This window comes from Blastocatellia bacterium (assembly GCA_035275065.1).
Lineage (GTDB): Bacteria > Acidobacteriota > Blastocatellia > UBA7656 > UBA7656 > DATENM01.
Map to the genome: position 1 here is coordinate 1 of DATENM010000063.1, position 57,671 is coordinate 57,671.

The 57,671-nt window shown below is 60.5% G+C and carries 53 protein-coding genes (1 of these 53 running past the window's edge); 15 read left to right on the forward strand and 38 right to left on the reverse strand.

Going from position 1 to position 57,671, the window contains the following annotated elements; genetic code table 11:
• A partial coding sequence (locus VJ464_14345) for a PDZ domain-containing protein (GenBank protein HKQ06311.1) occupies positions 1–1,616 on the forward strand: 1,616 nt, incomplete at its 5' end.
• Positions 1,617–1,752: 136 nt separating this feature from the next.
• On the opposite strand, the gene VJ464_14350 is transcribed toward VJ464_14345, so the two are convergent.
• From VJ464_14350 to VJ464_14405, 12 genes are all read right to left on the reverse strand, one after another.
• Complete coding sequence (locus VJ464_14350) at positions 1,753–3,150, reverse strand: cytochrome c peroxidase (protein HKQ06312.1); 1,398 nt, start codon at positions 3,148–3,150, stop codon at positions 1,753–1,755.
• Between the two features lie 33 nt (positions 3,151–3,183).
• On the reverse strand, positions 3,184–4,161 hold the full coding sequence (locus tag VJ464_14355) for an NADPH:quinone oxidoreductase family protein (protein HKQ06313.1): 978 nt from the start codon (positions 4,159–4,161) through the stop codon (positions 3,184–3,186).
• A gap of 23 nt (positions 4,162–4,184) precedes the next feature.
• Entirely contained in the window at positions 4,185–5,261 is a 1,077-nt protein-coding gene (locus tag VJ464_14360; protein HKQ06314.1) for an inorganic phosphate transporter, read from the reverse strand.
• A gap of 111 nt (positions 5,262–5,372) precedes the next feature.
• A complete protein-coding gene (locus VJ464_14365; GenBank protein ID HKQ06315.1) occupies positions 5,373–5,984 on the reverse strand; it encodes a DUF47 family protein in 612 nt (203 codons plus the stop codon).
• A gap of 279 nt (positions 5,985–6,263) precedes the next feature.
• Positions 6,264–7,364, reverse strand: a complete 1,101-nt coding sequence (locus VJ464_14370) for a PDZ domain-containing protein (protein HKQ06316.1) — start codon at positions 7,362–7,364, stop codon at positions 6,264–6,266.
• Positions 7,365–7,560: 196 nt separating this feature from the next.
• Entirely contained in the window at positions 7,561–8,310 is a 750-nt protein-coding gene (locus VJ464_14375; GenBank protein ID HKQ06317.1) for a dienelactone hydrolase family protein, read from the reverse strand.
• A gap of 111 nt (positions 8,311–8,421) precedes the next feature.
• Positions 8,422–8,649 (reverse strand): DUF433 domain-containing protein, encoded by a 228-nt coding sequence (locus tag VJ464_14380; protein HKQ06318.1) that lies wholly within the window; start codon positions 8,647–8,649, stop codon positions 8,422–8,424.
• Between the two features lie 22 nt (positions 8,650–8,671).
• Positions 8,672–9,214 (reverse strand): carbon monoxide dehydrogenase subunit G, encoded by a 543-nt coding sequence (locus tag VJ464_14385; GenBank protein ID HKQ06319.1) that lies wholly within the window; start codon positions 9,212–9,214, stop codon positions 8,672–8,674.
• A 75-nt stretch (positions 9,215–9,289) separates the two neighbouring features.
• The gene (locus tag VJ464_14390; GenBank protein ID HKQ06320.1) at positions 9,290–10,156 is read right to left on the reverse strand and encodes a xanthine dehydrogenase family protein subunit M; all 867 of its coding nucleotides are present in this window, start codon (positions 10,154–10,156) and stop codon (positions 9,290–9,292) included.
• 15 nt (positions 10,157–10,171) lie between these two features.
• Positions 10,172–12,586 (reverse strand): xanthine dehydrogenase family protein molybdopterin-binding subunit, encoded by a 2,415-nt coding sequence (locus VJ464_14395; protein ID HKQ06321.1) that lies wholly within the window; start codon positions 12,584–12,586, stop codon positions 10,172–10,174.
• A gap of 125 nt (positions 12,587–12,711) precedes the next feature.
• Positions 12,712–13,194, reverse strand: a complete 483-nt coding sequence (locus VJ464_14400) for a (2Fe-2S)-binding protein (GenBank protein ID HKQ06322.1) — start codon at positions 13,192–13,194, stop codon at positions 12,712–12,714.
• Between the two features lie 150 nt (positions 13,195–13,344).
• The gene (locus VJ464_14405) at positions 13,345–14,235 is read right to left on the reverse strand and encodes an AraC family transcriptional regulator (GenBank protein HKQ06323.1); all 891 of its coding nucleotides are present in this window, start codon (positions 14,233–14,235) and stop codon (positions 13,345–13,347) included.
• Positions 14,236–14,489: 254 nt separating this feature from the next.
• Here VJ464_14405 and VJ464_14410 point away from each other — a divergent pair, with 254 nt between their 5' ends.
• Entirely contained in the window at positions 14,490–15,485 is a 996-nt protein-coding gene (locus VJ464_14410; GenBank protein HKQ06324.1) for an aldo/keto reductase, read from the forward strand.
• 53 nt (positions 15,486–15,538) lie between these two features.
• Positions 15,539–16,078, forward strand: a complete 540-nt coding sequence (locus tag VJ464_14415) for a hypothetical protein (protein ID HKQ06325.1) — start codon at positions 15,539–15,541, stop codon at positions 16,076–16,078.
• An 87-nt stretch (positions 16,079–16,165) separates the two neighbouring features.
• On the opposite strand, the gene VJ464_14420 is transcribed toward VJ464_14415, so the two are convergent.
• From VJ464_14420 to VJ464_14460, 9 genes are all read right to left on the reverse strand, one after another.
• Positions 16,166–16,564: a hypothetical protein gene (locus tag VJ464_14420; GenBank protein HKQ06326.1), complete on the reverse strand. Its 399-nt coding sequence runs from the start codon at positions 16,562–16,564 to the stop codon at positions 16,166–16,168.
• A gap of 226 nt (positions 16,565–16,790) precedes the next feature.
• Positions 16,791–17,258, reverse strand: a complete 468-nt coding sequence (locus VJ464_14425; GenBank protein ID HKQ06327.1) for a nuclear transport factor 2 family protein — start codon at positions 17,256–17,258, stop codon at positions 16,791–16,793.
• A gap of 16 nt (positions 17,259–17,274) precedes the next feature.
• Entirely contained in the window at positions 17,275–18,411 is a 1,137-nt protein-coding gene (locus VJ464_14430) for a serine hydrolase domain-containing protein (protein ID HKQ06328.1), read from the reverse strand.
• 305 nt (positions 18,412–18,716) lie between these two features.
• Positions 18,717–20,444: a 6-bladed beta-propeller gene (locus VJ464_14435; protein HKQ06329.1), complete on the reverse strand. Its 1,728-nt coding sequence runs from the start codon at positions 20,442–20,444 to the stop codon at positions 18,717–18,719.
• 559 nt (positions 20,445–21,003) lie between these two features.
• Positions 21,004–21,213: a hypothetical protein gene (locus tag VJ464_14440; protein HKQ06330.1), complete on the reverse strand. Its 210-nt coding sequence runs from the start codon at positions 21,211–21,213 to the stop codon at positions 21,004–21,006.
• A complete protein-coding gene (locus VJ464_14445) occupies positions 21,197–21,658 on the reverse strand; it encodes a PIN domain-containing protein (protein HKQ06331.1) in 462 nt (153 codons plus the stop codon). The genes VJ464_14440 and VJ464_14445 overlap by 17 nt, the downstream gene beginning before the upstream one ends.
• 121 nt (positions 21,659–21,779) lie before the next feature.
• On the reverse strand, positions 21,780–22,736 hold the full coding sequence (locus tag VJ464_14450; protein ID HKQ06332.1) for a bifunctional riboflavin kinase/FAD synthetase: 957 nt from the start codon (positions 22,734–22,736) through the stop codon (positions 21,780–21,782).
• A gap of 3 nt (positions 22,737–22,739) precedes the next feature.
• A complete protein-coding gene (locus VJ464_14455) occupies positions 22,740–23,492 on the reverse strand; it encodes an MBL fold metallo-hydrolase (GenBank protein HKQ06333.1) in 753 nt (250 codons plus the stop codon).
• The gene (locus VJ464_14460; protein HKQ06334.1) at positions 23,489–24,118 is read right to left on the reverse strand and encodes a DUF1844 domain-containing protein; all 630 of its coding nucleotides are present in this window, start codon (positions 24,116–24,118) and stop codon (positions 23,489–23,491) included. The genes VJ464_14455 and VJ464_14460 overlap by 4 nt, the downstream gene beginning before the upstream one ends.
• Positions 24,119–24,256: 138 nt before the next feature.
• On the opposite strand from VJ464_14460, the gene mazG reads away from it, so the two are divergent.
• The 6 genes from mazG to VJ464_14490 all read left to right on the forward strand — a co-directional run bounded on the left by mazG (position 24,257) and on the right by VJ464_14490 (position 30,767).
• Positions 24,257–25,111, forward strand: a complete 855-nt coding sequence (mazG, locus tag VJ464_14465; protein ID HKQ06335.1) for a nucleoside triphosphate pyrophosphohydrolase — start codon at positions 24,257–24,259, stop codon at positions 25,109–25,111.
• Between the two features lie 156 nt (positions 25,112–25,267).
• Positions 25,268–26,329, forward strand: a complete 1,062-nt coding sequence (locus VJ464_14470) for a mechanosensitive ion channel domain-containing protein (protein HKQ06336.1) — start codon at positions 25,268–25,270, stop codon at positions 26,327–26,329.
• A gap of 129 nt (positions 26,330–26,458) precedes the next feature.
• Positions 26,459–27,235 (forward strand): glucose 1-dehydrogenase, encoded by a 777-nt coding sequence (locus VJ464_14475; GenBank protein ID HKQ06337.1) that lies wholly within the window; start codon positions 26,459–26,461, stop codon positions 27,233–27,235.
• A gap of 54 nt (positions 27,236–27,289) precedes the next feature.
• Positions 27,290–27,553 (forward strand): hypothetical protein, encoded by a 264-nt coding sequence (locus VJ464_14480; GenBank protein HKQ06338.1) that lies wholly within the window; start codon positions 27,290–27,292, stop codon positions 27,551–27,553.
• Between the two features lie 110 nt (positions 27,554–27,663).
• On the forward strand, positions 27,664–28,929 hold the full coding sequence (locus VJ464_14485; protein ID HKQ06339.1) for a neutral/alkaline non-lysosomal ceramidase N-terminal domain-containing protein: 1,266 nt from the start codon (positions 27,664–27,666) through the stop codon (positions 28,927–28,929).
• A gap of 314 nt (positions 28,930–29,243) precedes the next feature.
• Positions 29,244–30,767: an amidohydrolase family protein gene (locus VJ464_14490; GenBank protein ID HKQ06340.1), complete on the forward strand. Its 1,524-nt coding sequence runs from the start codon at positions 29,244–29,246 to the stop codon at positions 30,765–30,767.
• A 15-nt stretch (positions 30,768–30,782) separates the two neighbouring features.
• Here the strand turns inward: VJ464_14490 and VJ464_14495 are convergent, their stop codons facing one another.
• The 3 genes from VJ464_14495 to VJ464_14505 form a co-directional block, all read right to left on the reverse strand.
• On the reverse strand, positions 30,783–32,669 hold the full coding sequence (locus VJ464_14495; protein ID HKQ06341.1) for a tetratricopeptide repeat protein: 1,887 nt from the start codon (positions 32,667–32,669) through the stop codon (positions 30,783–30,785).
• Positions 32,670–32,724: 55 nt separating this feature from the next.
• Positions 32,725–33,492, reverse strand: a complete 768-nt coding sequence (locus VJ464_14500) for a hypothetical protein (GenBank protein HKQ06342.1) — start codon at positions 33,490–33,492, stop codon at positions 32,725–32,727.
• A gap of 165 nt (positions 33,493–33,657) precedes the next feature.
• Positions 33,658–35,115 (reverse strand): di-heme oxidoredictase family protein, encoded by a 1,458-nt coding sequence (locus tag VJ464_14505; GenBank protein HKQ06343.1) that lies wholly within the window; start codon positions 35,113–35,115, stop codon positions 33,658–33,660.
• Positions 35,116–35,723: 608 nt separating this feature from the next.
• Between VJ464_14505 and VJ464_14510 the strand changes: the two genes are divergently transcribed.
• A complete protein-coding gene (locus VJ464_14510) occupies positions 35,724–35,942 on the forward strand; it encodes a hypothetical protein (GenBank protein HKQ06344.1) in 219 nt (72 codons plus the stop codon).
• A 71-nt stretch (positions 35,943–36,013) separates the two neighbouring features.
• Here the strand turns inward: VJ464_14510 and VJ464_14515 are convergent, their stop codons facing one another.
• Positions 36,014–37,390 (reverse strand): S8 family serine peptidase, encoded by a 1,377-nt coding sequence (locus VJ464_14515; protein HKQ06345.1) that lies wholly within the window; start codon positions 37,388–37,390, stop codon positions 36,014–36,016.
• Positions 37,391–37,656: 266 nt separating this feature from the next.
• Between VJ464_14515 and VJ464_14520 the strand changes: the two genes are divergently transcribed.
• On the forward strand, positions 37,657–37,839 hold the full coding sequence (locus tag VJ464_14520; protein ID HKQ06346.1) for a PLDc N-terminal domain-containing protein: 183 nt from the start codon (positions 37,657–37,659) through the stop codon (positions 37,837–37,839).
• Between the two features lie 35 nt (positions 37,840–37,874).
• Here the strand turns inward: VJ464_14520 and VJ464_14525 are convergent, their stop codons facing one another.
• The 6 genes from VJ464_14525 to VJ464_14550 form a co-directional block, all read right to left on the reverse strand.
• Complete coding sequence (locus tag VJ464_14525; GenBank protein ID HKQ06347.1) at positions 37,875–38,279, reverse strand: response regulator; 405 nt, start codon at positions 38,277–38,279, stop codon at positions 37,875–37,877.
• Positions 38,280–38,463: 184 nt separating this feature from the next.
• Positions 38,464–39,180 (reverse strand): Crp/Fnr family transcriptional regulator, encoded by a 717-nt coding sequence (locus VJ464_14530; protein HKQ06348.1) that lies wholly within the window; start codon positions 39,178–39,180, stop codon positions 38,464–38,466.
• Between the two features lie 22 nt (positions 39,181–39,202).
• On the reverse strand, positions 39,203–40,231 hold the full coding sequence (locus VJ464_14535) for a VWA domain-containing protein (protein HKQ06349.1): 1,029 nt from the start codon (positions 40,229–40,231) through the stop codon (positions 39,203–39,205).
• Positions 40,224–40,367 (reverse strand): hypothetical protein, encoded by a 144-nt coding sequence (locus tag VJ464_14540; GenBank protein HKQ06350.1) that lies wholly within the window; start codon positions 40,365–40,367, stop codon positions 40,224–40,226. Before VJ464_14540 ends, VJ464_14535 begins: the two co-directional genes overlap by 8 nt.
• 16 nt (positions 40,368–40,383) lie before the next feature.
• Complete coding sequence (locus tag VJ464_14545; protein ID HKQ06351.1) at positions 40,384–41,952, reverse strand: HYR domain-containing protein; 1,569 nt, start codon at positions 41,950–41,952, stop codon at positions 40,384–40,386.
• Positions 41,953–42,345: 393 nt separating this feature from the next.
• Positions 42,346–43,359 (reverse strand): OmpA family protein, encoded by a 1,014-nt coding sequence (locus tag VJ464_14550; GenBank protein HKQ06352.1) that lies wholly within the window; start codon positions 43,357–43,359, stop codon positions 42,346–42,348.
• A 206-nt stretch (positions 43,360–43,565) separates the two neighbouring features.
• On the opposite strand from VJ464_14550, the gene VJ464_14555 reads away from it, so the two are divergent.
• From VJ464_14555 to VJ464_14565, 3 genes are all read left to right on the forward strand, one after another.
• Positions 43,566–43,808: a hypothetical protein gene (locus VJ464_14555; GenBank protein HKQ06353.1), complete on the forward strand. Its 243-nt coding sequence runs from the start codon at positions 43,566–43,568 to the stop codon at positions 43,806–43,808.
• A 201-nt stretch (positions 43,809–44,009) separates the two neighbouring features.
• The gene (locus VJ464_14560; GenBank protein ID HKQ06354.1) at positions 44,010–44,537 is read left to right on the forward strand and encodes a hypothetical protein; all 528 of its coding nucleotides are present in this window, start codon (positions 44,010–44,012) and stop codon (positions 44,535–44,537) included.
• Between the two features lie 311 nt (positions 44,538–44,848).
• Positions 44,849–46,036, forward strand: coding sequence for a rod shape-determining protein (locus VJ464_14565; protein HKQ06355.1), 1,188 nt, complete (start codon positions 44,849–44,851; stop codon positions 46,034–46,036).
• 100 nt (positions 46,037–46,136) lie between these two features.
• On the opposite strand, the gene VJ464_14570 is transcribed toward VJ464_14565, so the two are convergent.
• Both VJ464_14570 and VJ464_14575 read right to left on the reverse strand, forming a co-directional pair.
• Positions 46,137–46,826 carry a DUF2470 domain-containing protein gene (locus VJ464_14570; GenBank protein ID HKQ06356.1) on the reverse strand — a complete coding sequence of 230 codons (690 nt, stop codon included), beginning with the start codon at positions 46,824–46,826 and terminating at the stop codon, positions 46,137–46,139.
• A 136-nt stretch (positions 46,827–46,962) separates the two neighbouring features.
• Positions 46,963–47,556 carry a hypothetical protein gene (locus VJ464_14575; GenBank protein HKQ06357.1) on the reverse strand — a complete coding sequence of 198 codons (594 nt, stop codon included), beginning with the start codon at positions 47,554–47,556 and terminating at the stop codon, positions 46,963–46,965.
• 448 nt (positions 47,557–48,004) lie between these two features.
• Between VJ464_14575 and VJ464_14580 the strand changes: the two genes are divergently transcribed.
• Positions 48,005–49,102 (forward strand): PP2C family protein-serine/threonine phosphatase, encoded by a 1,098-nt coding sequence (locus VJ464_14580; GenBank protein ID HKQ06358.1) that lies wholly within the window; start codon positions 48,005–48,007, stop codon positions 49,100–49,102.
• 186 nt (positions 49,103–49,288) lie between these two features.
• On the opposite strand, the gene VJ464_14585 is transcribed toward VJ464_14580, so the two are convergent.
• From VJ464_14585 to VJ464_14605, 5 genes are all read right to left on the reverse strand, one after another.
• Positions 49,289–49,681: a hypothetical protein gene (locus VJ464_14585; protein ID HKQ06359.1), complete on the reverse strand. Its 393-nt coding sequence runs from the start codon at positions 49,679–49,681 to the stop codon at positions 49,289–49,291.
• A gap of 74 nt (positions 49,682–49,755) precedes the next feature.
• Entirely contained in the window at positions 49,756–52,881 is a 3,126-nt protein-coding gene (lanM, locus tag VJ464_14590) for a type 2 lanthipeptide synthetase LanM (GenBank protein HKQ06360.1), read from the reverse strand.
• Positions 52,865–54,295: a radical SAM family RiPP maturation amino acid epimerase gene (locus VJ464_14595; GenBank protein HKQ06361.1), complete on the reverse strand. Its 1,431-nt coding sequence runs from the start codon at positions 54,293–54,295 to the stop codon at positions 52,865–52,867. The genes lanM and VJ464_14595 overlap by 17 nt, the downstream gene beginning before the upstream one ends.
• Positions 54,292–55,797: a SagB family peptide dehydrogenase gene (locus tag VJ464_14600; protein ID HKQ06362.1), complete on the reverse strand. Its 1,506-nt coding sequence runs from the start codon at positions 55,795–55,797 to the stop codon at positions 54,292–54,294. The genes VJ464_14595 and VJ464_14600 overlap by 4 nt, the downstream gene beginning before the upstream one ends.
• A 27-nt stretch (positions 55,798–55,824) precedes the next feature.
• Positions 55,825–57,671 carry the 3' portion of a TOMM precursor leader peptide-binding protein gene (locus VJ464_14605; protein HKQ06363.1) on the reverse strand. The gene runs 400 nt beyond the window's last position, so the window shows 1,847 of its 2,247 coding nt (coding positions 401–2,247); the start codon falls outside the window, past its right edge; the stop codon is at positions 55,825–55,827.

Here is a 57,671-nt window from a genome sequence, read left to right on the forward strand (position 1 = left end):
GCTTGCAGCAACGCATCGTCACCATACCGGGCGTCCCCGAACGGCAGTACTCGCAGTTGCGCACGGGCGTCGCCGGCACCGTCTATTACCTTGAGACGGGCGCGGGGCGCGGGCGCGGCGGGCCTGACGGCGCGCCGGCCGGCAGCGAGTTGCACCGCTATCGTTTAAGCGACCGCCGCGCGGCCACGTTCGTCAATGGCGTCGCCGAGTACGCCGTCAGCGCCGACGGCCACAAGCTCCTTTATCGCACGCCGGGCAGCGGCGGCGGACGCAACACCGCGAATGCGACGGGCGCGAATGCCACGCCCGCACTCTTCCTGGTTGACGCCGACCGCAACCCGCCGCAAGCGGGACAGGGGAGATTGAACGTCGCGCTGCGCATGTACCTGGACCCGAAGGAGGAGTTCAAACAGATATTCAACGAAGGCTGGCGCAACCAGCGCGATTACCTCTACGTCCCCAATCTGCATGGCGCTGACTGGCCAAAGATGAAAGAGATGTATGGCCAGTTGCTGCCCTATGTGATGCACCGCGCCGATCTGAATTACCTGCTCGACATGATGGGCGCAGAGATCGCCATCGGCCATTCATATGTGCGCGGCGGCGACATGCCCGACCTGCCATCATCGGCGAGCGGATTGCTGGGCGCGGACTTCACGATTGACGGCGGCTATTACAAGATCGCGCGCATCTATGACAACGAGAGCTGGAATCCCGACCTGCGCGCGCCGCTCGCCGCGCCGGGCGTCGATGTTTCGGCGGGCGATTACATTCTCGCCATCAACGGCGTCGAGCTGAAAGCACCCGACAACATCTACCGCCTGCTCGACGGCACGGCGAACCGGCAGACGTCGCTCACTGTCAACAGCCGCCCGACCCTGAGCGGCGCGCGACAGGTGACGGTCGTCCCCGTGGCCAGCGAACAGGGCCTGCGAACGCGCGCCTGGGTCGAAGCGAACCGCCGGCTGGTTGATAAATTGTCAGACGGCCAGCTCGCTTATGTGTACGTGCCCAACACCGGGCAGCCGGGCTACGCGAGCTTTAACCGCTACTACTTCTCGCAGCAAGATAAGAAAGGCGCGATCATTGACGAGCGCTTCAATGGCGGCGGCTCGGCGGCCGATTACATCATCGATGTGTTGCAGCGCGACTTCGACGGCTACTTCAACAACGTCGCAGGCGAGCGCTATCCCTTCACCAGTCCGTCGGCAGGCATCTGGGGGCCAAAGGTCATGGTCATCAACGAGATGGCCGGCTCGGGCGGCGACCTGATGCCTTATATGTTCAAGCACCGCAAGATCGGTGCGCTGGTCGGTAAGCGCACCTGGGGCGGGCTGGTGCACACGGCGGACACGCCGACGTTCGTGGATGGCGGCTCGATGATCGCGCCGCGCGGCGGCTTCTTCTCGCGCGAAGGCCGCTGGGCAGTCGAGAATGAAGGGACGGCTCCCGACATCGACGTAGAGAACTGGCCGAAAGAAGTGATCGCCGGCCACGACCCGCAGCTTGAGCGCGCCGTGCAGGAAGCCATGAAGCAATTGAAAGAACACCCGGTCGAGCGCATGGGCAAAGAGCCGCCGCCGCCGACCTGGGGCAAACGCCGCGACGCGCAATGAGGCCGTCGCACGAACGAGAAGGGCGACCCTCAAAGGTCGCCCTTTCTTTTATTGGTAGCGCAATGCGGTTAGATTGCGCCGCGGCTCGCGCAATCTGTTAGATTGCGCTACATCGCAAAGGCAATCGAAAATCGCTCTAGCGCGCGGCTGTCATCAATTTTTCTTTCAGGTCTTCATTCAAAGCGGTCAGGAAAACCACCAGCGGGCGAATATCGCTCTCGCTTAGTTGAATCTTTGCCAGCCCGTCGTCGGCCTCGCGGACATGCCCTTCACGCGCCATGCGGGCAAGTCGCGACAGCTCGCTTATGGCGCTTTCAAGCGACGGGTAAGCGCCGTTGTGCATGTAGGGACGCGAGTAGGCCAGGTTTCTCAGCGTCGGCGTTTTGAACGTGGCGATCATTCGCCGCAAGAAGCGCTCGTCGCTCTCGCCCTGCCGGCGCAGCGTCGCATCATCAAGCTTCACAAAATTCCAGTAGCCCAGATCAACGCGCTCCGGCCTATTTTCTACCGGCGTCTCGCGGCAGTCGCGTAACGGGCGATGGGCGTCGGCAGCAGCGGGAATGCGTAGCGCCACGAATCGGCCTTCGCCATGAACCTGATCGTATTCGCTCTGGGTGATGCCAAGATTGTGAAACGAAGCGTCGGTGAACAATGGCGGCACATGACAGGCGACGCAGTTGCCTACGCGCGCGCCGCCTTCGGTGCGCAAAAAGAGCTTCAGGCCGTCGAGCGCCTCGGCGTCGAACTCTTTCGACAGCTTCAGCGCGCCGCGCGATTCAAGCTCGTCCACTCGCCGCAAGATTCTCGCGCCATAAGCGGTGGCGCTCTCGCCCTGCGCTGGGCGCGCGTCCAACCCATTAGCCTGAATGAAGCGGTCGTAAGGCGAATCCTGCGCCGACTTGAGCGTCCGCATATAAGCGGTGATGGCCTTGCCAATCAACTCCATCACCTGCTCAGGGCCGAGCCGTTCAAGCTCGACGCCGAAGGCTTCCTTGAACTGTTTGGCGTAAGCGACTGTCGTGGCGCCGCCTACATCATTAATCAGGGTTTGATAGACCTGCCGGCGCGCTTCGTCCTCTTCGCCCGGCAGCCAGCCATAATTGCGGCCCGCGAGCGTCCCGCGGACCAGTGCCTCAAGCGATGCAAACTCGCCGTCAAAGTGCAGGCGCGGCATGGCGGTGACATCAAAGAGCGTCGGCGCGTTCCGCACCCCTTCGCGGCGCGGGTCGCCCGAACGCCAAGGCACCCAGCTGCGCGTGAAGCTATCCGTGAAAGCCCGCACACGCTCCGGCTCTTCGCCGGATTGGTGACAGTGGGCGCAGCTCATAATGAGGTCGCCCTTGCCCGAAGCGAAGCGGTCTTCTTTGAACAGCCGCGCCCCGAGGCGAATCTGTGCGCCGCCTTGCTCTTCCTGGCCGGCGCGTATCGGTCGCGCCAGGTGGACCAAAGCGACACAGGCGAATGCCAGCAGCACGGCGCGGCTCAACCAGACCAGCCGATCAGCAGCGATGCGGTTTTGACGATCAGATTCCAAGGGATGCTCCTCGCGCCGCACAGTGAGAGCCGTTTACCAGCGCAGGACGATTTTTCCAACCGCCTGCCGCGAGGTCAAGAAATTCATCGCGTCGGCGACCTTCTCCATCGGGTAGAGGCCGCCGATCACCGGCTTCAGGCGGCCGGCTTCGTACATCTCGAACAACGCCCGCCAGCCCTGCTCGATCTTCGCCGGGTTGTGCTGGCGGTAAGCGCCCCAGTGCAAGCCGACGACGCTATAGTTTTTGACCAGGATGTGATTGCCGACGAAGGTGGGAAACTTGCCGCTCGTAAAACCGATGACGATCAAGCGCCCCTCAAAGGCGATGCACTTGGTGCTGCGCTCGCCGGTCTCGCCGCCCACCGGGTCATAGATGATGTCGGCGCCGCGCCCACGGGTTTCGCGCTTGACGACTTCGACAAAATCTTCGCTCTGATAATTGATGGCGATGTCTGCGCCGCTGTCACGAATCACCGCAAGCTTGTCGTCCGAGCTTGCCGTACCGATGATGCGGCCCGCGCCCAGCGCGCGAGCGATCTGCACAGCGGCCAGTCCGACGCCGCCGGCGGCTGAATGTACCAGCACGGTCTCGCCCGCGCGTAACTGCCCGCGGTCGGCGAGCCCGAAATACGACGTCTGGTAGACGATGCCAAAGCCCGCGGCTTCTTCATCGCTCATCGCTTCGGGCAGCCGCTGCACATTGGCTACGGGCGCGGCGGCATACTCGGCAAAGCCGCCGAGCCCGAGCTGTGCCAGCACGCGCTCTCCCCGTGTGAACGAGGTCACGCCTTCGCCGAGCTGCTCGATGGTGCCGGCGACTTCCATGCCGGGCGAAAACGGCAGCGGCGGCTTGACCTGATACTTGCCGGCGATCAGCAGAATGTCGGGGAAGTTCAACGCCGCCGTGCGCACGCGAATCAAGACTTCGCCGGCGCCGGGCGCGGGGCGCTCGACTTCGTCCATGACCAACCCTTGCGGCTCGCACCACTGATGCGCACGTATGGCTTTCATTGCGTCCTCGTTACTTGAGAGGTCTAACGATGCAAGAGCCGGACGATGAAGAACGATAGCGCGGCGATCAAGGCCGACGCCGGGATGGTCAACACCCATGCCCAGATGACCGTGCGCGCCACGCCCCAGCGCACCGCCGACAAGCGCCGGGTCGCGCCGACGCCGACAATCGCGCCGGTGATCGTGTGGGTCGTGCTCACGGGGATGCCCCCGAACGTCACCATCGCCAACGTCGCTGCGCCCGCCGTCTCTGCCGCAAAGCCGCCGACCGGCTTGAGCTTCGTCAAGCGCGAACCCATCGTATGCACGATACGCCAACCGCCGGAGAGCGTCCCCAGGCCGATTGCCGCCTGACAGCTAATGACCACCCAGAAGGGGATCGCCGGCAGCGACCCATCAGCTCCTAGCCGCATCGGGTTGCTTGGGTCATTCCCATGTTGTTGCGTGAAGTAGACCACCAGCACCGTCGTGATGATGCCCATGGTTTTCTGCGCGTCGTTGCCGCCATGGCCGAGACTGAATAGCGCCGCCGACAGAAGCTGACCTTTGCGAAAGATGCGATCCACTCGTTCGGGCGAAAAGTGCCGAAAAATCCACATAATCGCCACCATGATGGCAAAACCGAGAATTAACCCGACCAGCGGCGAAACGAAGATGAAGATGATCGTCTTGATCCAGCCCTCGGGTTTGAGCAGGCCGGCGATGCCTCGCTGAGCCGCAATCGCCTCGGCAATCGCCGCGCCCGCGTAAGCTCCGACCAGCGCGTGCGACGAACTCGAAGGCAAGCCGTAATACCAGGTGATGACGTTCCAGGCGATAGCGCCGAGCAGGGCGCACAGCAGCACCCATAACTGCCATTGCTTGTCAATCAGCGTGATGTTAATTAAGTCACCGCCGACCGTCTTCGCCACATGCGTTCCATAGATGAGAAAGGCGATGAAGTTAAAGAAGGCAGCCCAAATCACGGCGAGGCCGGGCGTCAGCACGCGCGTCGAAACCACCGTGGCTATCGAATTCGCCGCGTCGTGCCAGCCGTTGGCGAAATCAAAGATCAACGCGACGAGGATGATGAAAAGAACCAACGCGAGCAGCGCTGTCATTCGGGCAGACCTCCCGGAGGGTGACAAGTGACGAGTGACAAGTGACAAGTAAGCCGTGACGGAATTGCGAACCTGCCCATCAGGCTCTTGTCACTTATCACTCGTCACTTGTCATTTATTCTTGACGACGACAGCTTCGAGAGCTTCGGCGACGTCCTTGCAGCGGTCAATCGAATTTTCCAGTTCTTCGAAGAGCGACATCCACTTGATGACTTCGATGGGGTCTTTTTCTTCCTTGAAGAGCCGGCGGATGGCTTCGCGGTAGAGCGCGTCACCGCGCTTTTCGAGCTGGTTGATATTTTGCAGATGCTCGCCGACGCCGCGCCCGCCCTCAAGCAGCGCGAAGACGTCGGCCAGCTCGCCTGTGGCGCTATAGAGGATGCGGGCGATCTCGACCGCTTCGGGGCGCGGCCCGCTGACGCTGTAGATGTCGAGCCGCCGCGCCAGGTCGGTAATCATGTCAATGACGTCGTCAAGCTCGGTGACCAGCAGGAAAATGTCTTCGCGGTCAATCGGCGTGATGAAGCTCGAATTGAGCTTCTGCGTGATCTTCGCGCCCATCTCGTCGCAGCCCACCTCGACCGCCTTGATCTCTTCGGCATAGCGCCCCAGGTGCTGGTAGTCCTCGAAAATCCTCGCGAAGATTTCGCCGCCCTTCTGCACCTGCGCGGCAAGCTGACTGAGCATAGTAAAGTATTTTTCTTCTCGTGGTATCAAGCCCATAGTTGCCTCGCCTGCTTGAATTTTGATTGCAGCGCTTCGTTACTCGTCGGTAACAAGCTCCCACGCGGTCGTAACAAAGTGGTTACATCGTATAGGGCGATAACATCGGCAGTCAACTTGGATTGCGGTCACTAGGCAAGAGAACGGGCGCGACGGGCGGCCCGGTCAGCCGCCCGTCAATTTGCGATGTGGCGCAATGCGGTTAGATTGCGCGAGCCAATGCGCAATCTAACCGCATTGCGCCACACCCCAATGAAATCCGCTCTAGACCTGGCAGGCTCAGACTTCCGTGCGGAAAACGATTTCCGGCACCACGATGCGGACGGGCGGCACGACAATCTTCGGCATGTTGATCTTGGGGATTGCCATCCGCGGGAAGCTCATCGGCGCGAGCCGCATTTGCGGAATGGCCACCGGCGCGATGTTCATTTCGGGAATAACCACCGGCGGCATCGCGTCAATGTGAATTTGCGGGATGGCGACCGGCGCAAAATCGAATGGCCCGATGGTGATCGGGCCGATCTCAAACGGCTCGACCAGCGCCTCTGAGACGATCACGTCGGCGTCATCATCCGACCAGACCATCGAGGTCTTGCTCTTTTCGAGCTGCACGGTCAGGGTGCGCTCCTGGCGGTCGCGCATCACCTTCACTTCGACCGCGCCTTCGCTGCGGTTGCCCAGGGCCTCTCTAACGCTTCCGGGGTGGTCAACCGTTACCCCGCCAATTGACAGAATCACGTCGCCGGCTTTGATGCCGGCGCGCGCCGCCGCCGAGTCGGGATGGACAAAGGTGACGAGCGCCCCATTGCGATTCTGTAATCCGAAATACTCCGCGAGCTGCGGCGACATGCTCTGCAAAGAGATGCCTAAGCGCGCGCCGCCGAAGCCGTAAGCGCGGGCGGCGATGGCCGGGCGGGTAATCATCCGGGCGCGCGGCGCGGTGGTTGCGGCGCTGATGTGGCTGAGATAATCGGCGCGGTTGCCGAGCGTCACGGCGACTTCCATCTCGCTGCCATTGCGCAGCACGCCGAGCTTGACGTTGCGGCCGCCCGGCGTTTCGCGCAGGTGGCGGCTCAAGGCGCGAGCGCTCTCGACCGGCTCGCCGTTCCAGCGGACGATGACATCGTCTTTCTGCAAACCGGCCTTGGCCGCTGCCGTATCGCCGGTCACGCTGGTAATCCACGCGCCGCGCTCTTCGCGCAGCCGCAAGCGCCCGGCGACTTCACTGGTCACTTCTTCGATCTCAACGCCCAGATAACTACTTGATGGCATCGTAATGCGCCGTGGGCGCTCGATCTTGTCCTGGTCTGCGGGCGCGGCCAGCACCGCCGAGCTGATGATCAGCACCGTCCCTAAAGCGAGCATAATAGTCCGTTTCATTGCGAATCGTCCCTCCTTCGTGGTGGTGTGGTAGCCAACTGATTACTCGCGCGATTCAACGGATGAGTTCCAAAATTTGCAAACTCACAGGCACAATTCCGCCTCGCCTGCCGAGTGAGTGCGCGGCGGCGGCAAAAGGTTTCAGGATTCTTTAGCGTGGCAGGGCGGGGCGGGATTCGTACGCCTCGGACGGCGATTATCGGCTGATGCCGAGCGTGCGGCGGTAAAAGGCGATGGCTTCGGCCCACGCTTGATCGGTCGCTTCCGAATCGTAGCGCGGCCCTTCGTCGCGCATAAACGCGTGCTCTGCCGGGTAGAGGCTGACATTGAATTGCGTCCCGGCCTGCCTGAGCGCCTGCCCGATCTGCGCGCGCCCTGCTTCGGGGACGTGAGGATCAAGCGAGCCGAAGACGAGCAGCAGGTTACCGCTAATCTCGGCGGCGCGCTCAAGTGAGCCGGCGTCGGCATCTTTGCCGAGCTTGCCGTTGTGCAGGCCGGTGGGATAAAAGCAGACCGTAGCGCGCACGTCTGGTTGCAGCGCCGCTCGGAACGCCAGATGACCGCCGATGCAGAACCCGCAGGCGCCCAACTCTCCCGCCGCAACGCGCGGCTCGCGGCTCAACCAGTCGAGCGCGGCGCGGGCGTCGGCGTCGAACTCGGCGACCGCGGTGCGCGTGGCGTCCGCAAGGCCGCGGTCGCGTCCGGCGTCGTCAAAGGCAATCGCCGTCCCCGCCGGCTCGATGCGGTGATAAATCTCCGGCGCGGCGACGACGAAGCCATACCCCGCCAACCGCATCACGGCGCGGGTGGTTGACCCGGTCAGCTGAAAGATGTCCGAATAAAGCAGAATGCCGGGATAACGACCCTCGGCGCGCGGCGCGGCAACCAGCATGCGCATGGGGCTGCCATCAACCGGGATGTCGACGTACTCGGTGGTGATGATCATGTAAGCATCCCCTTATTTCAGGGCACAGGCGTCATGCGTATACGAGTTTCTTCAACGACAGAGAACGGCATCACCTGGAAAATTCTCATTAGCTAAAACTTTTAGCACCGGTCAGGCTAGCGGATAGACTTTCTCGGCATGGAGCAAGGCGCTGGCATAGGCGAGACAGGCGCGAATATCTTCGGCGGTGATTCCGGGATAGTTGCGCAGCAACTCCTCCTCCGTCCACCCATGAGCCAGCAGATCAACAATGAACTCGACGGCAAGACGAGTCCCTCTGATGACAGGTTTGCCAACCAGCACCGCAGGGTCTATCGTTATGCGATCTTGCCAGGCCATCTTTACTTCTCCCGTTACCATTTTACAACATCGGTCGGCCCGTTTTCCTGAACAATCGCCGCAGTCGCCCTGAGAGCCACCTCAGGGTTGTTCGAAAAAAGCCGTGCTCGGGAGGCGCTTCGTCGGCTTTGGTCTGCGCTTCGGCTTCGATGGCGGTGAAGAATTGCGCGAGCATCATGCGCGCCGCGCCTTGAATCATGCGCTGGCCGACGCCGGCAATCGTGCCGCCGACCTGCACGTCACCGCTATAATTCACCACCGTCGCGCCGTCGCGCTCTTCGAGGTCGAGCGTGCCCGCGCCTTTCAAGAAACCGGGCTGGCCTTTGCCATCTACCACCATGCGAAAGTGCGCCGGCGGCTGCACCTCTTCGAGCCGCACGTTGCCGGTAAAGACGCCTTTGATCGAGCCGACGCCGGCGCGCAAGGTCGTCGAAAAATGATTCTCCGCGACTTGCTCAAGCCGCTCGCAGCCCGGTATGCAGCGTTGCAATACCGCCGGGTCAACCAGCGCCTGAAAGACACGCTCGCGGCGCGCCTGGACTTCCTGTGTGCCTTCGATCTTCATAGGGTGACAAGTGACAAGTGACGAGTGACAAGTAAGGACAAGCGGGCTTCACCTCTTGTCACTCGTCACTTGTCACTATTTGGCGCGCGCGGTCGCCGCCTGAACGGCGCGGCCCGTGTAGACCTGTGCGAGATGTGTGCGATAGCTCTCTGAAGCGTAGATGTCGCCATTGATGGTCACGCCATCGGCGGCAGTCGCCGCCGCCGTGGCGATGGCCTGCTCGTCGAGCCCTGATCCTTTGAGCGCCGCTTCCGCGCCGTTGGCGCGATAAGCCTTTGAAGCCACGCCGGTGATGCCGACGCTTATGGATTCACACGCGCCGCCCGCATCGCGCACCAGGTGCACGGCGACGCCGACGACCGCAAACCCGGAGGCCGGCTGCGCCGCCTTCACATACGCCTGGCCATAGCGCCCCGCGGGCACGGGGATGCGAATCTCGCGGAGGATTTCGCCCGCGTCCAGCGCCGTCGTCAGCATATCGACAAAGAAATCATCCGCCGCGATCACGCGCTCGCCGCTGCCGCCGACGGCGACCATCTCTGCCCTGAGCGCGATCATCACCGCCGGCCAATCCGCCGCCGGGTCGGCGTGCGCCAGGCTGCCGCCCAGCGTGCCGCGATTGCGTACCTGCGCGTCGCCGATCTGCGTCGCGGCTTCGGGCAAGATCGGGCAGATGTCGCGCAGCCGGTCGCTGGCTTCGATCTGAAAATGCGTCGTCATCGCGCCGATGTGAATCCTATCGCCTTCTTCGCGAATGTAAGCCAGGTCACGGATGCGCCCGATATCGATCAAGACCGCGGGCTGCGCCAGCCGCAGCTTCATCGCCGGGATGAGGCTGTGGCCGCCGGCCAGTATCTTGGCGTCGGCGGCGTGCTGCTGGAGCAAGGCGAGCGCTTCGTCGAGCGTCGCCGGCGTCAGGTAATCGAATTGCGTTGGAACCATGATCTCTCCTTAAGCTCAGCCCTGCTGACTGACAATCTGCCAGATCTTTTCCGGCTTGAGCGGCATATCGATGTGGCGCACGCCGAGCGGCGCGAGCGCGTCAACGACGGCGTTGACGATTGCCGGGGTGGCGCCAATCGTTCCGGCTTCGCCGACGCCTTTGACGCCCATGGGGTTGACCGGCGACGGCGTCTCTGTGCGGTCAAGCTCCATCAGCGGGATCATCGCCGCCTTCGGCACGGCGTAATCCATCAGCGTGCCGGTGACAAGCTGGCCCTGCTCGTCATAGACCACCTCTTCATACATCGCCTGGCCGATGCTCTGCACGATGCCCCCATGCACCTGCCCGTCAACCAGCATCGGGTTGATTACTTTGCCGCAATCGTCCACGGCGACGTAGCGTAGGAACTTGATGTCGCCGGTGTCGCGATCCACCTCGACGACGGCGATGTGCGTGCCGAACGGGAAGGTGAAATTTGTCGGCTCGAAGAAGTGCGTCGCCGACAGCCCCGGCTCAAGCCCCGGCGGAATCTCGCGCGCCAGGTGCGCCGCCAGCGCGACGTCTTGAATCGTCACCTGCTTGCCGTCGTCTTCGGGCTCGGGCAGCGCGCCTGCCGGCGCCTGGCCCGCCGGCATCACCGGCTCAGGCACTTCGTTGGACGTCGCCGAAGCGGCTCTGGCAGCCATTTTCGTGAACTTGCCTTCGTTGAAAGCGACACTCGCGGCATCAACGCCGAGCATGTGCGCGGCGATCTGCCGGGCCTTCTCGATCAGCTTCTCGACCGCCATATAAACCGCGGTGCCGCCGACCGCCGTGGCGCGACTGCCGAAGGTGCCGATGCCGTATTGCACAATCGCTGTGTCGCCGTGAATCACCGTGATGTCATCGATATCAATGCCGAGCTGGTCGGCGACAATCTGCGCAAACGAGGTCTCCTGCCCCTGGCCGTGCGGCGACGAGCCGGTCATCACGGTGACTTTGCAAGTCGGCTCAATACGAACGGTGGCGCTCTCCCAACCGCCGGCGGGCATCGCCTGCGACGGGCCGAGGGCGCAAATCTCGACATAGGTCGAAACGCCGATGCCGAGCAAACGCCCCTGGTCGCGCGCTTTGCGCTGCTCTTCGCGCAGGGCCTTGTAATCGGCAATACCGAGCGCCTTATCGAGCGCCGCTTCATAGTTGCCGCTGTCATAGAACAGCCCCGTCGCCGTCTTGAATGGAAACTCGTCCGGCTTCGGGAAGTTCTTGCGCCGCACGTCCACGGTATCCATGCCGAGTTCGGCAGCGACCAGATCGAGCGCCCGCTCGACCACATAAGTCGCTTCGGGCCGGCCCGCGCCGCGATAGGCGTCGGTCGCGACTTTGTTAGTGAAGACGCCGGTGATGTTGATCTGAATGGCGGGAATCTTGTAACAGCCCGACAGCATCAACCCCGTCAGCGTCGGGATGGCCGGCGTCAGCAGTTGCATGTAAGCGCCCATGTCGGCCAGCACATTCCAGCGCAGGCCGGTGAGCGTGCCGTCGTTGTTGAAGCCGACATCGAGCGTGCCCACTTGCCCGCGCCCGTGAATCGTCGCCTGCATATTCTCGCGGCGCGTCTCGATCCATTTGACCGGCGCGCCGAGCTGCATGGCGATCCAGCCGAGCAGCGCCTCTTCGGCATAGACGTTGAGCTTCGAGCCGAAGCCGCCGCCGACTTCGGGGGTAATCACCCGCAGCTTGTTCTCCGGAACGCCGAGCATTAGCGCCACCTGCGTGCGCATCAGGTGGGGAATCTGTGTCGAAGACCAGATCGTCAATTCCTTCTCGCCCGGCAGGTAACGCGCCAGCACGCCGCGCGGCTCCATCGCTATGGGCGCGAGCCGCTGATGGACGATGCGCTGACTGACGACGTGATCGGCCCCCTTGAGCGCCGCGTCAATGTCGCCTTCGCCGGCTGTGAGCTTATAGGCGATGTTGTCGCCGTACGCTTCATAAATCGCCGGGCCGCCCGCGGCTGCCGCTTCCAGGTCAACGGCAGCGGGCAGCTCTTCATAATCGACCATGATGAGATCGATGGCGTCGCGCGCCGCGTAGCGATCCGTCGCGACGACGGCGGCAATGGGGTGGCCGACAAAGACAACGTGGTCAGTCGCCAGCACGCGGTAATCCGGGATGCGCAGGCCGGGGATCGCGCCGGCGCTGGCGCAGGGCACCGGGCCGACTTTCTGCGCCATATCCTTGCCGGTATAGACGGCGACGACGCCGGGCGCGTGCGCCGCTTCGCTCACATCGATGCTGGTGATCCGCGCGTGCGCGTACATCGAGCGCAGGAACATGACCGTGAGCGTGTCCGCGAGCTTGATGTCGTCAACGTAGTGGCCGATCCCTTGAATCAGCCGCGGGTCTTCAGTCCGCTTGACGCTCTTGCCGACGAATCGATTGGACATAAATCCTCCAGAAGTGACGAGTGACAAGTGACAAGAAGTGATGAGTGAGGAGTAATGAGTGGGAGAGCATTGCAGCATTACAGACACGCTCTTGTCACTTGTCACTTGTCACTTGTCACTCTCTTTTAGTCTCCCGATGCCGCTTTCATCTTGCCGGCGGCATAGCGCACGGCTTCGACAATGTGCTGGTAGCCGGTGCAGCGGCAAAGATTGCCTTCGAGCCCGTGGCGAATCTCGTCGTCGCCGGGCTCAGGATTGCGCGCCAGCAACTGTGCCGCCGCCATGATCATGCCCGGCGTGCAGTAGCCGCATTGCAGGCCATGTTTTTCCCAGAAGCCTTCCTGCACGGGATGCAACTGGCCATTGGCCGCCATGCCTTCGATGGTCGTGACCTGACAGCCTTCGGCCTGCACGGCAAAGACTGTGCAGGATTTGACCGACTGACCATCGAGCAGCACCGTGCATGCGCCGCAGATCGATGTCTCACAGCCGACGTGCGTGCCGGTCAGGCCGAGCACATCGCGCAAATAATGGACGAGCAACATTCGCGGCTCGACCTCGCGATGCTGGGTCACGCCATTGACTGTGAGGGTGATTGCTTTCTTCATTGAAGCCACCTCGCGTGGTTGTTGATGGATGAGAAAAGAAACAAGTCTAGCTTGCTCTTTATACAACCTGGCGCGACGAGTGACAAGGAAAAATGGGAGCCGTGTCGCCGCCGGTTGACGGTTAGAGTGAAAACAGCAATTGACACGTTCTTAAAGCTCAAGGGCGCTGCGCAGCTTGGCGATGTCGCGTTGCGGCGGCGCGCCAAAAAGCTTTTTGTACTCGCGGCTAAAGTACGAGGGGTCTTCGTAGCCGACACGGAACCCGGCGCTCGCGGCGTCCAGGGCTTCGCCAAGCATCAGACGGCGCGCTTCCTGGAGTCTGAGTTGTTTCTGAAACTGCAAAGGGCTCATCGTCGTCACCGACTTGAAGTGATGATGGAAGCCGGAAACGCTCATGCCCAGCTCGCGCGCGATATTTTCAATTCTCAGCGGCTGGTCATAGTTTTCGCGGAGCTGCTCGACGGCCTTAGAAATGCGCCGCGTGTCGCCGCCCGCGACCAGCAGATGGCTGAGCCGCGCGCCTTGCTCTCCCCGCAAAAGACGGTAGACAATCTCTCTGATGATGAGCGGCGCAAGCGCCTGCATCTCGCCCGGCGTGTCGAGCAGCCGGGCCAATCTGACAACCGCGTCCAGCATATCGGCGTCAATCGAGCTGACGTCCATCGCCTTGACGCTCGCATCGCCTTTTCTATTCTCGATGCCCGATTCCATCATGACCGAGGCGACTAGAGCCGTATCGAGATTTAGCCGCAAGCTGAAATAGGGGCGTTCCTCAGACGCTTCGATGACGTGGCTGACGATGGGCAGATCAACCGTCGAGATTAAGTAGTGGCCCGGATCGTAGCGGAAGACTTCCTCGCCTAAAAGCACCTGCTTGCTGCCCTGCGCAATGACGCAAAAGGCCGGCGTGAACACCGTATGCATCTTCTCCGTCGGTTGTGATGAACGACCGAGAAGTAAGCCGGGAAAGACCTCCACGACGCGGTCGTCGGGAAGGGTGCGGGCCATCCGCTCGACCAGCTCTTCTCTATTGATTTGCATTCTTTGCTGCTCGCGTTCCGCTGCTCGGTGGCTCATAAACTCATATTAATCGCTTTGTCTTCGATCAGCACGTCACGCGCCGCGTTTTTGCAGGATTGTCCAAGGATTCGCGAGAATCCTCAGTACCGCCCGCTATCTGAGAGCCTTATAATCAAAATAACGCAGAGGACGCAAAAAGTGCTTGCGAGCGAAACCAGAATAATACTTGGAGAAAGTTAAGGTCAGCCCTGGGAGGGCGCCTCGAAGGAGAAATTATGCAGAAGCGCAAACTTGGAAATAGCAACCTGGAAGTCTCGGCTATCGGATTGGGCTGCATGGGCATGAGCTTCGGCTACGGCCCTGCGGCAGACAAGCAGGAGATGATCTCATTGATTCGGACTGCCGTCGAACGCGGCGTCACCTTTTTTGATACCGCTGAAGCGTATGGGCCATTCACGAACGAAGAACTTGTAGGCGAAGCCCTCGCCCCCTTCCGTGACCGGGTGGTGATCGCGACGAAGTTCGGGTTCAAACTTGATCCCACGGCGGAGCGGGGTCTGGCGGGGCTCGATAGTCGGCCAGCGCACATCAAAGCGGTTGCGGAAGCTTCGCTCAAGCGACTCAAGGTCGAAGCTATCGATCTGTTCTACCAACACCGCGTTGACCCGGAGGTGCCCATCGAAGAGGTCGCCGGCGCAGTGAAGGAGTTGATTCAGGAGGGCAAGGTCAAGCACTTCGGTCTTTCCGAAGCCGGCGTACAGTCGATCCGCCGCGCACACGCCGTCCAGCCGGTCGCGGCGCTCCAGAGCGAATACTCGCTGTGGTGGCGGGAGCCTGAAGCGGAAGTGCTGCCGACGCTTGAGGAGCTCGGAATCGGCTTCGTTCCGTTCAGCCCGCTTGGCAAAGGCTTCCTCACCGGCAAGATCAACGAGAACACGACGTTCGACAGCTCAGACTTCCGCAACATCGTCCCGCGCTTTACGCCGGAGGCTCGGAGAGCGAATCAGGCAGTGGTCGATCTGCTTGGCAGGATCGCTGAACAGAAGCAAGCGACCCCGGCGCAGATTGCGCTTGCCTGGCTGCTTGCGCAAAAGCCGTGGATCGCGCCGATCCCAGGCACCACGAAGCCGCATCGCCTGGAGGAAAACATTGGGGCAGTCTCCGTCGAGCTTACGGCTGATGATCTCCGCGAGATCGATAGCGCCGCTTCAGAGATCAGCGTGCAAGGGGCGCGATACCCGGAAAACCTGGCGAATATGACCGGTCGCTGAACGAGATAGATTTGAGAGCGGCTGGCACACAGCCTTGCGGATTAGGTGACGACATGTCTGAGCTTGCCGAATGGGACAGCTTTTACTTAATTGTCGGCTCGGCTGCGGGTGCGCTGATCGGCTTGCAGTTTGTCGTGATGACACTCGTAGCCAGCAGGCCGCAACGACCTGAGGCGGATGCCGGCGCCGCCTTTGCGACCCCGACAATCGTTCATTTCGGCACCGCGTTGCTGCTGTCAGCAATCATCCGCGCGCCCTGGCAAGCGATTCTGCCCGCCGCAGTGATTTGCGGACTCGTGGGTCTTGGCGGCGTCGCGTATGTGCTGATCGTGACTCGGCGCATGCGAGCGCAGACCACCTACCGACCAGAGTTCCAGGATTGGCTGTTTCATGCGCTGCTGCCTCTGGCGGCGTACGCGCTACTCGCGCTCTCGACATTGGCCGCTCGCTCACATACGCGCGCGGCGATGTTTGGCGTTGGCGCTTCGGCCCTGTTGCTGCTCTTCATTGGCATTCACAATGCGTGGGATACTGTGACCTACCACGTCTTTGTAGAAAGACGCGAAGACCGCGAGGATGAGCGGCGTCACTGAGACCTGGAAGAAATCATAAGAAACTGGCTCGCTGCGCTCCAGTTGCGGCATTGGTCAGGCGCGGCGGGCGTCTTGAGCGTCGCCTTTTCATTCCGCTGTGTGCTTCACCTCTACAGGCTCTAGCGTGCGCGTGGTGTGCTCGGTAACGCTGAACGCTGGCTCTGCAAGCATGCCCGCCCTCGCTTCATCAAGCGCTTTCGCCGTTTGCTTCTTCAGTCGCTTCGTGTCGTCAGCTTCTTTAGCACCTTTCTTGCGGCCCAATAACATCCAGATGAACGCGCTTTCGACTCCAAGCATGATCAGAAAGCTAAACAGCGTGAAGAAGATAATCAGCCCCGGATTATCAGCTCCGAACACCATTTTCATTGCCATCGCCAAGAAGATGATCGCGCCGAGGCCGAAGATGAATACAGCGGCTATCGCCCCCACGAGCGTTTCCGGCTTCACCTCTGATGATTTGGGATTATCGCCTTTCGCCCCGCTCAACCGGGCTCCGCATTGATTGCAATAGGTCAGGTTTGGTGAGACTGCCGAACCGCATGTTGAACAATACATTTTTCACCTCTCTGAGAGACCATACGGCACAGCGAACTGGCGAGTTCAGCGAGGGCACTCTATGCCAGGGCAAGCGTCTAACGCATGGTATAATCGGGCGCGGCGCATTGAAAGAAACTCGCTCGCCGCTTTCCGGTTATACTGGCTATGGCTTCAATTACTGCTGTGGAATACGAGTCAATTGTTGAGCGACAACCTGCCATTTGCCTTTTCGCCTTGCATAGACGCGCGTATAACGGAACAAACTGGTGCTATCTCGCCCCTTGTAGCTAGCCTTTAAAGTAGAGCGTCCTGTAACGATAGCGGTTTCTCCAAAGATGCGGACATTCACCTCATCAACATCGAAAGCCTTCATGACATAGTCAGGATTCGGGCGGATGTCGTCTATCTCCTGGCCTTTATTCCTCAGCTCGCCTCGACTACTGGTCGCGATAAAATCGTCGGCGAGGAGGTGGTCGAGCGCCGGCACATCCTGCCGCATAACCGCTTCAGCATAGGTATGCTCTAGAGCTTTGATGGTTTGCTCACTCCTGCTAACCGGCGCAGATTTCCCCGCTGCGGTTTGACCGCCAGTTATAGAAGAGAAGGAGAGAATGATTACCGCAATGACATAAACGCGATTCATGGTGATCTTACTCCTTCTATTTTTCTTCCAGCGCCTCGATAATCTTCGGCACCAGTTCTTCGCAGGCTGCCCTCTCCAGGTTGGTCATCAAGGCAATGGCGAATTTCTGTTTCGGCAGTAGGAGAAGGTAGGTTCGCGTGCCGGCCTGCGCCCCATCGTTAGAAATTCTCAACCGCCCGTTCTCGTCGTTGACCAGGAAACCCATCGCGTAGCCCTGTTCCTTGCCGTCGCTCGTCTTCGGCTTCGTCCACATCTGCGCGAGGGTTTCCGCCTTGACCAGGCGATTGGTATTCAGGGCGATGGCGAACTTCGCGATATCCTCGGCTGTCGTCAACAGGCCGCCGCCCGGCACCTTGATGCTCGTGTCGTGAAGCGGGGCGTTTTGAATTTCGCCTGACTGCGTCTTGCGGTAACCGCGGGCGCGGTTCGGAATGATCGCGTACACATCATCAATAAAGGTGTGCGTCATGCCGGCGGGCTTGAATACGTTTTCGCGCATATAATCCCTGTATGACATCCCTGATGCCGCCTCGATTGCGCAACCCAGTAGCGTGTAGCCGGGGGTCGAGTATGAGTATTTCGTTCCCGGCTCAATAACCAGCGGGTCGGCTTTGAATGAGCCGATGGCTTCGCCGATGTTGTTATAGTGCCTGGTCGTGAGCACCTCGTCGGGCTTGTTGTGGCGGACGCCCGATTGATGAACGAGCAACTGGCGCACGGTGATTGAGTATTGTTTGTCGGGAGCATCCTTCAAGGCCACCTTCTGCGGGTAGGCGGCGCAGTATTTACTGATGGGGGCCTCGAGGTCGATTTTCCCTCGCTCGACGAGTTGCATGACAGCGACTGCCGTCATGGATTTAGCGATTGAGGCGAGACGGAAGGCGGTATCCGGGCGTGCGGGGACAGCATTTTCAACGTCGGCCAAACCGAAGGCTTTCGACCAGCGCATCTGGTTGTCCGTCACGATGGCGGCCGACAAAGCGGGCGCTTTATTCAGTTCCATCCAAGCCCTGATCGCCGACTCGATTTTCTCGACTTTGGCGGCTGGCAGGGACTGGGCGTTGCGTGCGGTTTCTCTTTGTTCATTGCTCTGGGCAAAACATAAACCTGTCAGAGCAAGCCCTAGCAGAATGCTCACTAACTTGTTCTTCATATAAGCCTGCCCTCGCTCGATCATCAAACCAGCAAGAAGAGAAAGTAAAATTCTAGCCGTTTCAATGCAGCCTCCATAAAAGTTATTCTCATCAAGTTCTCTATTATTCAGAAAATATAAGTAAATTCCAACGATTACCTCAAGCCATCTAACGCACACGTTCAGCGGGACCATGAGCGGCATTGAAAGTAACCATAAGGATTGATCTGCCCGGGCGCGAAGATTCTTTCTAATATTGATCAAAGGCGCGGCTGAGTGCTTCAGGTCTCAGCCGCGCCAGAGTCTGCCTTCAATTCAGCGCCTCACTAATTGGAGTGGATCACGATACTGCCTCCCGCAATCACTGTCGCAGGGTCGGAATTATCAGAAGCGCCTATCTGGTTATCGTAGACCACCGCGCCTGATGCCTTGTCCCAGACCTTGAGGCGGAACTTGTCTTGCCCGCCGCCGCCGTTGACCTGCCCATCAATCGCAGTGAGCATAAATGCGTAGTTGCCATTGCCATTGATCGTGCCACTGCCTTTGTACATTGCCTTCGCACCGGCCACGACCAGCCAGTCGTAGCTGGTGCTGTGGAAGTTGAGATTGGCGGCTTTGAACTGGAACTCGGTCTGGCCCGTCGGCACGTTCGCGCCATGCGCGTACTTCGACACGAATCCAAAATTCGCTTTGCCGGTCAAAGCCGGATTGGCAACATAAGCGCCCGCCGGTGAATTGATCCAGCCGCCGCCTGTGACGAACCCTCCATTCGCATCGTAGATGACGACCATCGCCGGCAGTCCAGCAACCGTGTTTGCCGTGCCTGATGCCCCGAGCTGGTCGGTGACAGTGAGCTTCACTTGATACACCCCGGCAGTGCCAAAGACGTGAGTGGCCGTCACCGTGCCAGCGCTCTCGTTAACGGCTCCCGCTTGGGCGAGATTGTCGAACATCCACTGCGCGGTGTGGGTGTCGCCGGCGTTATCAGCGAACGTGCCGGTAAAGGTCACAGGCGTCCCCACGGCATAGATAGCCCCACTGGCCGGGGCCGTAATGGTCACCACGGGTGTCTGGTTCGGTAGCACCTGATTGAACTTCTGGATGCGGTTCGTGACGAGGTCGCCGACGTAGACGTGGTAGGCGGCATCCACCGTGATCGGGTAAGGCCCTTCAAACTCCCCGTCCGCTGTTCCGAAGCTGCCCCACGTGGTGATGAAATTCCCGTTGGCGTCGAATTTCTGGACCCGGTTGTTGTTATGGTCAGTGACGTAGACCATGCCGGATGCGTCTACGGCTACACCGGAAGCGCCCGAAAACTGGCCGTCGCCCGCGCCCAGACCGCCCCACTTCGTCAGGAAGTTGCCATCCGAGTCGAACTTTTGAATATATTGGGTGACATCATCGGCGACGTAGACCATTCCGGTGGCGTCCGCCGCCAGTCCGACTGGCTGATTGAATTGTCCGTCGCCCGTGCCGAAGCTGCCCCACTTGGCGAGGAAGCTGCCATTGGAATCGAATTTCTCAATACGATAGTTGAAGGGGTCGGCGACATAAACATTGGCGGAGCCATCCACGGCGATGGCGAGAGGGAAATTGAACTGGCCATCGCCGGCGCCAAAGCTGCCCCATTTTGTCAGGAAGTTACCATTTGAATCGAACTTCTGAATGCGATGGTTGTTGGCGTCGACGACGTAGACATTCGATAAGGCGTCGACCGCGACGTCATAGGGATAATAAAACTCTCCGTCGCCCGAGCCAAAGCTGCCCCACTTGGTGAGGAAGTTGCCATTCGAGTCGAATTTTTGGATGCGATGGTTGTAAACGTCAGCGACATAGATATTGCCGGAAGTGTCCGCCGCTAAGCCGGCAACATAAAACTCTCCGTCGCCGGCGCCAGGGCTACCCCACTTCAGTGCGAAGTTAACGCTCGCGGCCGCCGTGCCGGCTAACGCCAGCACGACTAACAACCCGGTCACAAAGGCAATGCGCCTTTTACCATCGGCTAATTGTGCGACCAGGACTTTCCGTCTGTTATACACGAATCTGTCTTTCATGGACCGTCTCCTTTTATGGTATTTCAGTGTCACGTTGCATAGGCAGTGGGTTGCTATCAGGCAAACTATGGAAGTCGATTTCTTCTGCTGCGATAGACTTCTGAATCCGCAGACCGCCAGGGTTCAACCCGGTGTGAGTCTGAGCATACGGTCGCCTTATAGTTTCCATCATCAACTCCTCTGCGTTAAAAGGCCGCAAGAGGTGAGCCTTGTCATGTCTGACCTGGCTTGCGGCCCAGCGCGACGGGAACCATAAACCGGACCGCGGCTCCGCGTCTTGTAAGCGGCTCTGGGTTTTTTGAGGATTTTATGGGGATTCTTGAATTCTGCCCTTAAACGACAACGGACACAGAAGTTACTGAATTGGGGGGTTCAATTCAACCTGAGGCTAGAGCGAGTTTCATTCGGGTGTAGCTGTAAGGGTAGGGCAAGTCCGCGGCCCGGATCGGAGTTGGGATGTCTAACGCCCGCGTTCAGCGGGGCCGCGTGAGATATTTCGATGTTAATGAGAAACTCGCTTCGCGGCCTCCGCTGCAACGCCTTGTCAGACCCCTATCGGCTAGGGTTGGTTCCTCTTCGCTTCAATTTCCGCAACGATCTCTTCTAGCGACATGTTGCTATATATCTCTTGTCGTTCTTCCGTATAGTTGCCGTACCCCTTCGTAAACTGGTTAATAAAACGTACCGTATTCGCCGCCCCGAAGTGTTTGCACAGGACGCTGATGGCTTCGTGCGTGATCTCCGCTAACGGCTTAACTTCGAGTGTCATTTTCTACCTCCTCCAAAAACTGAACCGGAGAAACTATCCTCATTTGAGGCTCACATACCGGCTTGGCTTTCTTCAATAGCTTATCATCACATGTGCAAAAGAAATCGGCCTGTGCCTTCTCGGCAGATGCCAGATGTAAGGCGTCTAACGCCATAATCCCTGACGCTGAGAGTTCTCTCGCCCTATCTTTGATCTCCTCATCAAGCAGGATGAAATACTTTGCTTTTTGCAAAACTTCCAAAGCATAGTCACTTCGCGAGGCATTTGTCACGCGCTGGTTTTCAAAAAGCAAGGCTTCCGATGAAATCAGGTCTACCAAATCAATTTCGCAAAGAGCCAGGATGATCAAGACGGCCTCGGATTCAAGAGCGATGCGGATTTGGTCTTTGCTATCCAAAGGTCGTTGTAAGCTACAGGTATCAAGGTAAACCTTCTTAACGAGAATCTACTTACCAAGGCCGCAAATGGCAACTAGATTGAGGGCGGGGGTCTAGCTTACAAATAGAAAGAATGATTCAGGCGTCTAAGCATAGCGCCGCGGCGGCCCCGGGTGGCGCGCAGCGGGTTCAGCGGAAGGTGAAGTGGCGGCGCACGGTGGGCGCACGGAAGTAGCGCAGGGCGCGGCGGTAATCCTCGGCAATCTGCGCCCGCAAGGCGTCGGGGGAATCAAAGCGGCGCTCGTCGCGCAGCCGGTGCAGGAAGCGCACGCGAATCGTTTCGCCATACAGCTCGCGGTCGAAATCGATCACATGGGTTTCGACCGTTACTTCCGGCTCGCCGCCGAAGGTCGGCTTATGGCCGACGTTGGTGACCGAGCGCCACCACTCGCCTTCGATCAGAGTCAAAGTCACATAAACGCCATTGGCCGGCGTCACGGTGTTGTACGGCTTGAGGTTGGCCGTCGGGTAGTTTAACTGCGCGCCGGCGATGCGGCGGCCTTCGACGACGCGGCTCTCAATACCATAAGGGCGACCGAGCATGCGCCGCGCCAGGTTGATGCGCCCGGCGGTTAGCAACCGGCGAATCATGGTCGAGCTGATGCGGTGGCTGCGAAAACGAATCTCCGGCACTTCTTCAGTCGTGCGCCCGAGGTCTGTGGCGACCTGTTCGAGCAGCCCGAAATGGCCTTCGCGGTTGTGGCCGAAAGCGAAGCCGTAACCGAGATAGACTTCGTGGGCGTCGAGCCGTCCGAAGATCAACTGGCGCAGGAAGTCTGTGGCGCTGACGGCGGCAAGCTCAGGCGTGAAGCGCAAGACGACCACCTGATCGATGCCGAGCCGTTGCATGCCTTCCATCTTCTGCTCGAAGGTCTGTAGCAGTGGCGGCGCGGTCTGCGGGCGCAGCACGGCGCGCGGGTGCGGCTCGAAGGTCACGACCGTCGCCGGTAGCGTGAGCGCCCGCGCCCGCTCGATGACGCGGCGCATGATCTCTTGATGGCCGAGGTGCAGACCATCGAACACGCCGAAGGTCAGCACGCTCGGCGCGCTGATCTTCACATCGTCCGGGTCATGAAAAACATTCATCGCTCAGATTTCTACAGTCAGCCCATCGTAAGCGATCTCGACGCCCGCCGGCAGGTCGGCGCTCGCCGATTGGTGACCGATGTCGTGCGAGATGTGGGTCAGCAGCGCGCGGCGCGGGCGCAGGCGCTCGATGTAGCGGAGCGCTTCGGCTAAAGCCATGTGCGTCGGGTGCGGCTTAAAGCGCAGGGCATCGATGACCAGCAAGTCCAAGCCTTCGAGCCGCGCGCAGGCTTCGTCGGGGATGTGGTTGCAGTCGGTCACGTAAGCGAAGCCGCCGATGCGAAACGCGGTGACCGGCAACTGGCCGTGAATCACCACGAGCGGCTCGATGCGCAACCCGAATAACTCGAAGTCGCCTGCAAGCGTGTGCGCGATGATGCGCGGCACACCGGGATAGGGCGCCGGCTCGAAGGCGTAAGCGTAGACGCGGCGCAAGCCCTTCCAGGTTTCATCGCTGGCGTAGACCGGGATGGCGCCATGTCGGAACATCAATGGGCGCGCGTCGTCGAGCCCGAAACAGTGGTCGGCATGGGCATGCGTGAAGAGAATGGCGTCGAGCTTCTTCAAGCCGACGCGCAGGGCTTGCTGGCGGAAGTCGGTCGAGGCATCGATCAGCAGATGATGGCTGCCCGATTCGATCAGCACAGAGGTGCGCAGCCGCTTGTCACGCGGGTCGTCCGACAGGCAAGTGTCGCATTCGCAGCCGACCGACGGCACGCCGACCGATGTGCCGGTGCCGAGGAAAGTAATCTTCATCGCTTTCTCGACGCCGCGACGAATTGCATGCGCAGGTAAGCGAGAACGTTTTCGAGCACGCCGGCTTCTTCTTCGTTGAGGTTGTCGCGCGTCTTTTGTTCGAGCATGCCGAGCATATCGATCCAGTGACGCGCGGCTTCCAGGTCAATCGGGGTGCGGCCACCGTCGGGCGTCTGCGCCATGCCAAGGTTCATCGCGGCTTCGGCGGCGAACATATCGATGAGCGCCAGGAATGAGGCTTCCGGCAGGTTGGGCGACTGCGGCCCGCGCGTCTGGTTGTAAGCCTGTTCGGCGGCGCTGGAGGCGGCTTTAGCCTGAGCGGCGCGGGCATCGGTCGGCTCGGCAGCGGCGCGCGGCTGAGCCGCCGGTGGCGGTTCGACGGGCACCTCGGCGGGCGGCGTTTCCGGCGCCCGCTGGCGCGCTGATTCGCCGGGGAAAGAGACGACGTTATCGGCGCGGCTCTCAGGCGCAGGCGGCGGACTGAGCGGCTCGGCGCTCACCGGCTCGATGTTGAGCGGCGACTCAACGGGCGCTTCCGATTCGTCGGCCAGATCGCGCGGCGTGCCGTCGGGGTTGAACTTTCGCCGGTCTGTAATGCGAAACCCACTCTCTTTTTCTTCTGCCATAATCTCTCTTTCAGACGGACAAGAATTCAACTGCATTTAAGACCCACCATGCTAACAAAGGCAAAAGGCAAAAGACAAACCTGACGCGTCAGCCGCGTCGCTTTTGCCTTTCGCCGGGGCATCCGGTAAGTTAAAGCTATGGAGTCATCACACGAACTGGCGGGCGAAAAGTTTACTGAATTGGTCAAGCTGATTGCGCGATTGCGCGCGCCGGGCGGCTGTCCCTGGGATCGCGAGCAGACCCACGAAAGTCTCAAGCCGATGCTGCTGGAAGAGGCTTACGAGGTGATCGAGGCGATTGATGAAGGCAACGACGATGAATTCGTCGGCGAGCTTGGCGACCTGCTCTTGCAGGTGGTCTTTCATTCCGACATCGCCAGCGAAGCGGGCCGCTTCACCGTCGCCGACATTATCGAGCGCGTTTCGTCAAAGATGATTCGTCGTCATCCGCACGTCTTCGGCAATGACACCGCCTCGACCTCCGGCGAAGTGCTGCGCAACTGGGAAGCCATCAAAGCCGCCGAGCTTGCCGCTAAAGGCAAAGCCGCGGATGATGGCTCGATGCTCGACAGCGTTTCGACGAAGCTGCCGGCGGTCATGGAGGCTTTTCAGATGACCACGAAAGTCTCGCGGGTGGATTTCGACTGGCCCGACGTGGCGAGCGTGCTTGAAAAGCTTGACGAAGAGGTCGCCGAGTTGAAAGAGGCGGTCGCCAGCCCCGCGCCCAATCACCAGGAGATCGCCGGCGAAGTCGGCGACCTGCTGTTTGTCGCCGTCAACGTCGCCCGCCTGCTCGGCGTTGATCCCGAAAGCGCCCTCAAGGCGTCCAACCGCAAATTCCGCCGCCGCTTTCGCTATATCGAAGACCGCCTGCGCGAGCAGGGCCGTCAGCCTGCCGACTCTGACCACACCGAAATGGACGCCCTGTGGGACGAAGCCAAAGCGAAAGAAAAAGACGCCTCGCCGCTCGACATTCGCCCGGTCGCCGACTGATGCGGTTTGCGAATTGCTTCCTTAATTAAAGGCGCTTTACGATACGCCTCTGATGCTGTCGCGGGCCGCCTCTCTGGCGGTGAGTGACACGTTCGATTGCATCGAGCGTACGAAGAACGAACAAAGAAGACGTGCGTCGCTTTCATCGGAGGTGCCGTGTCTGAGCGGGTGCGTGAACAAGCCAAACAGTTAGAACAACAGAAAGATGTCCGCGAGGCGCTGGATCAAACTGCCGGTCGCCCGTCGCCCGAAATGCCGAAGGCGGCAACCAGCGATAAACTCTGGTTCGGCTCCTACGTTATATTGCTGGTCGGCCTCGGGGTGCTTTATTACCTCTTCAGCCTGCGCTTCTTCGGATTGCCGGACAACATGGTTGATTTCCTGCTGCGCTACACCCGCGGCGCGATCTTAATCGTGTTGGTGCTGACGCTGGCAAAGGCCGTCGAGGTCTACTTGATCGGCAGGGTTCACGACACCGTGAACCGTTTCAACCTGCGCCGCATCCTGCGATTGTTGATCGGGCTGGTGATGGTATTCATCATTATCTCGGTCGTCTTCATCAACTGGTACACGGCGGTCGTTTCGCTCGGCGTCGTGTCGCTGATCTTCGGCTTCGCCATGCAGACCGTGCTGTCGAGCTTCATCGGCTGGATCTATATCCTGGTGCGCCAGCCCTATCGCGTCGGCGACCGCATCAAGATCGGCGACGCGACCGGCGACGTCATCGATGTCAGCTACCTCGACACGACGCTCTGGGAATTCGGCGGCCAGTACCTCTCGACCGACCACCCGAGCGGCAGGATCATCAAGTTTCCCAACTCGCAGGTGCTCGGCTCGACCGTCTTCAATTATAGCTGGCCGCTCTTTCCTTACATCTGGAACGAAATCAAATTCAATCTCGCTTATGGCAGCGACCTGGAATTCGTTGGCCGCGTCATGCAGGAGACCGCCGAAGAAGAGATCGGCGAAGGGATGATGGAGCGCGTTCGCGTCTACCGCGAGTTGCTGGCCAAGACGCCCGTAGACCAGCTCGAAGTCAAAGAGCAACCGAGCGTCGTCTTCCGCGTCAGCGAGAATACCTGGCTCGAAGCCATCGTCCGTTACCTGGTCGTGCCCAAAGAGCAGGGCCGCGTCAAGACGCGCCTGATTAAAAAGATGCTCGCCCGCTTGAACGCCGAGCCGGAGCGCGCCATGTTCCCCAAAGGCGACGCGCGCTAACGCCGGTCGCCGCTTGCCATTTCAAAGAAAAATGATAGACTCGTTTCGGCCTCGCGGCTCCTGAAGGCTGCAAATCATTCGCTCGTCAGATTAGTTCACAGTTAAGTTCAGCGGAAGGGATCATCAGACGTGCCGACACTGAAAGCGTTGTTTGATCTGACCGGCAAGGTGGCGCTCGTCACCGGCGGCTCGCGCGGGCTCGGCCAGGAGATGGCCGAGGGCCTGGCCGAAGCCGGCGCGTCCTTGATGCTGCTCGCCCGCCGCGAGCAATGGCTAACGCCGACGATGGATGAGTTCCGCGCCCGCGGCATCCATGCCGACAGCATGATTTGTGACGTTTCGAGCTCTGATGAGGTGCAGGCGGCGGTTGACCGCACCATCGCCACCTTCGGGCAGATCGATATCCTGGTCAACAACGCCGGCGTCACCTGGGGCCAGCCCATCGAAGAGCACGAGCTAGACAAGTGGGAGATGGTCTTGAAGATCAACCTGACCGGGGCGTTCCTGTTTTCGCAGCGCGCCGGGCGCGAGATGCTCAAGCGGCGCAGCGGCACGATTATCAACGTCGCCTCGGTCGCCGGCCTGAAAGGCTCGATGGAGAATGGCCAGCACATCGTCAGCTACGTCGCCGCCAAGGGCGGCCTGATCGCCATGACCCGCGAGTTCGCCGCCAAGTGGGCGCGGCGCGGCATTCGCGTCAACGCCATCGCCCCGGGCTTCTTCCCTTCCCGCATGACCGAAAAAGTTCTCGCGCACGCGCAGGAGCAGATCGAGGCCGGCGTGCCGATGGGCCGCGTCGGCGCGGCGGGCGAGTTGAAAGGCGTCGCCGTCTTTTTGGCGTCGCCGGCGTCCGGCTACATCACCGGGCAAACCATCGTCGTTGATGGCGGCAGTACCATCGCCTAGCAGCACTCAGGCAAACATTCGAATATCACACTCAAAAAAAAGGAGAGCAAAAGCATGTTAGGAATATTGGCTATCGTGGCCCTGGTCGGGGCGATCATCTGTCAGATTATCGTCGTGGTGAAGATGTTTCAGACCGCCGGCGCCGTGCAGGGCATCATCGGCCTGATCTGCGGCCTCTGGGCGTTCATCTGGGGCTGGATGAACGCCGGCAAGGTCGGCATCAAAAACATCATGATGATCTGGACGGGGCTGATCATTTTGTACGTCATCTTCGCCATCGCCAGCGGCGGCTTCAACTACAGCTACAAGCTCGGCTAGTCGCGCCGGCGTTCATTAATCATTGCGCAAAGCCGAGGCGCGAGCGTGGCCCAGCATGACCGTGCCCGCCGCGTCCCGGCTTTGTCTTTCTTGCTTAAAGGTCACCCGGTATGCGAAAGCTTCGGACAGTTGTCGTCGTCTCGCTTCTCATTTTTTGCGGCGCCGCGTCAGCCCGCGCGCAAGCCAAACTTCTGGCCGGCACCGGCAAGTCGGACATCACGCCGCCCGTCGGTACGCCGCTGGCCGGTTACGGCGGGCGGCTCGGCAGACCTTCGACGGGCGTTCACGACCCGACCGAAGCGCGCGCCCTGGTCATCGACAACGGCACTGAAAAGATCGCCTTCCTCAGCGTAGACCATCTCGGCTTTGACCACGCGATGGTCGAGCGCATTCGTGAGCGGGTCAACAAAGCCACCGCCATTGCGCCCGATCACCTCTTTGTCATGTCGTCACACACGCATTCGGGCGGCGGCGCTTACCTCGAACCGTTTCCCATCCTCGCGGGCCGCTACGACGCCGCGATTCGCGATGCCTATTCAGAGCATGCCGCCCAGGCCGTCATCACTGCCAACCAGCATATGCGCGCCGCCCGCATCGCGTTCGGCGCAGGCGAAGCGCGCGGCATCTCGCGCTTCCGCTCGACCTGGCCGCCGAACGGGCCGATTGATCCGGAGGTCGGCGTCATTCGCGTTGACGCCACAGACACGGGGCGTCCGATGGCTGTGCTGATGAACTTTGCGGCGCACCCGACGGTCGTCGGCGATAAGAATTTCGAGTTCTCGGCAGATTACGTCTACTACGCCCGCCGCGCCCTGGAACAGATGATCGGCGGCGACGTGATGGCGATCTTTGCCAACGGCGCGCAGGGAACGGTTGCGCCGCGCGCTTTTCAGGGCAAAGACGAATTCCAGCGCGCCGAAAACGTCGGCCAGATTCTCGCCGCCGAAGTCTTCAAAGTCACCTTGATGGTCGCGCTCCAAGACGCGGTTGACATCCGCCTCGTGCGCCGCGCCTTTCAGGCGCAGACCGTCCCGCCGCCGCGCGCCGCTGTGAAGATCACCTTGCCGCCGTCGTACGACACCGAAGTCTGCGGCATCAGCTTCGACAACCGCATCGCCTTTGTGACGATCCCCGGCGAGTTGAGCAGCATTCTCAATTTTCAAGTGAAAGAGCGCGGCAAGCTGCTCGGGTTTGAGAAGACCTTTCTGCTGGGGCTGACCAACGACGCGCTCGGCTATATCATCACCGAAGACGAATACCGGCACGGCACCTACGAATCATCGATCTCGCTGTTCGGCCCGGGCTGGGGAAGCTTCATCACCAACGAAGCCTTTCAAGCGCTCGAAAAACTCCGCCCCGCCGCCGGCAAACAATAACCTGGGGACGCGGGCATCTTGCCCGCCGTTTCTCGTCTGCACAAGACCGGCGGGCAAGATGCCCGCGCTCCCAGGAGAAATGAGCTTCGACTCAGGATGTCGCTGCCGGCGCATTGATTAAATCCGCCGCCTTCTGTATAAAGCCATTGTCCAGTGGATTCTCAGCTTCGGAACTCCTCTAGTCAAAATCGAATGACCGGAACCGGACGTGGATCGCGCGCCGGTGTGCGCGGCCCTCGGCGCCAGGAGTGACCGACCCGGATTAGCTCTTAATCAATATCCAGGCCCATAGGCCAAGCAATGGAGGATGTACCGTGAAGAAAAGCAAGCTCGCTGAGTCGGCTTCGCGCGCCCGCCGCGCCGTGCGCCGGTTCGTGCAAAAGTCTGAGTTCGATGAAGAGATGAATCTCAACCTGCCGATCCCGACGCAGGTGGTTTCAAACGAAGAGTATCTGCCCTATCCGCAGACCGACGAGCAGAAGCGCGTACAGCACAACTTGATCGGCCTGGCCGACCACAACGCCAAGCTGCTCGGCGTCACGCGCCGCCAGTTCCTGCAAACCTCGGGCGGCATGGCGACGGCCTTCATGGCGATGAATTCGGTCTTCGGCAAATTCTTCGATGTCGAGGCCAGCGAGATGATCGAGCCGGCGGCCTACGACGAGAAGTGGCCGAAGAATCAGTTCATCTTCGACATCCAGACGCACCATGTCTCGTCGGGCCGTCAGGTCTTGCCGCTGCTCGGCTATCGCAAAGTCGCCGAGCGCTGGAACCCCGACCTCAAGGGCCACGCGCACAAGATGGAAGACCTCTACCTGGCCAACTACATCAAAGAGATTTTCCTGGACAGCGATACGCTGGTGGCGGTGATTTCGGGCTTCCCGTCGCCGACGGACAACTCGAACATCCTGCCGCCGCCCGACATGATCGAAACGCGCGCCAAGATCAATGGCCTGGCGGCATCGCGCCGCATCGTCTCGCACGGGCTGTTTTCGCCGGACCTCGGCGCACCCAACATGGAGAACATGCACCGGCAAGCCGAGCAGTTGAAGATCGAGGCGTGGAAGGGCTACACCGGTCAGGGGCTCGGGCCGACGAAAGAGGGCTGGTGGCTGGACGATGAAAAGATCGCCTATCCCACCTTCGAGTACGCCCGCAAAACCGGCATCAAGCTGATCTGCGTCCACAAGGGACTGCCGCTGCCCGGCTTCAACGTCGAACACTGCAACCCGCGTGACGTGCCGAAAGCGGCGGCGGATTTCCCAGACCTGACCTTCATCCTCTACCACTCGGGCTTCAAGGGACTCGAAAGCGCTCAGGAGATCATCAAGGCGTTCCAGACCGGCGACCTGAAGGTCACCGGCGACCCGCTGAAAGACGGCTACGTCGCGTGGGTGAGCGACATCTGCGCGGCGCGCAAGAAGAACCCGAAGATGAAGAACGTCTACATGGAGATCGGCTCGACATTTGGCATGCTGGCGATTACCAACCCGATGCTCTGCTGCCACGTCCTCGGCATGTTGATCGATGCCTTCGGCGACGACCATGTGCTGTGGGGCACCGATTCGATCTGGTGGGGCTCGCCGCAATGGCAGATCGAAGCCTTCCGCCGCATCCAGATGCCCGCGGAGCTGATGAAGCAATTCGGCTGGAAGCCGCTGACGCCAGAGACCAAGAATAAAATCTTCGGGCTGAACGCGGCGCGTGTGTATGGGGTTGATGTGAAGGCGAAGCTGCACGCCATCCCGAATGATTACGTGACGAAGCTCAAGGCCGAGTACCGCAACGACGGCGGGCAACGGTCGAACACACAGTACGGCTGGGTCTACGGCAGCTAGACCGCTGACCGTCACTCAGTCGAGGTTGCGGAACTCCGGTTCGGCGGGCGGATTGGATGGACTTGATTCGCCCGCCGAACCGCTCCGCAATTGGGCTTCGATGGCAGCGATCTCCTCCCGCACGCCCGGATGATCGGGACCGATGATGAGTTCGGCATTCAGTTCAGTCAGCGCCGCCGTCAGGTTGCCTTGCTGCTTGAGCACCAGGCCAAGTCCATAGTGGTAGTCCGGTTCTTGTGGCTGCAACTCGATGGCATGGCCGATCATCGCCGACGCGTTTTCCAACCGCCCCAGCTTCATTTGGATCAGGCCGAGGCAGAAGTATTGCCGCACGTTGCGTGGATAAATCTCCATGGCGCGCAGCAGGTATCGTTCCGCCTCCGCGTACTTGCCGAGCGCGTAGTAACTGTAAGCCAGGTTACAGTTCGATGACCAGTAGAGCGGCCTGCGCTCAAGCGCCTGGAGGTACAGGCCGATGGCCTCTTCGAATTTACGCTGTTTCGCCAGGGCGCTGCCGAGATTATTGAGCGCTAGAAAATTGTTCGGCGCGATGGCGGCCCCCCTGGAGTAGAGCGAGAGGTTATCCGCCCAGTAAACCGCTTGCGTCACGGTTGCTTGATTGAGCACGCAAACCAGGGTAAAGATGCCGAGCACCTGCAAGGCCGGCTGGCCCAAGAGCTTGGCTGAGCCGGCGACCAGGCGACGGGCGGCGACGGCCAGGAGGATGACAAAGCCGACCGAGGGCACGTACAGATAGCGGTCATGGGCCAACTCGCCATCGTAGAAGACCGCCACGTTCAATACAGGCAAGATGGGCAGCACCAGCCAGGCGACCGCCAGGCGCACCACTGGCGTCCGCCTTGACCACTGCCACAGGAACGCGGCAGTGGCGGTCAGGGCCATCAACGGCACCAGAAAATTCCGCAGACCGGGGGCGCTGACATACGGCGTATCGTAGAAGACGCTTAAGCCCACGGGCCAGATCAGCAGCTTCACATAGAACCACAACACCGCGGGCCAGGTGAGCAGAGTCGTCGCTAGCGAGAGATGCATTGACGGGTGCGCCAACCCCTTGAGGACAACGGCGCGCACCACCAGGTAGATGACCGTCAGCGCCAGATAGGGCGCCACCCGCCTGACGGAGTCGATCAAGCGATCCTTTAAGCAAGCGACCGGCGGCGCGGCAGCAACCGACGCCGCAGCGTCGGCTCCCGCCGTCGCCCATTCGTAGGCGAGGATGAGCAGAGGCAACACCAGCGCCGTCTCTTTTGCCAGCATCGCCAGGCCATAGAACAGCAGTGAGGCCGCCCGCCAGCGCCCGGCGTGTGCCGGGCCGTCGCGCTGATTGAGATAGCAGAGAAAACTGGCAATCAGCATGCAGGCCATCAACGGCTCGGTCACTCCTGAAATCCAGGCCACCGCTTCAATGTGAACCGGATGGAGGCCGAACAGCAGCGCCGCGATGGCCGCTGTCGTCGGCTCGCCGACCAGCCGACGCGCCAGCCTGTAGACCATAAAGGTCACGCCGAGGTGAAGCCCGACCGTCGTCAGGTGCCACCAGAAAGGATTCAGCCCAAACAGCATGCGGTTGACCAGCAGCCACAGGAGGAACAGCGGACGGTAGTAGTTGCCGATGGGATTCGGATTTTGATGCCCCCATACATGCTCGACAAAGAAGCGCGGCGCGTAGTGCCAGGAAAGCAGTTGCGGGTTTCTGATGATCTGCTCTGTGTCATCATAGACGAACTGATAGCCGAGCGTCCCGGCATAGGCAGCAAACGTCAAGACCAGGACGAACAAGGGGAGCCAGCGGCGCCAGGTCAGCCAGTCGCGCCGCCTGGCCTTGCCGCCGCCGCCTGCTTTCATCACCTGCTGCATCAGGATACTGGCGCTGTTTGTCATGTGCGCTTCCTTGACGCCAAAGCGAATACGCAACGCTGGCCGGGCGTCCGGGGCTTCACCGGAGATGGCTCATGGGCGCCGCCGGGCGCGCCGCCGGTTTTTGGCGGCCTTCGAACCAGGCGTATGCCGCCCCTGTGTAATAGAGGAATCCCACGGCTCCGGCCATCCGCTCCTGAATGACATCACCCCGCAGGCTCGGCAAGGCTTGCTGGTCTTTGGCAAGGTTGAAAAACTCCCGCACGGGTTGAGCGGCGATCTCGTAGCCGCTGGCACGGACCAGCAAATAGGCACTATTGACTCCCGGATGCCGCCAGCCATATGGCCCCTGGCCGTGAACGATGGCCAGCAGACGCTCTCCCGGCGCGGCTTGCACCGGCTCGTGCGGCGCGGCAGAGGGCCGAGTGATCTTGTGCAGGTTGGGGGCAATGACATGGTGCGGGTCATCGAGCTTCCACCTGGCGTATTCGCTGTTGAGCTTTGGCAGCATCCCGTTTGCCGGTTTGACCACCACGGCGAGGTCCTGCGAGCCGTCGCCATCAAAATCGCCAACGCAGAATTGCTGTGCCACCATGGTCACCGTATTCTGATACGCCACGTTGATGGCCTCTTTCACCTGCCTGAGGTTGGGCGGCGGCAACTTGACCGCTTCGACAGAGGCAGCTTGCTGAAGCGGCTGAGCCGGGGCGCTCGCCGCCTGCTCAGGTGACGGTGGCGCTGCCGCAGGCGGCTCCGGCCTAGCACATCCCAAACAGCCGGTCGCGGCAATCAGTGACGAGCCGAGTAGAATCTTTCGCATCAAGCGTCGTGCTGCGTCCTTTTTCATTCAGCTTCCCTCCTGCCGTGGGCTCTGTCTCCAGGTCGCCGCGCGGCGCGCTGCCCCTGGCGAGCAACGGCGTAGACGTCGATAAAATCGGCGTACCGGAGGCGGGTCAGTGGTCCTGACCCGCCTCCGGGAAAACGGCCCGGCGTCATCGAAACGGGCAGGCGGTCATAGCGATTTCAGGAAGGCGATGACCGCCGCTCGATCACTGTCGGGACGGTTGGGATCGAAAAAGGCGTCAAAGGAGACCTGTGCCTGATTGTGGTGACGGCGGATGGCATCCACGAAGGTGAGCGACGCCCCGTCGTGCATCAGACGGTCGCGTGTGCGCACCCCCCAGAGCGGCGCCGTGCGCACACGGTTGGCCGGCGCCAAGCCCTGCGTGATGTCAATCGTCCCCAGGTCGTGCAGCAAGAAGTCCCCAAAGGGATGGAACTGGCGGCAACCCAGCCCCGGCGGGATCTGAAACGTATTGCCGTTGATCCATGTGCCCACCGGCTGGGTGAACAGCGTTTGCACATGGCAGACGGTGCATTTCATCTCACCAAACAGCTGAAAGCCCTTTTGAATCACCGGGTCTGGGTTCGGGCAAATCTCGCAATGCGGCGCCCGCGGCGGCGCTTTCGTCGCCCGCATGAAACGCGCAAAGCTATCGATGTCGTTCTCTTCATCTTCAATGGCGTTGTGGTTCGGCTGCGGCACGTCGTCGCAGACCGGCGTAACATCGACGCCGGGGCCGAGGCCGTCGGGATCGAGGCGATTGGTGATGCCCATCTCGTTGAGATAGGCATCGCTGGAAAACGACAGCAAGCTGGCCTGCTGGTTCTTCCAGCCGAAGCGACCGATACGAAAGACCGGATCGCCGGGCGCTTCAAGCACCTTGACCGGAATCAACGTGCCCCGCATATTCACCGGCTGGCCATTGGCGATGTTTTGCAGATCGTTGCTGTTGACCGCCTCGACCAGGCCATCGCCAAGCAGGTTCAGCGAGGTGCGGAAGGTGGTGACAATGTCTTCCTCAGGAACCGGTTTGTGGTTGCTGTTGACAATGTTATCGACACGCTCCTGGGCTTGCGCGTCTTTGTGATTGAAGAACGACCCGTCCGGCAGTTGGGTGAAGAGCAACTTGCCTGCCGGGCAGATCGCCCGGTCATTGATCAGCGAGCGGTCGCTGATGAAGCGTTCGGTGCCGGCATCATCTTTGATGACGACCGTGGGATCAATGGTGGTGTTGGGGTCTGAGGTCTTGATCGCCGCCCGCAGCTCATTGACCTGGCTGATGCCGCCGGTGAGGGTGTTTTGGTGGCACTCGCGGCAAGACTGGGCATTGTAGACCGGCCCCAGCCCATCGGTGATAAAGTCTACGGCTTCAAAGGTCAGCTGGTCCTGATGGTGCGCAAAGTCGCTGACGAAATTCTGGTCAATCGACTGGTCGTCAAACCCTGTATTGGCCTCGGGAGGGCCATTTCTACCCGTTATACAGGCAGGCAAAGATTTGAGCGCCGCGTCCGAATCAACCGAGTCAGGGTTGCTGCTGACCTGCCCTCTGACGACATGCGTTCTAACCATCGGCAGAACCAGCCAGAGCGCGAAGAAGAGGAATACAGCTATCTTCAGGATCCGCATGGGGCATCTCCTCTTGGGTATCTTGGAATACACTTCATCCAAGACAAGCTTGGGTGACTTGCCAAAACTGGGTGATGGTTGCGCGTTGTACCCGAAAACCCTGGTTTGCTCGCTCCCTCTCACGACTCAACGTGCCAGGTCATCTAAGGTGAAGATTGACAACTTTGGCTGATTCAGAAATAGCCGTGACCGAGGATGCTGAGGGCCGTGCAATCTATATACCAATCAGGATCGCTGAGATGCCTGAAGCTATGTGACTGGTTTATGAGATTTAAATTTGATTATGTCAAAAAACAAAGGATGGAAATTTATAATCGCTGGGACGGATTTGCAATAAAGAATGCAAGTATGGTTACATACGCTGATTCGTCGCAACGGTGATGAGATTGCCAGGCTCAGGCAAGCGCCGCGCCCGCGCTTGCCGATGCGCCGGGCTCGCTTTATCCGCACGCTTTTGTCGTCCCTTCCCTCATTTTTTCAAACCGCCGCCGCACTGGCCGCGTCATAAGCATGAACGGTTCTCCCACCATTACCTCAACTCAAACCGACGCTCCCACAGGCCGCAAGCTGCCGAGGGACGCGTGTGCTCGAAATCGAAAGGAGAAGCTATGCGCAGAGGGTTATTGATCGTGGTGCTGCTGGTATTCGGTGTGGGGATGATTGCTTCGACCGAAGCCTCGCCTGATGGTCGTCCGTGTGTGCAACATTGTCGCGAAGCGTTCCGCGAGGCGAGCCGGTTCTGCCAGCACCTGCCGCCCGGAGAGCGACGCGAGTGCGAACGCCACGCTCATGAACGGCTTGAAAACTGCCTGCGAAACTGTCACTGAAACGACGTTGGGGCCTGCCGCTCCGCGAAGGAGCGGCAGGCCCCGACAATTCGTCACTATAATTCGGATCACTAGCGGCGGAAGGTGAATGGCTCCGAGCGTAACCCTGTGCTGCGCGTATAGACCGTCACCGCGACATCAACGCCCGCCGGCAGCAGATCGGTCACATCTGCTTTGGTCATCAGCCGAGTGATCTGGCCATTGGCGAGGATGAAGCCCGCCGGGTACTTGAGCTTGCCCGCCGTCTGGCCGTTGATCTCGATGATTGAATCGCCGACCGCAAAATGCTCGCCGTCAACGATGAGCTTGCCGCCCTGGCCTTTCATATGCACTTCGGAGATCACCGGCAGAGGGCCTGTGGGCTGGCCGTCAAGCGCCGCGATGGCCGCGCGCAGGTCCGGGCGCGGGCCGATGTGACGGCTCAGGTCGCCGACCTGCGGCGTGCCGGTGGCTCTAAGCAATTGCCGCAATTCCGTCGGCGACAAGGGCGACTGGCCGCGCTCTTTGACGATGCTCTCAAGCAAGGCCGCCGCGCCCGCCACCATCGCCGTCGCCCCGGAGGTCGCGCCAAAGTCAATCGTGTACCAGTTGTTCTCACCCTGTTCGTGGCGCAGGTCGCCATACCCTGTGGTCGTGATGTAGCGTCCCCAGCCTTGCAGATCGACGGCGGAGCCATAATTCGATTCACTGGTTCGCGTGCGATCCGGCCCCGGCCCGTAGACGCCGCCTTCCGGCAACCCTGCGCCAACCAGGATGGCTCCCGAGTCGCGCTTATTGCGGTCAAACTTGCCCTCGTAAGATGAATGATCCAGGTCTTCCGAGCCATTGCCCGCCGATTCGACGACGATGATGCCTTTGGCGGTCGCCGCTTTGATGGCGTTAAAGATGTCGGGCTCAACTTCGATGGGCGCCAGCCCGCGTCCGGTTGACGGGTCGAAGTGCGGCCCCTGAATCGACTGCTGTTCGAGCAACAACACATCGCCCGCTTCCATCGCCGCGGTGGCGCGACGGATGGCGGCGGCGACGTCCGGCGTATTGCTGTCCGTCAGCGGGTTGATCAATCCGAGCTGGGCGCGGTGCGCGATGCCGGTGATGCCGATGCCGTTATCGGCGGCCACCAGCTCGCCGATGACCGCCGTGCCGTGATTCCAGCTCGCTTCGTTGATCGCCTGGTCGGGCAGCGGGTTGAGCCCTTTGACATAGACAAACAGGTTTGCGGTTGCGCCGGCGAGGTCGTTATGCGTCAGGTTCCAGTTGTATTCAATATCACAGATGCGGACGTTTTCGCCGCGCCCGCCGGGCAATGTCCAGGCATAGCGCGCGTCTATGCCGCGCGGTGCCGGGTCGAGATAGCCCTGAAAGGTTTCGAGCACATCGCCGTCCGCGGCCCGCGCCCGCGGCGACGGCATCGGCATCGCGGCGAGCGCCACGAGGCAAAGGGTTGTCAACCAGAATCGCATCCGAGATCGGCGCCGCAGCGGCATGTTCAACATCGCTCCTGAGCAAATAGGCAGTCGAGAGCTACCGAGGCGATTGTATGGGCCGCCGCGCACCGATGTCAAGAAGCGGCCCGGCGCAGGGCTTGCGCCAGGTTCGCTTTCGCGTTAAGGTTGCAGCCATCGTAAACGAACTTTCGCAACGACCGACTCGTAACGGTTAAAGACGGCAGCAATCGTCCGGTTGCCTGCCACTTAACGAGTAAAGGAGAGCGCTTATGTTTGGAACAATATGGTGGGTTGCTGCCATCATCCTCGACATCTTTGCCATCACCCACGTGATGAATTCGAGCCGCGACACCTTTTCGAAGATCGTTTTGATCGCGGTGATTCTGCTGGTGCCGGTCTTCGCCGCGGGGATTTACTTGCTGATCTTCCGCAACAAGGGTTACGCCGTCTGATCCGCGCCGCCGCGACCGAAGGGCGCCCCTCGATCTCAGTTAAAGAGAAAGAGCGCGGGGTCGGCGTCCTTGCCCCTTTGATCGAGCAGTCGCGCAATCGTGCGCAGTAGCCCGTCAATGTCAGGCTTGACGACGTAGGCGCGCGCCCCTGCCTGCAAGGCCGCTTCGGCCTCGGCCTTGCCATAAGCTGTCGAATAGAAGATCACCGGCGCCAGAGGGTCGAGGGCGCGAATCTGCCGGCACAGGTCGGTGCCGCGCGCGTCCGTGAAGTAGCTATCGATGACGTAGAGGTCGCACGCTTTGTCCTGCGCCAGCCGTAAGGCGGCGGCGGCGGTGCGCGCCGTTTCTACGGCGTAGCCCACATGCCCTAGCAGAGCCGTCATCATCGTGCAGTTGTCCATGCTGTCATCAGCAATCAATATACAGGCCTTCTCCTTCAACGCCTCGCTCCTTGATCCGGTCTGAAAACAGAGTTGAGTTTAAGGGCGATCTATGACCGCCGATGCGTATGCCCTGATTACTACTGGGGAGTGCCTTGAGACACCAAGAGCAAAAAGTAAATTTACCCGCGCGGCTGGAAATTGTCTGTCAGGTAACGAACTAAGGGAAGACGATGAGCGGCATTCAGGCGGCGAATAGCCAGCGAAAAGCGGCGGCAATCATGGCGTAACATTCGCACGAGGCGGCCTCTAAGCCCTGGCGGTCGAGGATGACAATCAATCCGCGCCGGTAATCGATCAAGCCGGCGGTTTGCAACAGGCGGGCGGCCAGGGTCACGCCGGGGCGATTGACCCCGAGCATCGCCGCCAGGAATTCCTGGGTCAGGCGGATTTCGTCCGAGCGCACGGTGTCCTGGCTGGTCAACAGCCAGCGGCACAACCGCTGCTCGATGGAATGGAAGCGCGCGCAGACGACCGACTGTGCGAACTGTGTCATCATCGCCTGCGTGTAGCGCAGCATCACGGTTTGCAATGACGGCAACGCGGCGCACGCCTGCTTGAACGGCTCGGCAGCCATGCGCAGGCCGTCATCGGCCAGTTGCATCACCGCGTAATGTTCGGAGATGCCTGTGCCCAAAAACGCCTGCAAGCCGGTGACGCCTTCGTAGCCGACCATGCCGACTTCGATCCTGCCGCCCTCTTGCGTGTAAGAGATCAGCGAGCTCATGCCGCGGTTGTGAAAGTAAACGAAATCGATGACCGCGCCGATGTTATAAAGCACCTGCCCGAAACCCAGGTGGACAGGTTCGAGCAACGGCAGCAATTGCTCGCGCTCTGCCGCCGCGAGGTTGAGCAGGATGCGGTTCTCGATGCCGTTGCCGGGCGGTGTCGGGTCCGTCATTGCCGCGTCATCATCCTTACTTCTAAGGCTTCGTCGTATAGTAGCCCTGACGAGCGCGTATGCGCAGGTTTGGGCGTCGGGGGGCGCGCACGGTGATGCGCTTGAAGTCGCCGCCCGGCACATCCGTGGCGTAATAGCCGAAAAGGTATTGTGCCTGTAGCTCGTTGGCAATCTGGCGAAAGACGGCTTCGAGGTCTTCGACTTTGAGCAGGTTGAACGCCTCGCCGCCGGTCTCTGCCGCCATGGCTTCGAGCGAACGCTGCCCTTTGATGCTGATGGTGTTGAGGCGAATGCCGCCGCCGCTCGGGTTGATGGCGTAGAAGAGGCAATCGTTCTTCTGCAACTCGCGCTGCGCGTCGGCGAGCTTAAAGCGCGTGCTGTAGTTCTCTTCGCCATCAGAGATGACGACCAGCACGCGCCGGCTGCCGGATTCGGCGCTCTGGCTCAGGTAATGCGTGGCTTCAACAATGGCGTCGAAGAAAGCGGTCGGCTCCTTCGAAGACCCCATAGCGCGGATGCCGGCGATGGCTTCGTCGCCGCTGGTGGTGCGCGCCTTGACCATCTTCGGCGTCATGCCGATGGAAAACAGCGACACGCCATCACCCGGCTTGAGCACCTCTTTGATAAACTGCTCTGCCGCCCGCTGCTCGAAAGCGAACTGCCCGTGAGTGCTGCCCGACACGTCGAAGAGCAGGGCAATCTCGACGGGCGTCTTGCCCGGCTCGCCGAGCGCGACGACCTGCTGCGGGCGTCCTTCTTCTTCAATGACGATGTCTTCGGCTTTCAGGTCTTTGACCGGCTGGCCCTCCAAGTCCGAAGCCGATACCGGGACCATCACCAGCCGCGAACTGAGGCGAACGGGCGCATCCTGATCCTGAGCCGGCGGCGGCGGTTGTGGGTTGGGCGAAGGTTTGGCCTGTTGCGTCGGTTTGGTCTGTTGCGTCGGTTGCTGAGCGGCGCCCGAGTTAGCGTAACTGTGATGAAACGATTCCGGCAGCGGAATCAAGCTCATCAAAAGGTAGATCGCAAGGCTTAATGTAAGTTTATGCAAAAGACACCTCCACTAAAGATTTTGCATCCACAGCATTGCGCTTGACGATCCTCCCTTCTTTGATGTTCGCATTGCGCAAACCGACCGTCAATAAAAAACGGGCGGGCCAATTCGCATGGCCCGCCCGTCGTTTCATTGGCTTCCGGTGGTTGTCAGTGGAGCTGGATATTGCCTCCGGTCAACAGGCCGCCGGCAGCATAGCCATTGCTGATTTGAATCGCGAACGTGTCGCTGGTTCCGGGCTCGCCGATGTCGTCTACGTCAACGACGAAATCGAATAGCCCCGCGCCATTGATCGTTGCTTTTCCGAAAATGCGGGCGTGTGTCCCCGCGACGACGACCGCTGTGATGGCCGTGCTCTTGACGGTCATGCCGGTGGCATGATCTTGATAGGTCACGTTGCCCTGCGCGGTGGTCGGCGACGAAGCCATTGCCGTCAGCCCGAAGGTCGCTTTACCGCCCGCGAGAATCGAGCCGCCGCCCGTCACCTTAGCCCCCGCCGTGCTAGGTGGCGGCACGACCGTCACCGTGAAGCTGCACGACGCCGTATTGCCGCTGGTGTCGGTCGCCGTGCAGGTCACAGGCGTTGCGCCCAGCGGGAAGACAGACCCGGAAGGCGGCACACACTGCGATGTGACGCCGGGACAGTTGTCATGTACGGTCGGCGCGGGATAGTTGACCGTCGCCCCGAAAGCCGAATCCTGGAAGGCCGTCTGATTCGGCGGGCAGGCGATAGTCGGTTTTTCCTTATCGGCGACCGCCACAGTGAAGGCGCAGGACGCGGTCTTGCCTGACGCATCGGTCGCCGTGCAGGTGACCGCGGTCGTCCCCTTGTTGAAGGTCGAGCCCGACGGCGGATTACAGACGACCATCACGCCGGGACAGTTGTCCATTGCCTGTGCTGTGTAATTGACTTTGGCCGAGCACTGGCCGGGATCAGTCGTTGTCATGATGTTGCCCGGACAGGTAATTGTCGGCGCTTGCTCATCTACGACCGTCACCGTAAAGCTGCAACCGGCGGAGTTACCCGAGGCGTCGGTCACCGTACAGTTGACCGTCGTCGTGCCCTTCGCGAAAGAGCTTCCCGCAGCGGGCGAGCAAGTCGGTGTCGCGCTGGACGGACAGTTGTCGGTTACAGTCGGAGCAGCGTAGTTGACGACTGCATTACACTGCCCCGGGTCGGTGGACTGCATGACATTAGCAGGGCAGGTGATGGTCGGCGCCTGAGTGTCATTCACCGTGACGCTGAATGAGCAACTGGCCGGATTGTTGGCTGCGTCGCGCACCGTGCAAGTCACGCTGGTCGTGCCGGTGGGGAAGAATGATCCCGAAGCCGGAGAGCAACTGATGGCGCCCAGCCCCGCACAGTTATCGCTTGCGGTCGGCGCCGGATAGTTCACGGTCGCGCCGCACTGGTTCGGGTCGTTCGACCGCGTGACGTTAGCCGGGCAGGTGATCGTCGGGGCGGTGTTATCTTGATAAAGCAACGTCACCGTTATTGTGCTGCCCGGCCCGCCGGTCGTGCCTGTGATGGTCGCGGGGCCGATGTAAGTCGTCCCGTTGACCGTCGGCTGAATGTTGGTGATCGAGTAGTTTGAATTCGGCGTAAGCCCGCCAAAGCTTTGCGGCGTCACTCCGCCGCTGGTCTGCGTGTTGCCGTTCGATAGTACGCGAGTGATGCGGAACGAGCCGCCCAGCGCGCAGGTGATGTTGGTCGTCACGTCAATAGAGGCGTTCGGCTTACGGCCTCATTCACTCATGCGCAAATCGCCTGAGAAAAAGATCACAGTCAGAAGTTTTTTTGTTCGTCGAAAGCCTATAGATAAAAAATTACGGCGTTTGAATCACCGCAATCATCACAACCCGGTTTGCTAGAGCGAGGCCAGCCAGTTTGCGAGTGATAGGAGTCTGCCGGCGGTCAGCCCCTCAGGCTGTGCCGTCGTTGATTATGCCTGCGCGTTGGTTTCGGATTTAGAAATGGAGGGGAAAAAATGAAAGCGCGGCCGCTGATTTGAGAGGGCGACTGCGCTATCCGATATTCAGTCCGATAGCGCTACCCAATCAAATCCGTGGCCGCGCCCTTTGTCCCGGCGGCTAGCTACGGGACGAAGGTCTTAATGCGAGCTGCTCGTGTCCGGGTGGTTGACGTTGACCGGCGAAGACAGGCCGCGGTTGACCATCAGCTTCACCTCGACGCGGCGATTCTGCTTGCGCCCTTCGCGCGTCGTATTGTCGGCCACCGGCATCGCCTCGCCGTAACCGAAGGGCAGGACGATGCGCCGCAGCGGAATTTCGTGCTGCGCCAGATAGCGCATGACGGCGTCGGCGCGGCGCTCGCTGAGGCGATCATTCAGGCTCTCGGAGCCATCCGACGACGCAAAGCCGCGCACCTCGATGACGTACCCATGCTCGCTCTTGGCGCGGGTCGCGACTTCATCGAGCGCCGCCTTGCCTTCCGCAGTCAGCACGGCGCTGCCGACTTTGAAGAGGATATTGGCGGTGTTCTTCTCCTCGAACTCATCGAGCGAGCTGATACGGTCGTTGGTCTTGTTGACGCCTTCGATTGCCTGGTCGGCGCTCTTCTGGGCTGCCGCCGCGCCGCCCGAAGCAAGATTGGCGACCTGGCTCAGTTCTTCGACCTGGCCCGACAGGCGTTGCGCATTCTGCTCGGCTTCGCTCAGGCGAGTCTCGGCCTGGCCGACGCGGTTTTCGACCGGCACGACCGTCGAGTTGATCGAAACAGCGACGCGCTGCGAGTCGCTTGAGAATTTGATCCTGTCGGCAACGATGCCGCCCGAAGCGTCACCGCGTCCTTCGACTTCAACGAAGAGGCCGCGCACCACGTCCGCCGACGAGTATTTCTTGGAGCCGCGGAACGGGTTGCTCTTCTTCTCTTCAATCTTGGTATTGCCGGCGAGGTGGACGGTGACTTCCGCCCCCGCAGCGTCGGTCAGCGTGAAGGTGTCGTTGTCACGCTTGGTGATCGTCCCCTGTAGCTTCATCTTCTGGCCGGAGGCAACCTGCGTCTGCATCTTGCGCGAATCAGACTGTGTATAAGCCATGACCGAAGCGGTCAACATCAGACACAGGGACAACGCGAACACATTCAAAATTGACATTTTTTTCATAATATTCTCCAAACGGGTTTGAGATGGAATTCATGTGAATTGAAGGCCGTAGGGCTGCATTCCATAAGGGAATGGAACGGGCTTGACTGATGACCTTCTGCCTGCGGATGCGGATCGAGATTGGCTGCGGGCTCGAACGGAGAGCGGTTGACCTGTCGGTTGGGGGTCGCGCCGCTTGCGCGCCCGCATCCAGCAATGCTCGTTAAATGAATCTCGAAACCATTCATCACTCCGACAGCAAGGTGCAAACGGTGTGCTACGCCAAAAGGGGGTTGCGGCCATCGCTGCGAACCGGGCTAAAGGCTTATAGTTTCAGCGTTTCAAGAACAGCGGCGCAACCTGACATTCCCCAACTATGTAATTTTTTCGGAAAATTTTTCCATTTGCGCTGTTTTCATACGCCCGGCGATTTGCGGGCCTTGCCGGGCGGCGGCAGCGACGCCAGGTGATCAACCATGTCTTCATAATGTAGGTTGTGCTACTTTCAACTTGAGTGTCGCAACAGCGATGATCTATACAAAGAGCCGCGCGCCGAGCCGTCCGAACTCGACAAATCAACGCGAATGCGCCATAAGTTAAGGTAGAGTTAAAAGGCCGCCCGCAGGATCAATCCCTGGTGGCGCGCGGGCATCGCCAAAGGAGAATCCATCTTGAGAAAAGTGCTCATCTTCGTTCTCGCCTTCATGCTCACAGTGCTGACGGCGGACGTTCGTTCGCAGACGCGGCGGCGCACACCCGCGCGGCGCGGCGCGAGTGCCGCCAAAGCGGCGACTGAAAAAACCGCGGCCGACCTCAAGGCCGGCGCCGCGCAAATCGCGGCGCAGATCAAGACCATGACGCATTTCGCCTACCTGCTTGGCGGCGTTGTCAAAGGCATCGAATCCGTTGATCAGGCGGTCGGCAAGAATGAAGCCTCGCCGGCGGCGCGCGAGCAGAACGAGCGCAACAAAACTCGCGTCCGCGACAGCATCCGCAGCGTGCGCGAAGGCTTGGATAAGCTGGAGAGCGATTTTCGCTTCCACCCGACGTTAAGGAATTACTATCAATACCTCGTCGGGGTAGCGCGCGCCGCCGAAGCCGCCGAGAACCAGGCGGCCTCTAACCGCTTTGACGAAGCGGGAAGGACCTTGCTCAAGGTGATCGATCAATTGGCCGACGCGCTCACGGCCATGCGCTGACCGTAATCAGCCTGCGGATTCAAGCGCCGCGCGCGGCGCTTGAATCCGCAGGCGATGGCTCGACGGCAAAAGGCTTGTGCCTCACGCCAGGAGTTCCGACAAACGCGTACAGCGGCTGTACCAAAGCCGTATGAAAGACGCGCGGCTCGCCTGCCGAAGCAATTGTTAACCTCCTGTCATTCCTCCGCCGGTGTTCCCTGGCATAGACATTGCCCTGCCACTGATGACCTGTCCTGCTTATTCAGCCTCTCCATTTTATCGGCTGTAACGCAGGCCGGCAGGCGACTTTAATCTCAGGTGAGGAAGTTAAGATGTTCAATCATTCGACATCGGAAGCACTGATCGATCCTAATGAAAGCGCCGGGACGGCGCGCCGGACTTTAAGCATGGGCCGCATCATCGCGCGCGCCAAGGAGCGTTTGCGGCGCGTCTTTGCCAATGACATGGCGGTTGATCTGGGCACCTCGAACACCGTCATCTATGTGCCGGACAGCGGCGTGGTGCTGAACGAGCCCTCGATCATCGCCCTTAACAAAAAGACGCGCCAGGTTATCGCCGTAGGCCGCGAAGCGAAAGTCGCGCTCGGTCGCCAGGCTAGCGGCGTCAGCGTCGTGCGTCCCTTGAAGGATGGGGTGATCGGCGATTTCGACGCGGCAGAGTTAATGCTGACTTACTTCATCAAGTCGGCGCTGTCACGCCACCGGCTCACCAACCCGCGGGTGTTAATCTGCGCGCCGGGCGAAGTCAGCCAGATCGAGCGCCGCGCCCTGGAAGATGCCGCAGGCCGGGCCGGAGCTAAACATGTTGATATCGTCGAAGAGCCCATCGCCGCGGCCATCGGCGCGGGTTACGACATTCAGTCGGGACGCATCTTCATGCTGGTCGACATCGGCGGCGGCACGACAGACATCGTCGTTCTCGGCTTCGGCGGCCCCGTCCACCTGGCCACCCTGCGAGTCGGCGGCGCCAAGATGGACGAAGCGATTGCACAATACATCCGCCATGCGCACGGTCTGGAGATCGGCGAGCTGACCGCCGAGCGCGTCAAGATCGAGATGGGCAGCGCCGAGCGTATAGCCAGCGACCGCGAGATTGAAGTCAGGGGCCGCGACGTCAGAAGCGGCCTGCCCGCCGCCGTTTCAATTACCAGCGCCGAGGTCCAGACGGCCTTAGCGCCGGTCATCGAGGAGATCGTCCGAGGGATCGATGGCGCGCTCGAAGAATTGCCCGCGGAAGTCTCCGCCGGCCTGCTCGAAACCGGCATGGTGTTGACCGGCGGCGGCTCGCAGCTCGCCGGGCTGGTTGAGCGCATCAGCAAAGAGACCGGGCTCAACGTGCGGCAGCCCGCTTCTGATGGGCAAAGCCTGGCGGTCCTGGGGGCCGGCAAGCTCTTCCGCGATGGCAACTTCACTTCGATCAAAGAGCTGATGCTCAAGCGCAAGGCCGACAGGCTGTCTGAAGAACATGACCGCAGGCATTCGATAGATCAAGCGGCATAGTCAGGAGCGCGGGCGGGACGCCCGCCGCTTCGCGCATGCGCAAGACCGGCGGGCAAGCGGCCCGCGCTCCCAGGCTTCAGCCAATCGCGAACCGCTATAATTATCGCCTCGCCAGTCTCACCAGTACGGCTCGTGCCTCTTCAACGGTAGTGATTGGGGAGTCGAAATCGATCCTCAGCTTCCGCTTATCTGCCAACATATCGAATCCTTCGCTATCGATGCCTGTCATGACTACCGCATTCGCCTTGACGCCTTTTAATACTTCGCAATAATGCGACAACGCTTGCTGGTGATCTTGATTCATATGCTCAACGATACCGCGCTCGGCTTCACGGAAAGGGTTGCTGGCGAGCATTGCCCCCGGTTCAACCCAGTATATTTCTCCAAACCCGCCAATAAACCGCGCTCTCCGCAAATGGATTCGATAGAACGAAAAGTCATGCGTTTCAAAGTAGGATGCCGCGGAAGGAAAATAGCGCAGATAGCGAAGGCGTCGGTCGGTATCGGGCGGGATTAATTCCGCATCTCCGACCCAGGTAAGGCGGCTGCTTGCCTGTGGATCATCAGCGCCCTGATCAAAGACCGTCAGCGATACCTTATTGTTCCGCTTAATATTGCGGGTATGCTGGGCAATGTCACTGATGAGCAGCGTGGGCAAGCCATCATAGTCAAGGACATAGGGAGCGATTGAGCCGAACGGGTAGCCTTCGACATCTACTGAATGCGTAGAAAGCACTCCTATACTCTGGTGGTTCAGCAGTCGCCTTGCCGTCAATGCGGAGTCTGACATGCCTGGTATTCTACCTGATTCTCTATAGCGGTTCGCAAATGCATTGAGCCTTAGCCACGAAGTCACCAGGGCGCAAAGAATCACGAGCCCTTTTGTGTTTCTTGGTGACTTCGTGGCTTGGTGGCAATTCCTCCGGCTACTTTTTCGGAGCCGGCGATTTTTGCAAGCCAACAAGGGAAGCGGGAAAATCCCACGTCATCAGCGCCTGCTCGATTGCGGGGCCATTCTCTCTCAGCCAGGCGCTCATTTCCGGCCCCGCCGCTTTTCCATACAACCGGTGAGAGTAGATGATCGAAACCCCTCGGCCATTGACCAGCTTGAATCTTGCCTGAACAGCCTCCAAAAAAGTGGGCCTGCCGAAAACCACAGCGATCAAATGTTCAGCCGGTTTTTCGGGAGTTCGGGGCACCGAAGAGGTTCTCAGAACGATGCCTTTTTGACTCTTATAGTTCTCAAGAACCTGGTTCGCGACCAGCGCCAGGCCATCCCCATCCATGACCTGTTGGTAAAAGTTGATCGACAGCATGTCGGCCCACTTTGAAAGGTCCTCTTGACCTGGAGGAGTAAACTCATGCAAGTCATTCTGTGACCAGCGATGGACGTATTCCGTGTGATTGAAATTCAGGGTTGTCTTACCTGTGCGATTGGCTTCCTTCTGTGCGGCCCCCCCTGTGGCGCAAACCGAAAATATGAAGAGGAGGAGAAAAAAACGAGAGGTTCCTGGCATCACATGATCTCCTGATAAGAGGTTCGTCCAGCTATGCGAGATAAGCCGCCTCGCAGCATATTCCCGCTCGCGTGACATTGCAAGCGGACCGCGCGGCATGCCCTACCAGGCAGCCCGCCTGGGGATAATCATCTCAGCCGCCGGCGGTTGCTCGCGCGGCCCCGGCGGGCGGCAGACAAGAAAGCGGCGCCGCCCTGATGGGCCGCGCCGTTCAAGTCACGAGGATAAAGGAGACAAAAAGCCCTTGCCGCCCGGTGTAGGGCGTCGTAAGCTGTCCGCTCGGCGCTCCCGTCGAGCTTGAGAGGAGTCGGGCGCGAGCCTCAGCCGCCGCCAGGCTCTGCTCACGCGCGAGGCAGGCACGACCGCGCTGACGAAATCGCCGGAAGCGTTCAGCGCCGGAGCGCAACACGCTCTTCTCCGTCACAACCGCAGACACCTTGAAGGAGTGCTTGTGCCATCTCGTCAAACGAACACAGCGCACACGGATCTGAGTATCGATGAATACTTGCGTGAACGGCTCATGCCGGTAGAAGGGGCCATTCCGCATATATCCGGCATCGAGATGTATGGGAATTCTGTCCCTGTCGGTAGGGTCGGCGGGGACCTGTTTGAATATATCAACTTCCAGCAGCGTTATGACGTCGACGCACGCATTCGGCAGGCCCTGAAGCTATCGAAGGAGTTTCTTGACCCGCTCCCGCCGGGCGCAACGCCGCGTAATTCAGTAGACGATCATGTGGAGTGGTTGAGGTCTAGACCGGATTATCGGCCCGCAATGGAAGCCGAATACAGGGAGGCACGCAGCTCGGAGCAGGTGCGGGTCGCCGAAGCCCTCCGCGATCTCGACAGCACGGCAGGCGTCCTGCTGGTGGACGCGCAGGGACACGGGCTGATTTCGGCGAAAATTGCTTCGACCGTACACGATACGTTTCATGCTTTCATGCTCTCCGAGCTTAATCAGCATGGCAGGACGACGCCGGAGTTGTTTGAAAACATCAACCTGCGTCTAGCGCATTCGGTCACGGCTCGTAACGCACTGGGGATCAATGAGGGAGAATATGCGCGCGAGATTGCGACGATGCTTTATGGCGAAGTGCATCCCTACGGCTATTTCAGGTTTGTAAATTTTGGGCACCCGCCGCCGCTCGTCTTCTCTGCTGAATATCGCAAGTTTGTGGAGTTGGACAAAGATCGAATGGTGCAATTCCTGCCCTTGGGCCTGCAAATTCCCGCTGTTCATCCGGATCGCATGCGGTACTTCTCAATGCAATTGCGGCCCAGGCCGGCTAACTCGTCCGACGTTGCCGAAATTACGCTAATGAGCCCGGGCGACATTCTCTTCCTCTATACCGATGGGGTTTATGACGGCAGCGATGATGAAGAACGCCAACACCTCGAAGCGGTGATGCGTGAACACTACTGGAAATCAGCGCGAGACATCTGCAATGCCCTGCTGGAACACGCCACAAAAGACGACGACCATCTGCGGCAGATTGGCGAAGAGGAACGGATTGACGACAAAACGGTCTTCATCATCAAGCGGGGGTGAAGGGGAACAAGCTCTGTTGAGAAAAAGACCGGCGCGAGCTGAAGGCCCAGTCCGATCATGCTTCACAAAAGATGATGGCCCGCATTTTTCAGGGGGTTGATGTACAGCCGCTCTATCAAATTCAATCACCAAAGGCCATCCGAGAGGGTGGCCTTTGGTGAGTTCAGATGTAATCCCCGAGGACGGTTACTCGGCGGCGCGCCCTAGTTTCTCGCTAGCGTCATTCGCCGCCTGGCCGACCTTGGCCGCGGCCTTCTGACCCACCGACGCGACGGCTTTGACGACGGGACTCCAGAACTGCACATAACCGTTGAAGATTCCCTGCATCCTGCCCGTGACATTCGCGGCCTGAGCTCCGCCACCTTGTTTATAAGCGGCGATCAGCTTCGGGCCGACAAAAACGGCGGCTCCGATGGCAAGCACCGGGAGCACTTCCGGAGCAAGAACCGCCAGCGCCGTGCCGCCGGCCAGGCCGGCGAGAAGCTTCGGATCCTTTAGCCCCTGAGCGTCAAGAGCCTCCGGCTCTTGAGCTGCCGCCGCCGGGCCTTCCGTTCCCTGGTTAACCGACTTCTTGGGCATAATCCCTCCTTCTTTGAATCTGCTTAATTTTCTCTCACGAGGTTCCGCCAAACTTTTCAAAGTGAACCGGTGCGCTAAATCTCCGGCAGCCGCAGCGAAGCAATCGACGGCGCTTTGTCCGGGTCCCATGCCCTCAATAAGGAACGTGCCACGCCCGCGGTTCCCCAAATCAGCGAAAGACTGTGCCGGGCCGCGGCGTATCGCGACGGGAACCAGGAACCGTGCCGCCGCCGAATATCCAGAATGCTGAATGCCCGCTCGGCTGCTGCCTCCTTGTATCGCAGCTCGCGCCCGGCTGCGAAACTCCCGGCGGCCACGTCGACCTGTTCAAGCAGGCCCACGGTGTCGGCGAGTCGCGGTGGTCGCGACAGGAACTTATCGACCGCCTCGAACAACGACGCCGATACGGCTCCGCCGGACTGTGCCACATCCAGCCTCGCCAGCAGGTGAGCCCCGTTTTCATCAATTGGCCGGGCCTTCCAATCCGTCAGAAACCCTCGCCGCCGCTCGGAGCCCCATTCGCCGCTGATCCGGCGCATCCGCGCAAGACTCATTGACAGGCCGTCCGGACCCATCGCAATCGTGGAGGTGCGGAGGTCGGCTGCCACCCCGCCGGTTTCACCGGACTGCGCCAGCAGCATTTCTATCAATTCATCGGCACGGGCTGCCTGATTTTCCGTCGCGACGTCGCCGCGCGACGCAGGTAGAATCGCAAGCAACAATCCCGCCGCGCCCGACACTATATTATAACTCGCGTTCCGGTAGGCCGCACCTGCCGGCAATGAAGCAATCGTCGCGGTTGCTATGTCGCGGAGGCTCTGCGAGCGAAGCTTCTTTGCACAGTAGCGGAGCGTGAAGATATGCGATCCCAAGCCGACGAAACCGCCCCAATAAGACGACGCTATTTCCGCCTGGGAATGACCGTTGACCGGCAGGTCGAATTCAGCGCGCTTTTCCGCCTGGCGCACGGTCGATGCCAGGGCTCCGCGGCACGCCCTGGCCCATCGTTCTTCGCCCGTAATCTCGAACAGGTCGGCGAAAAGGATCGCCAGTCCACACGTGCCGGAGAGCAGATCTGCCTCCAGCACGCCGAGCGACAGAAGATCGATCTCCGGATGGTACGCCAGACCAATCCACGCCAGTTCTTCGGAGTCCGAAGTTATCGCATCGGCGAGAATTGTTCCGCCGATTTCGACGGCGGCATCAACGAGTTCGTCGTTACTGTGGTGCGCCCTGCCGGGAACCCGGGAGCTGGGCGTCACGCTGCGACTCGCCCCCGGCCGTCCGGTCGCAAAGCATGACAACAGCAGCTCCACTTGAGAATCAGTCGAGAAAGCTTCAAGGCCATGTAATCGTTCCTCGATACGTCGAAACGCCGTGTCGTCGAAATACCCGCGGAACTCGTCACCTTGAATCGTGAAAACGCTGTCGCTTTCCGGCTTGGATACGAAAAAGGGGATGTCCAGCCGTCTCAGGCTGTCGATTTCGCTGCGGATCATCGCACACTGTTTCAAGGTTTCGGATTCGTCCGTTTCCCGGTCGAGCGCGGGCCGCAGAAGCTGCTGCAAGTACAACTCGCGTTGCCCCTGATCGGTCAGGAGCGGCGGCGACAGGCTCTTGCGGATGATCTTGTGATAGGTCCAGGTGTCCCGATAGATGAAGCGCACGGGCAAGTCGCGAAGCGCCGCCAGGGGGCCCTCTGAACTCGACAACCGCGACCGATTGGCCAGCAGGCATTCCTGCATGGAGCGGTAACCCGCGACGATCTGGGAGAGGTACTTCGCGGCGTCCGCCGGCGCACCGTTGAGCGTCGGACTGTGCTCTTCGTGGGTCCAGGTGAAATAGCCTGCCGCGCCGGCCGCGGGTAGGTCGCGCCGGTAAGGTGTGATGAATAATTTCGAGGTTGCGAGCGCCCCGTAATCCTCGGCGGGCACCCCCATCCCGATGGGCGTCGGCATCGCGATCACGCAGGTCTCGACGACGCTTTCGGCCACGAGATGCCGCGCGACTTGCTCGGCGGGCAGAAGTTGGTCGGGGATGGCGCGGGGCTGAAGTATGGTCTCGAGATCGACAAAGACCGGAAATTCGCCATGCGCGACGAGATTGTCGAGCCAGAAATCGCGCCCCTCCACGAATTGAAGCAGGCGCGCCAGCATACCCATTCGAACATAGAATCTTTCGAGCTCCGCTTCGTCGGCGCAGGGCTCGTACGCGACGAATTCTTCCCAGGCATAGCCGCCGCGCGGCAGCACTCGGCGTGTATGCAGTTTCGGCTCGAGCCCGGAGCGGTTCAGCAGATCGATCAGCGACAGGAACGCGACCGCGCAGCGCAAGTCCTTGGGCTTGTAGACGACTTTGCGAGACCGGTCGAAGGTGAGAATCGCAACCGTTCGGCCGCCGCCGTGAACATCGCCGGCATCTCCCTGAAACCCGGTCAGCTCGCCGAGCCCTTCGCCGGCAAAAAGAGTATCCCTGAGCAGGGTTGAATCCGACTGAAGCCGCTCGAAAATCTCCGAGATCCAGTTTCGCCACGCGGCATACGATTGGCCGATCAGAAAGGCCAGCACCGGGAATCGCTCCATTCGAGACAGCCATTCTTCCAAAGTGCCGTCCGCCGACTGCCCGCTTGCCTGACCAAATAACCCGGCGTTGGCCTGAGCCAGGCGGGCCTCGAATTCCAGTATCTGACCGACAACCGTTGCCAGACGCTTCGCAAATCCGACGACGATTTCCTGCAACGCGTCTTCGCCTACAGCCAGGTTATTTGCCGTGGCCGCGGCCCGGAGAAATCGCGCCGGCTCGATCAGCAGCGAAGCGATCTCTTTCAGGTAGGGAGCGCCATCGATCCGGGCGGGCTCCGCCGAAACCGGCGGCGCGGCCGTAATCAGGTCAATCAATGCCGCCGCCCACGCGGGCAGCACCGTGGGGTCGGAAAGGGTGACCTCCGCCAGACCGGCTCGAAAGGCATCGTATCCCAGGCCGGCCTCCCGCAAGCCGGCTGCAAATCGCCCCTCACCGCCGAGCGCTTCACGCCACTTGCCCGCGAGCTTATCGAGGCGGGCCTGATTGTGATCCGGGCGGACAGAGAACCAGCGCCCCTCGCGGCGTTCGTCCGAAGGCGCTGCCCGCTCGACCAGCGACAGCAACCGCGCTCGATGGGGATGCGAAGTTCCGGAATGAATCTCAGTCGCAGATTTCATAGAGGACACCGCTGCGTAGCAACTCGTTCAGCATTCCGCGGACCAGACCGCCATCGAGTGAGCACTGCGAAGCAACCGTGGACGCCACATGTTCGACTGACTGCCGGCCGCTCTTCACCAGGTCGCCTATGGCATGCCAGGCGGCGCGGCGCTCGACCCCTTCGAAGGCCACGGTCTGGTGAAATCTACCGTGAAGACGAAAGCCATTCTCGGTCTCTTCGTAGCGCAGCCAATCGTGCAGCCTCAGTATGTCCGAATCAGCCAGGTACGGCGACATGTGACGCTCGACCATGCCGTCGAGCAATCCCTTGAGATCGGCGCCATCCGTGAACCTGCCTTCAGCGTGAATGTAGTAGCCTAGCGGCCATCGGTCGCTGGCGGCGCAGGGGCTGATAAGCTGGACCGAGCGGTCGACCATATTGAGGAGGAATCCGGTAACGCAACCGATGCTGGCAAGCGGGTAGTCAGAAGTATCGGCATAGGCCGGGTCGCCGGTGTACCAGGGCGCCCAGAGCAGGTTCCGGCGCTGGCGCTCCAAAACCTCAGGCTCCGCCATGGCGCGCTCGCGGAACCGTCCGGCGTTGCCAAAGGCGAAGGCGGATTCGGGGTTGAGCGGCAGGCACTCGACGCGGGCAAGCTCGCCGGCGCTGAATTCGCGATGAACGCGGTCGAGCATCTTGAGAGTGAGAATAGAGAACCGGTTGATCCAACAATCTCGTTCCTCCGACACCTTCAGCAGCTTGCGGGTTCGCGCCGGATTCTTGATCGGCAGCGCCGTCGTGGTCGGCGGAAAGGCCCCGATGGTCTCGTAAAAATCGATGCACATCTCCTCATAGTTGGGATGATCGAACGGGTCAGAGGCCCAATATAAGAAGCCGCTCTGTGCCGCCGGGCCGAGGCAGCTTCCGAGCGCCTTCAGGGTGTCGATCCAATCGGCGCGGCCGGCGTCGTCGTAGCGAAAGACGCCGCCCAGGCTATCAGGACTCAGGGCGCAGAACCAGCATCCGACCGAACAGCCTTTAGTGACCTCGATGCTGAGCGAGGCGTGAATATTGGATTTGGTGTGAAAAGGGCCGAGCTCGAGGAACTGTCTGGCGATCTGCCGCTCGCGCCAACCGCGAATTCGCGGGTCGTCGGGAACGGCGGACTTCTTGTAAAAGTGTTCGGTCCAGACCGTCTTGGCGACGATCATCTGCCACATCGCGCGCATCGCGGTCGACGGCTTTGAAGGGTCGGCTTCCTGTAGGCTGTGAACGTCTTCCGGTTGGCAATCGATCTCGTACCGTGCAAGGGTCCCGGACTTGTCCAGAGACAGCTCCTTACGAAATACCGGGTCGGCGACCCATCGCTCATTGAATCGCTTAAAGGCGGCGTGCCGTTCCAGAACCTGATGGTAAGTATCTGTGACCATCATTTGCCACTCCCTTCCGCGCTGTTCGAATTCTTGCGCAGGCTTCCGAGCATGAACTCTCCGACGGAACTTTCCGAGTAATAATTGGCGCCGACGACCGAGGCGAAAAGATCGGCATCGCCGCTGCCAAGCGCACACGGACCTAAACCCATTGCGGTGGCGGCCAGGTACATCGTCTGATAGAGGACGCCGACATGCTTGAGCGTCAAGGCATAGGCCATTCCGTCGTATTTCCAGGAGACGCGCTGGCAGCGGGCGGCGATGCTGATCAGGACTTGCGGGCGGCCGTTCGGAGCCGCAATGGCCGCATAGCGCAAGAATGAATCGACGTGCTCGCGTTGATCGGAAACCCGGGTTAGACAATGGTCCAGCGGCTCGTAGTGATACACGCCCGCGGCCAGTCCCTCGCAGCGATCAACGATCAGATACAATTCAAGCTCGTAGCATTTTCCGCCCGCCGGATACGGCCGGCTGGTCGTTTCCATCACCGCTTCGCCCGGGACATAAAAACTGCGCACTTTCAGTTCGCCTTGCGACCTGACGCGCGCGACCCGATAGAGGAACTCGCCGAGCTGGCGCGCCGAAATCGGCTGCTCATCGTAGTCGTAAACGGACCGCCTGGTTTCCATTACTTTCGCCAGAGGAGGGTCATTCTGCTCAAGCTCGTCGAGGTCCGGCGTGTACAGCTCGATCCGCGGCCCGGCCAGCGCCGGCCGCACTGCCGGCAGCGGGGATACCCGGCCGATATGCCGGAAGGTCGCGCCAAACGGGTTGCTGTGGCGTCCAAACCGGCTTCGACTGTGGAAGAGCAGGTCGTGAAAACTCCATTGCGATAGCACGGGCTCGCTGTCGTCCGAATCCGAGGTCAAGGCATTCGCGTTGGCCAGCAACTGATAGAACCCGGCGATGGCGTCCGGCCCGATTCCCGGGATGCGGTCGCGAAGCTGGTAGAGCGGCAGCCGCTCCGCGGCCAGGCGCAGCAGGGCGCCGGCCCGCCAGTCATGCAGGGTTATGATGGCGTGGCCGAGCGGACACTCCAATACGAAATCCTTGCCGTCGCGGCGGCAACAGGCAAAGCGCGAAAGCGTGTAAGGCTGCTCGACGTCCAGGCGATGGATGCGGAAGAGGTATTGCGGCGAGATCCCGATGATGCTGGCAATCGGCTCGCTCCTCTCGGCGACGGTATGCCGCAGAAGTCCGCGCCTGGACAGTTGCTCGAAGTGATGGATGAAACGCGCCAGCTCGTCGGTCCTGCCCTCGCCCAGCGCCGCCTGACAAAGCTGGTCGGCGGTGTGGCCGCCCTGCTTCAGCAGCGAAAATGCTTTTCGCAAACCGGCGCCAGGCTTTTTGAAGGTCAGCGTCGCTCCGGGAGACTGAATCGCCAGATCGCCATCAGGCGTGTCGCACGTTTCGAGCTCCGGCCGCAGGCTGAGATGCAGAGGCCAAGCCCGCAGCGCCGGGATTCCGGCTCGTTCGGCGGTGTTCGCGTTGTCGCAATTCTCCATCGGCAAGTCCGTGCTTTGACCGAGCGGCTAGATGAAAACCGGAATCGGATTCAGGCCGGCTTCCGGCGTCGGCTCGGATAGCCATCCCAGCTTGACCGGAACATCGTACAGGCGCCCGGCGCCAAATCGCGCCCAGAAGTGCCGAAGACCCGGGACGATCACTTTCACGACCGGCATTCCGATATCCGGCCGGGTCTGGTCCAGCACCATCATTTCCAGGCCGAGGCCCTCGACGAGGGCTTGGCAGCGAAAAACGTCTTCCCGCAAATCGACAGTTTCGTTCTTCGCGTAATCGGCGCGCCGTCTGGGAGCTGCCGATGACGGCGCCAGATAAGGCTGATTGTCGAGCGTAGCGGTCCGCCACCAGTGGATCGCTTCCGGGTCGTCGTAGCCGTAGCCGGTCCCGTCCGGTTGGCTCGTTTCTACGCCCGGCAGCATCTGGTTCAACTCGGTCAGCGCCCGCACAACCGCGAGCCGCGCATCGAAATGAGCCGCCGGCGCAAAGATGATGTCTTCGGGGCTGCGGTCGATGCGGCGAGAAATCGCAATGAACGCCGGAACGCCGAGATCATGGGTCAGATCGAGGACCCAGAGATCCCGGCCCAACCCGGAATAGTGCGCCTTCAGGTCGTTAATGAACGGGTCATCAAAGGAAGCGAGATCGACGGCGGGGCGTGCCAATCGGTTGTACCACCACACCGCCACCGCGTCCCGCTCGACCAGCTCCATGAAGCCTTGCAGAATCGCTTCTTCGATGGTGTTGCCGCTCGCCGAGCCGTTGGATTCCGGAAGGCAAAAGAACTGCTCGGGAGGGGACGGGTAACTATAATAACAGAAACCGGCGGGCAGATAGCGAAACCGTTTTTGCGTCAGCGACCAGACCGGAGCCCATTCCAGCACTGCCTCTTCGTCGAAAGGCAGCGGGATCATGTCGAGCCGCCGGTCATGCGCGTTCCAGCGATCCCGCTCGCGATACTGGCCCTCGCTGAACAGCATGCAAGACTGCGGATTGATGGCGGGATCGCCGAGGCTCCTGAAACTTCCACGGCGGCGAATCTCTTCACCGCGAAAGACACCCGAATAGCGTTCAATCGCTTCACACAGCGCGCTCGCCCGCGCCTGCGCGTCCGTGATGCCCTTGCCACAACAGGCGCTGCGTACGTTCTTCCGCAGACGGTCAAATGAGTTGTGCCGCACCGCCATGTTGTTGCCGGTGATGTAGACGTTGACGGTCGAGTTATCAGGGTCCGTAACGCGATACAATCCCTTGGCGATCCCGGTGATGGGGCTGATGTGATGATCATACTTCTGCAAGGTCTGCGCGGGCGACAGGGCGCGATGCCCGCCATCGGCGACGAAGTTCTTCCTGACGCTCCTGATCTCTATAGGCCGCGGTTCTCTGGCGGCCCAGTCGCTGCTCCCGCACGCCGGGCACTGAGGGCGGCGCGTCACCTTGTGGGTGCTGGTCTGAAATGAGATCGAATCGACCGCGATTATCGTTGAGTCAACCGCGCTGCCGGCGCCCGTGACGATCCACTTCGCAACCTCTGTCGCGGCGATACTCAGGGCTATCGCCCTGGTCGAGGGCAGTACGGCTTTCGGCGGATAAAAGCGGTTGCCGGATTGCAGACTGCGCGCGAATTCCTCGACATCCTGGTTGCCTCTGAGCCGCTGCGCCAGACACTCCCAGCAAGCTGTTTCGCCGGGACGGAAGATCGGGCCGATCCAGGAGTAGATACCATTCGGCCTGACGATGAGCCACGGCTTGCGGGACTCGAGCGCCTGCCGATTGAATTGCTCGAGGCCGCGTCTCAGGTAGTCGTCGGTCACCGCGATCCAGAGCGTGGCCTCGGCCTGCGACCCGCGGCTGACCC

Excerpts from the sequence above, each read along its gene's own strand:
- VJ464_14365 (HKQ06315.1), bottom strand. The coding sequence starts at position 5,984 with ATGGGCTTGATACCACGAGAAGAAAAATACTTTACTATGCTCAGTCAG.
- VJ464_14500 (HKQ06342.1), bottom strand. The coding sequence starts at position 33,492 with ATGAAAAAGGACGCAGCACGACGCTTGATGCGAAAGATTCTACTCGGC.
- VJ464_14555 (HKQ06353.1), top strand. The coding sequence starts at position 43,566 with ATGAATCTCGAAACCATTCATCACTCCGACAGCAAGGTGCAAACGGTG.
- VJ464_14505 (HKQ06343.1), bottom strand. The coding sequence starts at position 35,115 with ATGCGGATCCTGAAGATAGCTGTATTCCTCTTCTTCGCGCTCTGGCTG.
- VJ464_14530 (HKQ06348.1), bottom strand. The coding sequence starts at position 39,180 with ATGACGGACCCGACACCGCCCGGCAACGGCATCGAGAACCGCATCCTG.
- VJ464_14480 (HKQ06338.1), top strand. The coding sequence starts at position 27,290 with ATGTTAGGAATATTGGCTATCGTGGCCCTGGTCGGGGCGATCATCTGT.
- VJ464_14380 (HKQ06318.1), bottom strand. The coding sequence starts at position 8,649 with ATGGCCTGGCAAGATCGCATAACGATAGACCCTGCGGTGCTGGTTGGC.
- VJ464_14495 (HKQ06341.1), bottom strand. The coding sequence starts at position 32,669 with ATGACAAACAGCGCCAGTATCCTGATGCAGCAGGTGATGAAAGCAGGC.
- VJ464_14565 (HKQ06355.1), top strand. The coding sequence starts at position 44,849 with ATGTTCAATCATTCGACATCGGAAGCACTGATCGATCCTAATGAAAGC.
- mazG (HKQ06335.1), top strand. The coding sequence starts at position 24,257 with ATGGAGTCATCACACGAACTGGCGGGCGAAAAGTTTACTGAATTGGTC.
- VJ464_14510 (HKQ06344.1), top strand. The coding sequence starts at position 35,724 with ATGCGCAGAGGGTTATTGATCGTGGTGCTGCTGGTATTCGGTGTGGGG.
- VJ464_14370 (HKQ06316.1), bottom strand. The coding sequence starts at position 7,364 with ATGAAACGGACTATTATGCTCGCTTTAGGGACGGTGCTGATCATCAGC.
- VJ464_14425 (HKQ06327.1), bottom strand. The coding sequence starts at position 17,258 with ATGAATCGCGTTTATGTCATTGCGGTAATCATTCTCTCCTTCTCTTCT.
- VJ464_14435 (HKQ06329.1), bottom strand. The coding sequence starts at position 20,444 with ATGAAAGACAGATTCGTGTATAACAGACGGAAAGTCCTGGTCGCACAA.
- VJ464_14410 (HKQ06324.1), top strand. The coding sequence starts at position 14,490 with ATGCAGAAGCGCAAACTTGGAAATAGCAACCTGGAAGTCTCGGCTATC.
- VJ464_14485 (HKQ06339.1), top strand. The coding sequence starts at position 27,664 with ATGCGAAAGCTTCGGACAGTTGTCGTCGTCTCGCTTCTCATTTTTTGC.
- VJ464_14395 (HKQ06321.1), bottom strand. The coding sequence starts at position 12,586 with ATGTCCAATCGATTCGTCGGCAAGAGCGTCAAGCGGACTGAAGACCCG.
- VJ464_14460 (HKQ06334.1), bottom strand. The coding sequence starts at position 24,118 with ATGGCAGAAGAAAAAGAGAGTGGGTTTCGCATTACAGACCGGCGAAAG.
- VJ464_14355 (HKQ06313.1), bottom strand. The coding sequence starts at position 4,161 with ATGAAAGCCATACGTGCGCATCAGTGGTGCGAGCCGCAAGGGTTGGTC.
- VJ464_14400 (HKQ06322.1), bottom strand. The coding sequence starts at position 13,194 with ATGAAGAAAGCAATCACCCTCACAGTCAATGGCGTGACCCAGCATCGC.
- VJ464_14585 (HKQ06359.1), bottom strand. The coding sequence starts at position 49,681 with ATGCCCAAGAAGTCGGTTAACCAGGGAACGGAAGGCCCGGCGGCGGCA.
- VJ464_14430 (HKQ06328.1), bottom strand. The coding sequence starts at position 18,411 with ATGAAGAACAAGTTAGTGAGCATTCTGCTAGGGCTTGCTCTGACAGGT.
- VJ464_14450 (HKQ06332.1), bottom strand. The coding sequence starts at position 22,736 with ATGAATGTTTTTCATGACCCGGACGATGTGAAGATCAGCGCGCCGAGC.
- VJ464_14390 (HKQ06320.1), bottom strand. The coding sequence starts at position 10,156 with ATGGTTCCAACGCAATTCGATTACCTGACGCCGGCGACGCTCGACGAA.
- VJ464_14440 (HKQ06330.1), bottom strand. The coding sequence starts at position 21,213 with ATGACACTCGAAGTTAAGCCGTTAGCGGAGATCACGCACGAAGCCATC.
- VJ464_14375 (HKQ06317.1), bottom strand. The coding sequence starts at position 8,310 with ATGATCATCACCACCGAGTACGTCGACATCCCGGTTGATGGCAGCCCC.
- VJ464_14415 (HKQ06325.1), top strand. The coding sequence starts at position 15,539 with ATGTCTGAGCTTGCCGAATGGGACAGCTTTTACTTAATTGTCGGCTCG.
- VJ464_14405 (HKQ06323.1), bottom strand. The coding sequence starts at position 14,235 with ATGCAAATCAATAGAGAAGAGCTGGTCGAGCGGATGGCCCGCACCCTT.
- lanM (HKQ06360.1), bottom strand. The coding sequence starts at position 52,881 with ATGAAATCTGCGACTGAGATTCATTCCGGAACTTCGCATCCCCATCGA.
- VJ464_14570 (HKQ06356.1), bottom strand. The coding sequence starts at position 46,826 with ATGTCAGACTCCGCATTGACGGCAAGGCGACTGCTGAACCACCAGAGT.
- VJ464_14360 (HKQ06314.1), bottom strand. The coding sequence starts at position 5,261 with ATGACAGCGCTGCTCGCGTTGGTTCTTTTCATCATCCTCGTCGCGTTG.
- VJ464_14595 (HKQ06361.1), bottom strand. The coding sequence starts at position 54,295 with ATGATGGTCACAGATACTTACCATCAGGTTCTGGAACGGCACGCCGCC.
- VJ464_14455 (HKQ06333.1), bottom strand. The coding sequence starts at position 23,492 with ATGAAGATTACTTTCCTCGGCACCGGCACATCGGTCGGCGTGCCGTCG.
- VJ464_14520 (HKQ06346.1), top strand. The coding sequence starts at position 37,657 with ATGTTTGGAACAATATGGTGGGTTGCTGCCATCATCCTCGACATCTTT.
- VJ464_14385 (HKQ06319.1), bottom strand. The coding sequence starts at position 9,214 with ATGAAGATCGAAGGCACACAGGAAGTCCAGGCGCGCCGCGAGCGTGTC.
- VJ464_14550 (HKQ06352.1), bottom strand. The coding sequence starts at position 43,359 with ATGAAAAAAATGTCAATTTTGAATGTGTTCGCGTTGTCCCTGTGTCTG.
- VJ464_14600 (HKQ06362.1), bottom strand. The coding sequence starts at position 55,797 with ATGGAGAATTGCGACAACGCGAACACCGCCGAACGAGCCGGAATCCCG.
- VJ464_14540 (HKQ06350.1), bottom strand. The coding sequence starts at position 40,367 with ATGAAACGACGGGCGGGCCATGCGAATTGGCCCGCCCGTTTTTTATTG.